At 71.5% G+C, this 57,671-nt stretch carries 40 protein-coding genes and 2 rRNA genes (2 of these 42 running past the window's edge); 11 read left to right on the forward strand and 31 right to left on the reverse strand.

Annotated features, from left to right (window positions below; genetic code table 11):
* The 4 genes from AC3IX6_RS09290 to dapA form a co-directional block, all read right to left on the reverse strand.
* Positions 1-2,147: ribosomal RNA gene (locus AC3IX6_RS09290) — 23S ribosomal RNA — on the reverse strand; it reaches 977 nt to the left of the window's first position.
* Positions 2,148-2,430: 283 nt separating this feature from the next.
* A 16S ribosomal RNA gene (locus AC3IX6_RS09295) occupies positions 2,431-3,955 on the reverse strand.
* The 16S and 23S rRNA genes sit together here, the layout of an rRNA operon.
* 635 nt (positions 3,956-4,590) lie before the next feature.
* A complete protein-coding gene (locus AC3IX6_RS09300; RefSeq protein ID WP_274549819.1) occupies positions 4,591-6,276 on the reverse strand; it encodes a ribonuclease J in 1,686 nt (561 codons plus the stop codon).
* Positions 6,277-6,392: 116 nt separating this feature from the next.
* Positions 6,393-7,292, reverse strand: a complete 900-nt coding sequence (gene dapA, locus AC3IX6_RS09305) for a 4-hydroxy-tetrahydrodipicolinate synthase (protein WP_266904008.1) — start codon at positions 7,290-7,292, stop codon at positions 6,393-6,395.
* Between the two features lie 407 nt (positions 7,293-7,699).
* Between dapA and AC3IX6_RS09310 the strand changes: the two genes are divergently transcribed.
* On the forward strand, positions 7,700-7,939 hold the full coding sequence (locus tag AC3IX6_RS09310) for a hypothetical protein (protein ID WP_243337485.1): 240 nt from the start codon (positions 7,700-7,702) through the stop codon (positions 7,937-7,939).
* Positions 7,940-7,987: 48 nt separating this feature from the next.
* Positions 7,988-8,545, forward strand: a complete 558-nt coding sequence (locus AC3IX6_RS09315; RefSeq protein WP_489369744.1) for a PH domain-containing protein — start codon at positions 7,988-7,990, stop codon at positions 8,543-8,545.
* Positions 8,546-8,605: 60 nt separating this feature from the next.
* Here the strand turns inward: AC3IX6_RS09315 and AC3IX6_RS09320 are convergent, their stop codons facing one another.
* The 6 genes from AC3IX6_RS09320 to eccD all read right to left on the reverse strand — a co-directional run bounded on the left by AC3IX6_RS09320 (position 8,606) and on the right by eccD (position 15,765).
* Positions 8,606-9,058, reverse strand: a complete 453-nt coding sequence (locus AC3IX6_RS09320) for a tetratricopeptide repeat protein (protein ID WP_356514819.1) — start codon at positions 9,056-9,058, stop codon at positions 8,606-8,608.
* 19 nt (positions 9,059-9,077) lie between these two features.
* Positions 9,078-9,830 (reverse strand): 4-hydroxy-tetrahydrodipicolinate reductase, encoded by a 753-nt coding sequence (dapB, locus tag AC3IX6_RS09325; RefSeq protein ID WP_250749206.1) that lies wholly within the window; start codon positions 9,828-9,830, stop codon positions 9,078-9,080.
* Between the two features lie 74 nt (positions 9,831-9,904).
* A complete protein-coding gene (locus tag AC3IX6_RS09330; RefSeq protein ID WP_489369745.1) occupies positions 9,905-11,284 on the reverse strand; it encodes a M16 family metallopeptidase in 1,380 nt (459 codons plus the stop codon).
* Positions 11,281-13,503, reverse strand: coding sequence for a polyribonucleotide nucleotidyltransferase (locus tag AC3IX6_RS09335; RefSeq protein ID WP_489371385.1), 2,223 nt, complete (start codon positions 13,501-13,503; stop codon positions 11,281-11,283). Before AC3IX6_RS09335 ends, AC3IX6_RS09330 begins: the two co-directional genes overlap by 4 nt.
* Positions 13,504-13,799: 296 nt before the next feature.
* Complete coding sequence (gene rpsO / locus AC3IX6_RS09340; protein ID WP_243337509.1) at positions 13,800-14,087, reverse strand: 30S ribosomal protein S15; 288 nt, start codon at positions 14,085-14,087, stop codon at positions 13,800-13,802.
* Between the two features lie 172 nt (positions 14,088-14,259).
* Positions 14,260-15,765, reverse strand: a complete 1,506-nt coding sequence (eccD, locus tag AC3IX6_RS09345; protein WP_489369746.1) for a type VII secretion integral membrane protein EccD — start codon at positions 15,763-15,765, stop codon at positions 14,260-14,262.
* Between the two features lie 246 nt (positions 15,766-16,011).
* Between eccD and eccCa the strand changes: the two genes are divergently transcribed.
* Both eccCa and AC3IX6_RS09355 read left to right on the forward strand, forming a co-directional pair.
* Positions 16,012-19,995: a type VII secretion protein EccCa gene (gene eccCa, locus AC3IX6_RS09350; RefSeq protein WP_489369747.1), complete on the forward strand. Its 3,984-nt coding sequence runs from the start codon at positions 16,012-16,014 to the stop codon at positions 19,993-19,995.
* Between the two features lie 127 nt (positions 19,996-20,122).
* On the forward strand, positions 20,123-20,368 hold the full coding sequence (locus tag AC3IX6_RS09355) for a DUF397 domain-containing protein (protein ID WP_254385841.1): 246 nt from the start codon (positions 20,123-20,125) through the stop codon (positions 20,366-20,368).
* 145 nt (positions 20,369-20,513) lie between these two features.
* On the opposite strand, the gene AC3IX6_RS09360 is transcribed toward AC3IX6_RS09355, so the two are convergent.
* The 4 genes from AC3IX6_RS09360 to eccB form a co-directional block, all read right to left on the reverse strand.
* Positions 20,514-20,822: a WXG100 family type VII secretion target gene (locus tag AC3IX6_RS09360; RefSeq protein WP_489369748.1), complete on the reverse strand. Its 309-nt coding sequence runs from the start codon at positions 20,820-20,822 to the stop codon at positions 20,514-20,516.
* A gap of 60 nt (positions 20,823-20,882) precedes the next feature.
* Positions 20,883-21,224 (reverse strand): WXG100 family type VII secretion target, encoded by a 342-nt coding sequence (locus AC3IX6_RS09365; protein ID WP_389435018.1) that lies wholly within the window; start codon positions 21,222-21,224, stop codon positions 20,883-20,885.
* A 216-nt stretch (positions 21,225-21,440) separates the two neighbouring features.
* Positions 21,441-22,766 carry a type VII secretion-associated serine protease mycosin gene (mycP, locus tag AC3IX6_RS09370; RefSeq protein ID WP_489369749.1) on the reverse strand — a complete coding sequence of 442 codons (1,326 nt, stop codon included), beginning with the start codon at positions 22,764-22,766 and terminating at the stop codon, positions 21,441-21,443.
* Complete coding sequence (eccB, locus tag AC3IX6_RS09375; RefSeq protein ID WP_489369750.1) at positions 22,766-24,349, reverse strand: type VII secretion protein EccB; 1,584 nt, start codon at positions 24,347-24,349, stop codon at positions 22,766-22,768. Before eccB ends, mycP begins: the two co-directional genes overlap by 1 nt.
* Positions 24,350-24,609: 260 nt before the next feature.
* Between eccB and eccE the strand changes: the two genes are divergently transcribed.
* From eccE to AC3IX6_RS09390, 3 genes are all read left to right on the forward strand, one after another.
* Positions 24,610-25,899: a type VII secretion protein EccE gene (gene eccE, locus AC3IX6_RS09380; protein WP_489369751.1), complete on the forward strand. Its 1,290-nt coding sequence runs from the start codon at positions 24,610-24,612 to the stop codon at positions 25,897-25,899.
* Between the two features lie 131 nt (positions 25,900-26,030).
* Positions 26,031-26,729 (forward strand): hypothetical protein, encoded by a 699-nt coding sequence (locus AC3IX6_RS09385; RefSeq protein WP_489369752.1) that lies wholly within the window; start codon positions 26,031-26,033, stop codon positions 26,727-26,729.
* A 2,696-nt stretch (positions 26,730-29,425) separates the two neighbouring features.
* Positions 29,426-32,230: an SCO5717 family growth-regulating ATPase gene (locus AC3IX6_RS09390; RefSeq protein WP_489369753.1), complete on the forward strand. Its 2,805-nt coding sequence runs from the start codon at positions 29,426-29,428 to the stop codon at positions 32,228-32,230.
* Between the two features lie 98 nt (positions 32,231-32,328).
* Here AC3IX6_RS09390 and AC3IX6_RS09395 read toward each other — a convergent pair whose 3' ends face one another.
* The 9 genes from AC3IX6_RS09395 to rimP form a co-directional block, all read right to left on the reverse strand.
* Entirely contained in the window at positions 32,329-33,285 is a 957-nt protein-coding gene (locus AC3IX6_RS09395; protein WP_450908652.1) for a bifunctional riboflavin kinase/FAD synthetase, read from the reverse strand.
* A 56-nt stretch (positions 33,286-33,341) separates the two neighbouring features.
* Positions 33,342-37,280, reverse strand: coding sequence for a serine protease (locus AC3IX6_RS09400; protein ID WP_489369754.1), 3,939 nt, complete (start codon positions 37,278-37,280; stop codon positions 33,342-33,344).
* A 307-nt stretch (positions 37,281-37,587) separates the two neighbouring features.
* Positions 37,588-38,496: a tRNA pseudouridine(55) synthase TruB gene (gene truB, locus AC3IX6_RS09405; protein ID WP_489369755.1), complete on the reverse strand. Its 909-nt coding sequence runs from the start codon at positions 38,494-38,496 to the stop codon at positions 37,588-37,590.
* Positions 38,496-38,963 carry a 30S ribosome-binding factor RbfA gene (gene rbfA / locus AC3IX6_RS09410; protein ID WP_489369756.1) on the reverse strand — a complete coding sequence of 156 codons (468 nt, stop codon included), beginning with the start codon at positions 38,961-38,963 and terminating at the stop codon, positions 38,496-38,498. The genes truB and rbfA overlap by 1 nt, the downstream gene beginning before the upstream one ends.
* Before the next feature lie 27 nt (positions 38,964-38,990).
* Positions 38,991-39,284: a DUF503 domain-containing protein gene (locus tag AC3IX6_RS09415; protein WP_030161467.1), complete on the reverse strand. Its 294-nt coding sequence runs from the start codon at positions 39,282-39,284 to the stop codon at positions 38,991-38,993.
* Positions 39,285-39,449: 165 nt separating this feature from the next.
* Positions 39,450-42,608, reverse strand: a complete 3,159-nt coding sequence (gene infB / locus AC3IX6_RS09420; RefSeq protein WP_489369757.1) for a translation initiation factor IF-2 — start codon at positions 42,606-42,608, stop codon at positions 39,450-39,452.
* Positions 42,609-42,759: 151 nt separating this feature from the next.
* Positions 42,760-43,047, reverse strand: a complete 288-nt coding sequence (locus AC3IX6_RS09425) for a YlxR family protein (protein ID WP_327255203.1) — start codon at positions 43,045-43,047, stop codon at positions 42,760-42,762.
* A gap of 190 nt (positions 43,048-43,237) precedes the next feature.
* Complete coding sequence (gene nusA / locus AC3IX6_RS09430) at positions 43,238-44,329, reverse strand: transcription termination factor NusA (protein WP_489369758.1); 1,092 nt, start codon at positions 44,327-44,329, stop codon at positions 43,238-43,240.
* A 2-nt stretch (positions 44,330-44,331) separates the two neighbouring features.
* On the reverse strand, positions 44,332-44,829 hold the full coding sequence (rimP, locus tag AC3IX6_RS09435) for a ribosome maturation factor RimP (protein ID WP_266904030.1): 498 nt from the start codon (positions 44,827-44,829) through the stop codon (positions 44,332-44,334).
* A gap of 165 nt (positions 44,830-44,994) precedes the next feature.
* On the opposite strand from rimP, the gene AC3IX6_RS09440 reads away from it, so the two are divergent.
* The 4 genes from AC3IX6_RS09440 to AC3IX6_RS09455 are packed head-to-tail and all read left to right on the forward strand — an operon-like array spanning position 44,995 to position 47,940.
* A complete protein-coding gene (locus AC3IX6_RS09440) occupies positions 44,995-45,549 on the forward strand; it encodes a hypothetical protein (RefSeq protein WP_489369759.1) in 555 nt (184 codons plus the stop codon).
* Positions 45,546-46,001 carry a ferritin-like domain-containing protein gene (locus AC3IX6_RS09445; RefSeq protein WP_489369760.1) on the forward strand — a complete coding sequence of 152 codons (456 nt, stop codon included), beginning with the start codon at positions 45,546-45,548 and terminating at the stop codon, positions 45,999-46,001. Before AC3IX6_RS09440 ends, AC3IX6_RS09445 begins: the two co-directional genes overlap by 4 nt.
* Before the next feature lie 52 nt (positions 46,002-46,053).
* Positions 46,054-46,956 carry an aminoglycoside phosphotransferase family protein gene (locus AC3IX6_RS09450; RefSeq protein WP_489369761.1) on the forward strand — a complete coding sequence of 301 codons (903 nt, stop codon included), beginning with the start codon at positions 46,054-46,056 and terminating at the stop codon, positions 46,954-46,956.
* Positions 46,957-46,998: 42 nt separating this feature from the next.
* Complete coding sequence (locus tag AC3IX6_RS09455; protein WP_489369762.1) at positions 46,999-47,940, forward strand: slipin family protein; 942 nt, start codon at positions 46,999-47,001, stop codon at positions 47,938-47,940.
* Positions 47,941-47,978: 38 nt separating this feature from the next.
* Here AC3IX6_RS09455 and AC3IX6_RS09460 read toward each other — a convergent pair whose 3' ends face one another.
* From AC3IX6_RS09460 to AC3IX6_RS09495, 8 genes are all read right to left on the reverse strand, one after another.
* Positions 47,979-49,682 carry a proline--tRNA ligase gene (locus AC3IX6_RS09460; RefSeq protein ID WP_489369763.1) on the reverse strand — a complete coding sequence of 568 codons (1,704 nt, stop codon included), beginning with the start codon at positions 49,680-49,682 and terminating at the stop codon, positions 47,979-47,981.
* 75 nt (positions 49,683-49,757) lie between these two features.
* Positions 49,758-50,330, reverse strand: coding sequence for a GNAT family N-acetyltransferase (locus tag AC3IX6_RS09465; protein WP_489369764.1), 573 nt, complete (start codon positions 50,328-50,330; stop codon positions 49,758-49,760).
* Between the two features lie 55 nt (positions 50,331-50,385).
* Entirely contained in the window at positions 50,386-51,231 is an 846-nt protein-coding gene (locus AC3IX6_RS09470) for a GNAT family N-acetyltransferase (RefSeq protein ID WP_489369765.1), read from the reverse strand.
* A gap of 181 nt (positions 51,232-51,412) precedes the next feature.
* A complete protein-coding gene (ispG, locus tag AC3IX6_RS09475; protein ID WP_489369766.1) occupies positions 51,413-52,570 on the reverse strand; it encodes a flavodoxin-dependent (E)-4-hydroxy-3-methylbut-2-enyl-diphosphate synthase in 1,158 nt (385 codons plus the stop codon).
* A 198-nt stretch (positions 52,571-52,768) separates the two neighbouring features.
* Positions 52,769-54,070, reverse strand: a complete 1,302-nt coding sequence (locus tag AC3IX6_RS09480) for a M50 family metallopeptidase (RefSeq protein WP_489369767.1) — start codon at positions 54,068-54,070, stop codon at positions 52,769-52,771.
* The gene (dxr, locus tag AC3IX6_RS09485) at positions 54,067-55,320 is read right to left on the reverse strand and encodes a 1-deoxy-D-xylulose-5-phosphate reductoisomerase (protein WP_489369768.1); all 1,254 of its coding nucleotides are present in this window, start codon (positions 55,318-55,320) and stop codon (positions 54,067-54,069) included. The genes AC3IX6_RS09480 and dxr overlap by 4 nt, the downstream gene beginning before the upstream one ends.
* A gap of 20 nt (positions 55,321-55,340) precedes the next feature.
* Complete coding sequence (locus tag AC3IX6_RS09490; protein WP_489369769.1) at positions 55,341-56,660, reverse strand: serine/threonine-protein kinase; 1,320 nt, start codon at positions 56,658-56,660, stop codon at positions 55,341-55,343.
* A 103-nt stretch (positions 56,661-56,763) separates the two neighbouring features.
* Positions 56,764-57,671, reverse strand: partial view of an acyl-CoA dehydrogenase family protein gene (locus AC3IX6_RS09495; RefSeq protein ID WP_489369770.1) — the 3' portion only. It continues 1,063 nt past the right edge of the window; 908 of the gene's 1,971 nt are visible here — the last part of the coding sequence; its start codon lies off the right edge, out of view — the gene reads right to left on this strand; the stop codon is at positions 56,764-56,766.

The raw sequence follows: 57,671 nt of genomic DNA on the forward strand, positions 1-57,671 counted from the left end.
TGGTTATAGTTACCACCGCCGTTTACTGGCGCTTAAGTTCTCAGCTTCGCCACACCGAAGTGTGACTAACCGGTCCCCTTAACGTTCCAGCACCGGGCAGGCGTCAGTCCGTATACATCGCCTTACGGCTTCGCACGGACCTGTGTTTTTAGTAAACAGTCGCTTCTCGCTGGTCTCTGCGGCCACCCCCAGCTCACGGAGTAAATCCGATCACCAGTGATGGCCCCCCTTCTCCCGAAGTTACGGGGGCATTTTGCCGAGTTCCTTAACCATAGTTCACCCGAACGCCTCGGTATTCTCTACCTGACCACCTGAGTCGGTTTAGGGTACGGGCCGCCATGAAACTCGCTAGAGGCTTTTCTCGACAGCATAGGATCATCCACTTCACCACAATCGGCTCGGCATCAGGTCTCAGCCTTATATGAGGGACGGATTTGCCTACCCCTCGGCCTACACCCTTACCCCGGGACTACCACCGCCCGGGCTGGACTACCTTCCTGCGTCACCCCATCGCTTACCTACTACAAGTCTGGTTCGCCGGCTCCACCACTTTCCTTTCCCCGAAGGGTCCGGAACGGCTTCACGGGCTTAGCATCGCCTGATTCGATATTGGGCGTTTCAAAGCGGGTACCGGAATATCAACCGGTTGTCCATCGACTACGCCTGTCGGCCTCGCCTTAGGTCCCGACTTACCCTGGGCAGATCAGCTTGACCCAGGAACCCTTAGTCAATCGGCGCACACGTTTCTCACGTGTGTATCGCTACTCATGCCTGCATTCTCACTCGTGAACCGTCCACAACTAGCTTCCGCTGCTGCTTCACCCGGCACACGACGCTCCCCTACCCATCACAGCGGGCGTTGGCCCTATTGCTGCAATGACACGACTTCGGCGGTACGCTTGAGCCCCGCTACATTGTCGGCGCGGAATCACTTGACCAGTGAGCTATTACGCACTCTTTCAAGGGTGGCTGCTTCTAAGCCAACCTCCTGGTTGTCTCTGCGACTCCACATCCTTTCCCACTTAGCGTACGCTTAGGGGCCTTAGTCGATGCTCTGGGCTGTTTCCCTCTCGACCATGGAGCTTATCCCCCACAGTCTCACTGCCACGCTCTCACTTACCGGCATTCGGAGTTTGGCTAAGGTCAGTAACCCGGTAGGGCCCATCGCCTATCCAGTGCTCTACCTCCGGCAAGAAACACGTGACGCTGCACCTAAATGCATTTCGGGGAGAACCAGCTATCACGGAGTTTGATTGGCCTTTCACCCCTAACCACAGGTCATCCCCCAGGTTTTCAACCCTGGTGGGTTCGGTCCTCCACGAAGTCTTACCTCCGCTTCAACCTGCCCATGGCTAGATCACTCCGCTTCGGGTCTAGAGCGTGCAACTCAATCGCCCTATTCGGACTCGCTTTCGCTACGGCTTCCCCACACGGGTTAACCTCGCTACACACCGCTAACTCGCAGGCTCATTCTTCAAAAGGCACGCAGTCACGACCGTTATTCCGAAGAATAACGGCGACGCTCCCACGGCTTGTAGGCACACGGTTTCAGGTACTATTTCACTCCGCTCCCGCGGTACTTTTCACCATTCCCTCACGGTACTATCCGCTATCGGTCACCAGGGAATATTTAGGCTTAGCGGGTGGTCCCGCCAGATTCACACGGGATTTCTCGGGCCCCGTGCTACTTGGGAGATTCTTAAGCAAGCCGCTGATGTTTCGTCTACGGGGGTCTTACCCTCTACGCCGGACCTTTCGCATGTCCTTCGACTACATCAACGGTTTTTGACTCGCCGACCGGCCGGCAGACCGATCAAAAGAATTCCCACAACCCCGCATGCGCAACCCCTGCCGGGTATCACACGCATACGGTTTGGCCTCATCCGGTTTCGCTCGCCACTACTCCCGGAATCACGGTTGTTTTCTCTTCCTGCGGGTACTGAGATGTTTCACTTCCCCGCGTTCCCTCCACACTGCCTATGTGTTCAGCAGTGGGTGACAGCCCATGACGACTGCCGGGTTTCCCCATTCGGACACCCCCGGATCAAAGCTCAGTTGGCAGCTCCCCGGGGCCTATCGCGGCCTCTCACGTCCTTCATCGGTTCCTGGTGCCAAGGCATCCACCGTGCGCCCTTAAAAACTTGGCCTACAGATGCTCGCGTCCACTGTGTAGTTCTCAAGCAACGACCAGTCACCCATCACCCTCATCCGAAGACGAAGTTCACTGGGGCCGGCATCGCGAAGATAAAGCCTTTCGGCCGTACCCTCAGATACCCAACAACGTGCCAAGCACCAGACCTCTTCCGAATCCTCTTTCCACGCCGAAGCAGTACTTGAGAATCATCAGATCATCTGGTGCCAACTAATCAACGTTCCACCCTGAGCTGACCGTGCAGAACGTTTGTCTGCAATCGGTACTGTGCTCCTTAGAAAGGAGGTGATCCAGCCGCACCTTCCGGTACGGCTACCTTGTTACGACTTCGTCCCAATCGCCAGTCCCACCTTCGACAGCTCCCTCCCTTACGGGTTGGGCCACCGGCTTCGGGTGTTACCGACTTTCGTGACGTGACGGGCGGTGTGTACAAGGCCCGGGAACGTATTCACCGCAGCAATGCTGATCTGCGATTACTAGCAACTCCGACTTCATGGGGTCGAGTTGCAGACCCCAATCCGAACTGAGACCGGCTTTTTGAGATTCGCTCCACCTCACGGTATCGCAGCTCATTGTACCGGCCATTGTAGCACGTGTGCAGCCCAAGACATAAGGGGCATGATGACTTGACGTCGTCCCCACCTTCCTCCGAGTTGACCCCGGCGGTCTCCTGTGAGTCCCCATCACCCCGAAGGGCATGCTGGCAACACAGGACAAGGGTTGCGCTCGTTGCGGGACTTAACCCAACATCTCACGACACGAGCTGACGACAGCCATGCACCACCTGTATACCGACCACAAGGGGGGCACTATCTCTAATGCTTTCCGGTATATGTCAAGCCTTGGTAAGGTTCTTCGCGTTGCGTCGAATTAAGCCACATGCTCCGCTGCTTGTGCGGGCCCCCGTCAATTCCTTTGAGTTTTAGCCTTGCGGCCGTACTCCCCAGGCGGGGAACTTAATGCGTTAGCTGCGGCACCGACGACGTGGAATGTCGCCAACACCTAGTTCCCAACGTTTACGGCGTGGACTACCAGGGTATCTAATCCTGTTCGCTCCCCACGCTTTCGCTCCTCAGCGTCAGTAATGGCCCAGAGATCCGCCTTCGCCACCGGTGTTCCTCCTGATATCTGCGCATTTCACCGCTACACCAGGAATTCCGATCTCCCCTACCACACTCTAGCTAGCCCGTATCGAATGCAGACCCGAGGTTAAGCCTCGGGCTTTCACATCCGACGTGACAAGCCGCCTACGAGCTCTTTACGCCCAATAATTCCGGACAACGCTTGCGCCCTACGTATTACCGCGGCTGCTGGCACGTAGTTAGCCGGCGCTTCTTCTGCAGGTACCGTCACTTTCGCTTCTTCCCTGCTGAAAGAGGTTTACAACCCGAAGGCCGTCATCCCTCACGCGGCGTCGCTGCATCAGGCTTTCGCCCATTGTGCAATATTCCCCACTGCTGCCTCCCGTAGGAGTCTGGGCCGTGTCTCAGTCCCAGTGTGGCCGGTCGCCCTCTCAGGCCGGCTACCCGTCGTCGCCTTGGTGGGCCATTACCCCACCAACAAGCTGATAGGCCGCGGGCTCATCCTTCACCGCCGGAGCTTTTAACCCCCGCCCATGCAGGCAGGAGTGTTATCCGGTATTAGACCCCGTTTCCAGGGCTTGTCCCAGAGTGAAGGGCAGATTGCCCACGTGTTACTCACCCGTTCGCCACTAATCCACCCCGAAGGGCTTCATCGTTCGACTTGCATGTGTTAAGCACGCCGCCAGCGTTCGTCCTGAGCCAGGATCAAACTCTCCATGAATGTTTACCGGTTATCCGGTGCACACGCACTTAGAGCGGGACAGTCATGTCGGAATAAGACCGACCGTCCACTGCGTCCTCGCTGTGTAATTGCCTGCAAGTGTCAGGGCCGAAGCCGCGACCTCACAGGTCTTTTTCAAAGGAACCTCATCCACCGAAATGGACGGGGTATCAACTTTTTGGCGTTGATTTTTGGCACGCTGTTGAGTTCTCAAGGAACGGACGCTTCCTTTGTACTCACCCTCTCGGGCTTTCCTCCGAGCTTTCGTTCTGTTCTGTTCTTGCGTTTCAGACTCTATCAGAGTCTGTCTCGCTTGTTTTCCGCCTTCCAGTTCTTCGCTTTCGCGTTTCCCTTTCCGGCGATTCCAACTCTACCAGATCATTTCCGTGCTCTGCTTCTCGAAAGTTGCAGTGGACTTGGATTTGAATTGGACGGCCATTGGAGAGCCATTCCCTTTCGGGCGAGCCAGACTTTATCAGGTTTCCCTGCTCTGGAATCCCACCCGCCCGCATCGACATGGCCGGGCACACGTGTGTGCCGGGGTGCCGTGCGAGGTGGAGACGTAAACGTACTGGAGCGGGGCCCCCGGATGCAAATCCGGTTGCCCCGCTCCGGCGTGGTCGCTACGGCGAGGCTCAGACCTCGACGACGACCGGGAGGATCATCGGGCGCCGGCGGTAGCCGTCCGAGACCCACTTGCCCATGGTGCGGCGGATGAGCTGCTGGATCTGGTGCGGCTCGGCCACGCCGTCCGCGGCGGCTCGGGCGATGGCTTCCTCGATCTTCGGCAGGACGGAGGCGAACGCCGAGTCCTCGATGCCGGAGCCGCGGGCCTGGATGTTCGGGCCGCTGACGATCTTGCCGGTGGTGCTGTCCACCACGACGTAGACCGAGATGATGCCCTCGTCGCCGAGGATCTTGCGGTCCTTGAGGTGGGCTTCGGTGACGTCGCCGACCGAGAGGCCGTCCACGTAGACGTAGCCGGCCTGGACCTTGCCCGAGATGCGGGCCTTGCCGTCGATGAGGTCGACGACGACGCCGTCCTCGGCGATGACGATGCGGTCCTTCGGTACGCCCGTCAGGGCGCCGAGCTCGGCATTGGCGCGCAGGTGGCGCCATTCGCCGTGGACCGGCATCAGGTTCCGCGGCTTGCAGATGTTGTAGAAGTACAGCAGCTCGCCCGCGGAGGCGTGGCCGGAGACGTGCACCTTGGCGTTGCCCTTGTGCACGACGTTGGCGCCCCAGCGGGTCAGGCCGTTGATCACGCGGTAGACCGCGTTCTCGTTGCCCGGGATGAGCGACGAGGCCAGGATGACCGTGTCGCCCGGGACGATCCGGATCTGGTGGTCACGGTTCGCCATGCGGGACAGGGCCGCCATCGGCTCGCCCTGCGAACCCGTGCAGACCAGGACGACCTCGTGGGCCGGCAGGTCGTCGAGGGTCTTGACGTCCACGACCAGGCCGGCCGGAACCTTCAGGTAGCCCAGGTCACGGGCGATGCCCATGTTGCGGACCATCGAGCGGCCGACGAAGGCGACCCTGCGGCCGTACTCGTGCGCGGCGTCGAGGATCTGCTGGATGCGGTGCACGTGGCTCGCGAAGCTCGCCACGATGATCCGGTTGTTGGCGTTGGCGAACACCGTGCGCAGGACGTTCGAGATCTCGCGCTCGGGCGGGACGAAGCCCGGGACCTCGGCGTTCGTCGAGTCCGAGAGGAGAAGGTCGATGCCCTCTTCGCTCAGGCGCGCGAAGGCGTGCAGGTCGGTGAGGCGGTTGTCCAGCGGGAGCTGGTCCATCTTGAAGTCACCGGTGCACACGACCATGCCGGCGCCGGTGCGGATGGCCACGGCCAGGGCGTCCGGGATGGAGTGGTTGACCGCGATGAACTCGCAGTCGAAGGGGCCGAGGTTCTCGCGCTCGCCTTCCTTCACCTCGAGGGTGTAGGGGCGGATGCGGTGCTCCTGGAGCTTGGCCTCGATGAGCGCCAGCGTCAGCTTGGAGCCGATCAGCGGGATGTCCGGCTTCTCCCGGAGGAGGTAGGGGACGGCGCCGATGTGGTCTTCGTGGCCGTGTGTGAGGACGATGCCCTCGATGTCGTCGAGGCGATCCCGGATGGACGAGAAGTCCGGCAGGATCAGGTCGATGCCCGGCTGCTCCTCTTCGGGGAAGAGGACACCGCAGTCGACGATGAGCAGGCGGCCGTCGAACTCGAAGACGGTCATGTTGCGGCCGATCTCGCCGAGCCCGCCCAGGGGGGTGACCCGAAGGCCGCCCTTGGGGAGCTTCGGCGGCGGACCGAGTTCAGGATGCGGATGGCTCAAAAGGTTCTCCTTCACCACGCGCGGCCACGTACCCGTCGAGGCACGTGGCGCGCATGTCATTCGTGCACTTGCTGTTGTCTTGTGTGGTTCTGCTTATTCAGTTGTGAAGTCTGATGTCAGAGCTGTACCCCGCCGGCGGCAAGATCGATCTTGAGCTGCGCCGTCTCTTCGGCGGTCAGCTCGACCAGCGGGAGCCGCAGCGGGCCCGCGGGCAGGCCCTGCAGGTTCAGCGCGCCCTTGGTGGTGATCACACCCTGGGTGCGGAACATGCCGGTGAAGACGGGGAGCAGCTTCTGGTGGATCTCGGTCGCCTTCTGGACGTCGCCGCCCAGGTGGGCTTCGAGCATCTCGCGGAGCTCGGGGCTGACCACGTGACCCACCACGGAGACGAAGCCGACCGCGCCGACCGACAGGAGCGGCAGGTTCAGCATGTCGTCGCCGGAGTACCAGGCCAGGCCGCTCTGCGCGATGGCCCAGCTGGCGCGTCCGAGGTCACCCTTGGCGTCCTTGTTGGCAACGATACGGGGGTGCTCGGCCAGTCGGACGAGTGTTTCCGTATTGATCGGGACACCGCTGCGACCCGGGATGTCGTAGAGCATGACCGGGAGCTCGGTGGCGTCGGCGATCGCCGTGAAGTGCCGGAAGAGGCCCTCCTGCGGCGGCTTGCTGTAGTACGGGGTGACCGCGAGCAGGCCGTGAGCGCCGGTGCGCTCGGCCTGGCGGGCCAGCTCGAGGGTGTGACGGGTGTCATTGGTGCCGATGCCGGCGACCACGTGGGCCCGGTCTCCGACCGCTTCGAGTACGGCTCGTACGAGGTCGTTTTTCTCCGCGTCAGTGGTGGTCGGCGACTCACCGGTGGTGCCGTTGATGATCAGGCCGTCGTTGCCTGCGTCCACCAAGTGGACGGCGAGCTGCTGCGCGCCGTCGAGGTCAAGTGCGCCATCCGCCGTAAACGGCGTGATCATGGCGGTGAGGACCCGCCCGAAGGGGGTCTGCGGAGTCGAGATCGGAGCCATGGGTAACACGCTACTCGCTGCCATGCTCGCGGTGTCCCCTCGGGGGACGTGATGAGGGTGTTGGAGCCCGGCACTGCCTGCTCGGGGGTTCAAGCAGTGCCGGGTCCGTTTGATCAGCCTAGATGAACTTTACGAAACGTGGCAATACGGACACTTCAGACTTGTTCCGTACATCCGTGCGGAACCGGGAGATCCGGGCATACGGGGCACCTGGGGCGGCGGGGCCGAACGGGCGGCCCGGGCCCCGCGTGCTCGCGGTCGGCGGAGCTGACGCAGCGCCATAAAGTTTGATTAATGTCCCGAAAATCGGCACCGATCGGGCCTTTCGTACGTCCTACTTCGTAGAACGTCCGCCCATCCTGCCCCCACCGCCCCAAGGGCCCTGACCGTGAGGAGAGTCGTTTCCCATGTTCCGCCGGCGCGAACCCGTCCCGTTCGCCTTCGTCGCCGAGGCCGACCGATTCCGCAGCAACGTCACTCCGCCGCCGCGCGAGAGTCTGAGCAAGACCCAGATCGCCGCCCGTAGTCTGGTCGGACTGACCGTCGTCGCGGGGCTCGTCGGATCCCTGCTCTTCGGCATCCCCGCACTGCAGCCGAGCCACGCACCGGCGAAGTCGCAGCAGTCGGAGGCATCCGAGGGGCGGTAGCCTCACGGGCACAGCCCAACCGAACGTGCATGTGAGTGAGGTCCTGCCGTGCCCCTGCCCTTCCTGACGGCCGACGGCGCATTCGACGCGCACGACACCGGGGAGACGCTCCCCTACGAAGACCCCGACCGCTGGCGCCGCCCGTACCGTCCGGGGCCCTGGCGGGTGGCCATCGCCGCCGTGCTGCTCCTGCTCGGCTCGTTCATGCTGTTCGCCACCGTGATCATCGTGGCCGCCGGCACCTGGACCGGCGCCCTGGGCGGTCTGCTCGCCTCGCTGGCCGTGGTCGGCTCCGCCCTGCGGCTGCTGCGCACGGGCGTCTGGGTGAGCCCCAAGGGGCTGCGCGTGGCGGGGTTCTTCACGACCCGCTCGATCCCCTGGAACCAGGTCGGCGAGGTCCGCACGGTGCAGCAGCCCGTGCGCTGGCTCGGACTGCCGAGGACCGTGCAGGGTCAGGCCCTGACGGTGGCCGCGCGCGGCGGAGCCGAGCTGCCGGTCCTGCTGACCGACCACAACGCCGATTTCCTGTCGCGGACCGAGGCCTTCGACCGGGCCGCCGGCTCGGTCGAGGCCTGGGCCGACGAGTACCGGGCCGTGCCGGCCTGAGGGAACCCGCCCCAGCGCCCCCGGAAGGGCGTCACACCCGCACGGGAAGCCCGTACAGGCTCAGGCTTGTACGGGCTTTCCGTCGTGCAGGGAGATGGCCCGCTGCATGGCCTTGCGGGCCCGGGGGGTGTCACGGGCGTCGTGGTAGGCGATGGCGAGGCGGAACCAGCTGCGCCAGTCCCCCGGCGCGTCCTCCGTCTCGGCCCTGCGGCGCGCGAAGACCTCGTCGGCCGAGTCCCGCAGGATCCGGCCGTACTTGTCCCGCTCCAGCTCGTCCACGGGCAGTCCGCCCTCGGCCTCCAGCTCGGCTCCGAGCTGGTTGGCCCTGGTGACGAACTGGGTGTTCTTCCAGAGGAACCAGACACCGATGACCGGCAGGATCAGCACGGCCACCCCGAAGGTGACGGTGAGCCAGGTCCCGTGCCGGATCAGCATCAGGCCCCTGCTGCCGACGAGGACGAAGTACACGACCAGGACCGCGGCCGTGATGAAGTAGAGGATCTTCGCGCGCATGGGTGCAGCCGCCTGCTCGTCAGCCGAGTTCGAGGAAGTTTTCCAGGCCGAACGTGAGGCCCGGAGTCTGCGTCACGCGGCGCGCGCCGAGCAGGATGCCCGGCATGAAGCTGCTGTGGTGCAGGGAGTCGTGACGGATGGTCAGGGTCTCGCCCTCACCGCCGAGGAGCACCTCCTGGTGGGCCAGCAGGCCGCGGAGGCGGATCGCGTGCACCGGGACCCCGTCGACGTCCGCGCCGCGCGCGCCGTCGAGGGCGGTGGCGGTGGCGTCGGGCTGCGCGCCGAGGCCGGCCTCGGCGCGGGCGGCCGCGATGAGCTGCGCCGTACGGGTCGCCGTGCCGGAGGGGGCGTCGACCTTGTTCGGGTGGTGCAGCTCGACGACCTCGACGGACTCGAAGTACCGGGCGGCCTGAGCGGCGAACTTCATCGTGAGGACGGCGCCGATCGAGAAGTTCGGCGCGATGAGGACACCGGTCGCCGGGGAAGCGGCGAGCCAGGTGTTCAGCCGGGCGAGGCGGTCCTCGGTCCAGCCGGTGGTGCCGACCACTCCGTGGATGCCGTGGCGGACGAGGAACTCCAGGTTCTCCATCACCGAGGCGGGGGTCGTCAGCTCGACCGCGACCTGGGCGCCGGCCTCGGCCAGCGTCTCCAGCTTGTCTCCGCGGCCGAGGGCGGCCACCAGTTCCATGTCCTCGGCGGCCTCGACGGCCTTGACCGCCTCGGAGCCGATGCGGCCCTGGGCGCCGAGAACTGCCACGCGCAGCTTGCTCATGTCATTCCTTAAAGTGCGTACGGACCCGGGCCCTGTCCCGGGGCCCGGGCAACGTGCTCCCGGGTTTCGCCCGGCTAGGCGACGGCCTCGTCCAGACGGGCCGCCTGCTTCTCCTTCAGCGGGCCGATCACCGCGAGCGAGGGCCGCTGGGCCAGGACGTCCTGCGCGACCGAGCGCACTTCGTCCGGGGTGACGGCCGCGATCCGGGCCAGCAGGTCGTCGACCGACATCTGGTCGCCCCAGCACAGCTCGCTCTTGCCGATGCGGTTCATGATCGCGCCGGTGTCCTCCAGGCCCAGGACGGTGGATCCGGACAGCTGGCCGACGGCCCGCCGGATCTCCTCGTCGGTGAGCCCGTCGGCGGCGACCTTGTCCAGCTCGTCCCGGCAGATCCGCAGTACGTCGTGGACCTGGTTGGGGCGGCAGCCGGCGTAGACGCCGAAGAGGCCGGTGTCGGCGAAGCCCGAGGTGTACGAGTACACGCTGTAGGCGAGGCCGCGCTTCTCCCGGACCTCCTGGAAGAGGCGGGAGGACATGCCGCCGCCGAGCGCGGTGTTCAGTACGCCGAGCGCCCAGCGCCGCTCGTCGGTGCGGGCCAGGGCCGGCATGCCGAGGACCACGTGGGCCTGCTCGGTCTTGCGGTTGACCAGCTCGACGCGGCCGGAGGTGCGGATCCGCTTGGTGCCGGAGCGCGGGCCGACCGGTTCGGCGTCGGTGCGGGTGAGTGCGCCGGCCTTCTCGAAGGCCGCGCGGACCTGGCGTACGACCTTGTTGTGGTCGACGTTGCCCGCGGCCGCCACGACCAGGTGGGTGGGGTCGTAGTGCTTCTTGTAGAAGCGGCGGATCCGGTCGGCGGTGAGCGCGTTGATCGTGTCGACGGTGCCGAGGACGGGGCGCCCGAGCGGGGTGTCCCCGTACATGGTCTGGGCGAACAGGTCGTGGACCATGTCGCCCGGGTCGTCCTCGGTCATCGCGATCTCTTCGAGGATGACTCCGCGCTCGGCGTCGACATCGGATTCGAGGATCAGCGAGCCGGTGAGCATGTCGCACACGACGTCGATGGCCAGCGGCAGGTCGGTGTCGAGCACCCGCGCGTAGTAGCAGGTGTACTCCTTCGCCGTGAAGGCGTTCATCTCGCCGCCGACCGCGTCGATCGCGGAGGAGATGTCGAGGGCACTGCGCTTCTCGGTGCCCTTGAAGAGGAGGTGCTCCAGGTAGTGCGTGGCGCCGTTGAGCGAAGGCGTCTCGTCCCGGGATCCGACGTTGGCCCAGATCCCGAAGGTGGCGGAGCGGACGGACGGCAGCGTTTCGGTGACGACGCGCAGTCCGCCGGGGAGGACCGTGCGCCGGACGGTGCCGATGCCGTTCGCGCCCTTGAGCAGTGTTTGGGTACGGGCGACGGCCCGCCCCTCCGAAGAGGGGCGGGCCGTCACACGGGAACTACGCGACGTCACTTGTCGGAGTCGTCCTTGTCAGCGTCGTCGCCGGCGGCCTCGCCGTCGATCACGGGGACCAGGGAGAGCTTGCCGCGGGAGTCGATCTCGGCGATCTCGACCTGGACCTTGGTGCCGACCGCGAGCACGTCCTCGACGTTCTCCACGCGCTTGCCACCGGCGAGCTTGCGGATCTGCGAGATGTGCAGCAGGCCGTCCTTGCCGGGCATGAGGGAGACGAAGGCACCGAAGGTGGTGGTCTTGACGACCGTACCCAGGTACCGCTCGCCGACCTCCGGCATGGTCGGGTTGGCGATCTGGTTGATCGTGGCGCGGGCGGCCTCGGCGGCCGGACCGTCGGCGGCACCGATGTAGATGGTGCCGTCGTCCTCGATCGTGATCTCGGCGCCGGTGTCCTCCTGGATCTGGTTGATCATCTTGCCCTTGGGGCCGATGACCTCACCGATCTTGTCCACCGGGATCTTGACGGTGATGATCCGGGGGGCGAACGGGGACATGGCGTCCGGCGTGTCGATCGCTTCCATCATCACGTCGAGGATGTGGAGGCGGGCGTCGCGGGCCTGCTTGAGGGCGGCGGCCAGAACCGAGGCCGGGATGCCGTCGAGCTTGGTGTCCAGCTGGAGCGCGGTGACGAACTCCTTGGTGCCGGCGACCTTGAAGTCCATGTCGCCGAAGGCGTCCTCCGCACCGAGGATGTCGGTGAGGGCGACGTAGTGGGTCTTGCCGTCGATCTCCTGCGAGATCAGGCCCATGGCGATACCGGCGACGGGGGCCTTGAGGGGCACACCGGCGTTCAGCAGCGACATGGTGGAGGCGCAGACCGAGCCCATGGACGTCGAGCCGTTGGAGCCGAGAGCCTCGGACACCTGGCGGATCGCGTAGGGGAACTCCTCGCGCGTCGGGAGGACCGGCACGATCGCGCGCTCGGCGAGCGCGCCGTGGCCGATCTCGCGGCGCTTCGGCGAACCGACGCGGCCGGTCTCGCCGACCGAGTACGGCGGGAAGTTGTAGTTGTGCATGTAGCGCTTGCGGGTCACCGGGGAGAGGGTGTCCAGCTGCTGCTCCATGCGGAGCATGTTCAGGGTGGTGACGCCCAGGATCTGGGTCTCGCCACGCTCGAACAGCGCCGAGCCGTGCACGCGCGGGATGGCCTCGACCTCGGCGGCGAGGGTACGGATGTCCGTGATCCCGCGGCCGTCGATGCGGACCTTGTCCTTGATGACGCGCTCGCGGACCAGGGCCTTGGTGAGGCTGCGGTACGCGGCGGAGATCTCCTTCTCGCGGCCTTCGAAGGCCGGGAGGAGCTTCGCGGCGGCGATCTCCTTGACGCGGTCCAGCTCGGCCTCGCGGTCCTGCTTGCCCGCGATGGTCAGCGCCTGGGAGAGCTCGCCCTTGACCGCGGCCGAGAGGGCCTCGTAGACGTCGTCCTGGTAGTCCAGGAAGACCGGGAACTCGCCCTCGGGCTTGGCGGCCTTGGCGGCCAGGTCGGCCTGGGCCTTGCAGAGGACCTTGATGAAGGGCTTCGAGGCGTCGAGGCCGGCGGCCACGACCTCCTCGGTCGGCGCCTCGGCGCCGCCCTTGATCAGGGCGATGGTCTTCTCGGTGGCCTCGGCCTCGACCATCATGATCGCGACGTCGCCGTCCTCGAGCACGCGGCCCGCGACGACCATGTCGAAGACGGCGTCCTCGAGCTCGGTGTGCGTCGGGAAGGCAACCCACTGGCCGCGGATCAGCGCGACGCGGACGCCGCCGATCGGGCCGGAGAAGGGCAGGCCGGCCAGCTGGGTGGACGCGGAGGCGGCGTTGATCGCCACGACGTCGTACAGGTGGTCGGGGTTGAGCGCCATGATCGTCGCGACGACCTGGATCTCGTTGCGCAGGCCCTTCTTGAAGGACGGGCGCAGCGGGCGGTCGATCAGGCGACAGGTGAGGATCGCGTCCTCGGAGGGGCGGCCCTCGCGGCGGAAGAAGGATCCGGGGATCTTGCCGGCCGCGTACTGGCGCTCCTCGACGTCCACCGTGAGGGGGAAGAAGTCGAGCTGGTCCTTGGGCTTCTTCGACGCGGTGGTGGCGGAAAGCACCATCGTGTCGTCGTCCAGGTAGGCAACGGCGGAGCCGGCGGCCTGGCGGGCCAGACGGCCCGTCTCGAAGCGGATGGTGCGGGTGCCGAAGGAACCGTTGTCAATGACGGCCTCGGCGTAGTGGGTCTCGTTCTCCACTAGCGTTTTCTCCATTTTCGTCGTCTCCGTCCGCCACCCGTGTGGTGGTGGACGGTTGCGGAGAAGCGCTCCTGGCGTGCGGGCCGGTCTTCGATCGAAGCAGCCGGGCGAAGCCGCGTACGGGCTTTCCGGATGCCACTACCGAGGACCGGCGGCGTGGGAGGGCGCTCCTCCTCTTCAGTTGTGCGCGTCTTGCGACGCGGACGCTTCCAGACTACAAAGCGTCCGGTACCTCGCGCACGTACAGCAAAGGGAGCGGCCCACTCAATGTGGGAACCGCTCCCTTCACAGCGTCTTTACTTGGCGCCGGCCGCACCGCGGCGGATGCCGAGGCGCTCGACCAGCGTACGGAAGCGCTGGATGTCCTTCTTGGCCAGGTACTGCAGCAGGCGGCGACGCTGGCCGACCAGGATCAGCAGACCACGACGGGAGTGGTGGTCGTGCTTGTGGGACTTCAGGTGCTCGGTCAGGTCCGAGATGCGGCGGGACAGCATCGCGACCTGGACCTCGGGGGAGCCGGTGTCGCCCTCCTTGGCACCAAACTCTGCGATGAGCTGCTTCTTGACTGCGGCGTCGAGCGGCACGCGTACTCCTTGTAATAGGTCTACATAGCCACCGAGTGCCCCAGGTCGAATTCTCTGGGGATCTTCCGTAACTCGGGAGGCGGGATCCGCTGAGCGCAGCCCCCGGAGGAATCCGGAGGCGCGTACACAAACGGCCGTCACACAGCGTACCAGGCTGCCGCTGCCCCTCGTCTCAGCTGGTGAGAGCGCGGGCCCGGGCGTAGACGTCGAGCACGGCCAGGGCCAGCGGGACCAGGCTGAGCAGGACCGCCGCCTCGGTGAGGTCGAGCAGCCGCCCCCAGAAGGGTGACAGACCCTTGCGGGGAATGACCAATGCAATTCCGGCGAAGAGGGCCGCGCCGGCGGCGACGGCGGCGGAGAGCCAGAGCGTACGGATCTCCAGGCCGCTGTGGTCCCCGTACAGCGCGAGCTCCTTGAGCAGGGCAAGCGGCGGGTGCATGGCGAGGCCCAGGACGAGCAGGCCCAGGGCGGCGAAGCCGGCCACCAGGGTGCAGGCGACCTGGGAGGTGTAGCGGAAGAGGCGGGCGCGCAGCAGCATGGCGAGCCCGGTCGCCAGGGCCAGGAGCCGGGCCCAGGTGTTGTCCGAGAAGCCGAGGACGGCGGCCGAGCCGACGGCGACGGCGGCGCAGCCGCCGACGAGGCCGAGGAGCATCTCGTGGCCGCGGCGGGCCTGGGCGGCGATGGCCTCGGCGTCGAGGGGGGCTCCGGAGTCGTGCCCGTCGGTGGCGGAGCGCTCACCGTACGGCTCGCTCTCGTAGCGGTCCGGGGTCTCGTACTCGGCGGTGGCGCTCTGCGGGGCGGCGTAGCCGATGGGCAGGCGGGCGAACCGGGCGGAGAGGCCGGGGAGGAAGGCGACGAGGCCGATGGCGGCGGGGGCGCAGACGGCCGCGGCGGAGGTCGCGCCGGCGTCGGCGGCGATGGCGGCGAACGTGGCCAGGGTCCCGGTGGCGGCGAGGAAGGTGGTCGCCACGAAGGGGGCGTCGCCGTCGGGGGTGAGGGCGACGAGGGCGACGGAGGCGACGAGCACGCAGACGCAGCCGAGCAGGAACTGGAGCCGGCCGGGGCCCTGGCCCGCGGCGGGGGCGATGATGCCGGCGCCGGCGAGCAGCAGGTGCGGTACGGCGGCGAGGCCGAGGGCGACGGCGGAGCCGCGGTCGCGGTAGACCCGGGCGCGGACGCCCGCGGCGGCGGTGAGGAGCACGCCGACGGAGCCGGCGATGATGCCGGGCAGTCCGTGCATGTCGTGCAGGACGGGGTCGGCGTACCAGAGGACGAAGCCGAGGAGGACGAAGAGGACGGCCGCGCCGGTCAGGCCCGCGCCGCGCAGCATGTCGTCGCTCCAGCGCTGGCGGTCGCGCACCACGGCGGCGGCGACGGCGTCGGAGACGTCGTCGAAGACGGCGGGCGGCAGGGATTCCGCGAAGGGGCGCAGGCTCAGCACTTCGCCGTCCAGGACCTGCTGGGCCGCGAGGGTGCGGGCGCCGTCGAGGACGGTGCCGGAGCGCAGGACCAGGTGGAAGCCGGTGGGTGCGCCGACGGGCTGGGTCTGGCCGGTGAGGCGCAGCAGCTCGGGGTAGATGTCGGCGACGGCGATGTCCTCGGGGAGGGCGACGTCTATGCGGCTGTCGGGAGCCACGACGGTGACCCTGCGGAAGCCGGTCGCCTCGGCGGTGTTCACCTGATGCCCCCCGGTGGGTGTGTGCGTTGGTGTGCGTGGGTGCGTGCGGGTGCGCCGGCGACGGTGGTCCGCCCGCCGGTGCGCAGCCGATTCGCGGATGCGCATGCCGCGCGCGCCACCCTACCGGGAGGCCCGATGACTGTCGGCAAGTAGGATCACCTCTCTGCGAAGGAGACCCCCTTCGCGCCCGGGACTTGAGGGCGCCGGTTGCGACGTCCCGTCTGTTTTCGAGGGATTGATGCTCCGGTGAGCCAGATCGTCGTCAAACGTCCGCCCCGGTCGCTGCCGCCCGAAGTGCCTTCGGACGAACTGAGGCTCGAGGCACCGCCGGAACTTCCGCGGGGGCAGCAGGAGGGCGTGCTGATGCAGCTCCTCCCGATGCTCGGGATGGGCTCGTCCGCCGTGTTCTTCTTCATGCCGGGTGCCGCGCCGTTCATGCGCATCATGGGCGTGCTGATGATGGTGTCGACGGTGGGCATGCTGGTGGCCCAGCTGGTGCGGCACCGGCGCGGTACACAGGGGCAAATGGCGGATGTCCGGCGGGACTACCTCAAGTACCTGGCTCAAACCCGCCGTCAGGTACGCAGGACCGCGCGGGCCCAGCGTGACGCGCAGCTCTATCTGCACCCGGCCCCGGAGCAGTTGTGGTCGGTGGTGGCCGAGGGCTCGCGGCTGTGGGAGCGGCGGGTCGGCGACGCGGACTTCGGGCAGGCCCGGCTGGGGCTGGGCGCGCAGCGCCTGGCGACCCCGCTGGTGGCGCCGGACACGGCGCCGGTGGACGAGCTGGAGCCGCTGACGGCGGGCGCCATGCAGCGTTTCCTGAGGGTGCACTCCTCGCTGGACGGGCTGCCGATGGCGGTGTCGCTGCGGGCGTTCTACCACGTGACGGTCTCCGGGGAGCCCGAGTCGGCGCGGGGCACCGCGCGGGCGCTGGTGGCCCAACTGGCCACGCTGCACTCCCCCGAGGACCTGATGGTGGCCGTGGTGGCGGCGCCCGGCTCGGTGGCGGAGTGGGACTGGGTGAAGTGGCTGCCGCACACCCAGCTTCCGGGTCAGATCGACGGGGCCGGCACGAAGCGGCTGTTCGGCGACGACCTCGGTGAGCTGGAGGGGCTGCTCGGTTCCCGGCTGGAGGGGCGGCCCCGGTTCAGCCGGGAGGGCTCCCCGGTGCTGGACCAGCCGCACGTGGTCCTCGTACTGGACTCGGGTTCCCGCGGGGGTCTGGTGCCGCCGGACTCGGTGTTCGCGGCGGCCGAGGGTCTGCAGGGCGTCACCGTCGTCGAGGTGGTGGCGGGCGAGCTGGACGAGGCGCGCGGCGGGCTGTCGGTCGTGGTGCGGCCGGGCCGGCTGCGGCTGGAGTCGGGTGCGGGCTTCGCCTACGAGGGTCTGCCGGACACCCTGTCGCTGCCGGCGGCCGAGGCGCTGGCCCGGCAGCTGGCGCCGCTGCGGACGGGCGGCGGGGACGAGGACGAGCCGCTGCTGGCCAATCTGGACTTCACCGACCTGCTGAACCTGGGCGACGCGGCCGCCGTGGACGTGGCCCGGACCTGGCGGCCGCGCTCCGCCGGTGAGCGGCTGCGGGTGCCGATCGGGGTCGGCGAGGACGGCTCCCCGGTGATGCTGGACCTGAAGGAGGCCGCGCAGGAGGGCATGGGTCCGCACGGGCTGTGCGTGGGCGCGACCGGTTCGGGCAAGTCGGAGCTGCTGCGCACGCTGGTGCTGGGGCTGGCCGTCACGCACACCTCGGAGACGCTGAACTTCGTGCTCGCCGACTTCAAGGGCGGTGCGACCTTCACCGGGATGGGGCAGATGCCGCACGTCGCGGCGGTCATCACCAACCTGGCGGACGACCTCACGCTCGTGGACCGCATGGGCGACTCGATCCGGGGCGAACTGCAGCGCCGCCAGGAGCTGCTGCGCTCGGCGGGCAATTACGCGAACATCCACGACTACGAGAAGGCGCGCGCCGCGGGTGCTCCGCTGGAGCCGCTGGCCTCGCTGGTGCTGGTCATCGACGAGTTCTCCGAGCTGCTGACCGCGAAGCCGGACTTCATCGACATGTTCATCCAGATCGGCCGCATCGGCCGGTCGCTGGGCGTGCACCTGCTGCTGGCCTCGCAGCGGCTGGAGGAGGGCAAGCTGCGCGGGCTGGACACGTACCTGTCGTACCGGATCGGTCTGCGGACCTTCTCGGCGGCGGAGTCGCGGACCGCGATCGGCGTGCCGGACGCCTACCACCTGCCGTCGGTGCCCGGTTCGGGCTACCTGAAGTTCGGTACGGACGAGATGACGCGCTTCAAGGCCGCGTACGTCTCGGGCACCTACCGCTCGGGCGGGCCGGACCTCTCGGTCGGGCTGTTCCCGGTGGAGCGGCGGCCCGTGCTGTTCACGGCGGCGCCGGTGCCCGTGGTGTACGCGGCTCCGGACCCGGCGTACCTGTCGGCGCGGGCGGCGGAGGCCGAGCGGGCCGCGCAGGGCGACGACGCGCTGGCGGACACGGTGCTGGACGTGATCGTGGGACGGCTGGAGGGGCAGGGGGTGCCGGCGCACCAGGTGTGGCTGCCGCCGCTGGACCAGGCTCCGCCGCTGGACCAGTTGCTGCCGGCGCTGGCGCCCTCGGCGGAGCGCGGGCTGCACGCGGAGGGGTACACGCGGCCGGGCGGGCTGGTCGTACCGCTCGGGCTCATCGACAAGCCGTTCGAGCAGCGGCGCGAGGTGCTGTACCGGGACTTCTCGGGTGCGGCGGGCCACATGATGGTGGTCGGCGGTCCGCAGTCGGGCAAGTCCACGCTGATGCGGACGCTGATCTCCTCGTTCGCGCTGACGCACACCCCGCGCGAGGTGCAGTTCTACGGGCTGGACTTCGGCGGCGGCGGTCTGTCCTCGCTGGCCGAACTGCCGCACGTGGGCGGGATCGCGTCCCGGCTGGACCCGGAGCGGGTGCGGCGCACGGTCGCGGAGGTGGCCGGGGTGCTGCGCCGGCGCGAGGAGTTCTTCCGCGCGAACGGCATCGACTCGATCGGCACCTACCGGCGCCGGCGGGCCGCGGGCGAGCTGCCCGGGGAGGCCTGGGGCGACGTGTTCCTGGTCATCGACGGCTGGGGCGGCTTCCGGGGCGAGTACGAGGCCCTGGAGCAGGTCGTCACGGACATCGCGTCCCGCGGGCTGGGATACGGCATCCACGTGGTGATCACGGTCGCCCGGTACATGGAGGTCCGGGCCGCGCTGAAGGACCAGATCCTCAGCCGGCTGGAGCTGCGCCTCGGCGATGTCATGGACTCCGAGTTCGACCGCAAGGTCGCGGCGAACGTCCCGACGGGGATGCCGGGCCGCGGCCAGGTCGCGGAGAAGCTGCACTTCCTGGGCGCGCTGCCGCGGGTCGACGGCTCGCACGCGGCGGAGGACCTGTCGGAGGCCACGGCCGCCTTCGTGGACGCGGTGAAGCAGAACTGGGCGGGCCAGGCCGCCCCCGGCGTACGGCTGCTGCCGCGGCTGCTCCACGCGGACCAGCTCCCCAAGGGCGGGGAGTACCCGGAGCGCGGGATCGCGATCGGCATCGACGAGACCGAGCTGGAGCCGGTGTTCGTCGACTTCGAGACCGACCCCTTCCTCCTCGTGTTCGGCGAGAGCGAGTCGGGCAAGACGAACCTGCTGCGGCTCATCGCGCAGCGGATCGCGGAGCGCTACGGCCCGGACCGGGCACGGCTGGTGGTCGGCGACTACCGGCGTGGCCTGCTCGGAGCGCTGCCGGAGGAACACTTGCTGGAGTACGCGCCGATGGCGAGCTCGCTGCAGATGCACATGGAGGCGCTGGCCGGGGTGTTCGCCCGCCGCCAGCCCCCGCAGGACGTCACTCCGCAGCAGTTGCGCGACCGCAGCTGGTGGACGGGCCCGGACGTGTTCATCATCATCGACGACTTCGACCTGGTGGCCACGAGCCAGGGCAATCCGCTGGCGCAGCTGGTGGAGTTCCTGCCGTTCGCGCGGGACACGGGGGTCCGCTTCATCATCGCGCGCAGCTCGGCGGGTGCCTCGCGGGCGCTGTACGAGCCGTTCATGCAGCGGATCAAGGAGCTGGGCGCGCAGGGCGTGGTGCTGTCCGGCGATCCGTCCGAGGGGGATCTGGTCGGCAACGTGCGGCCGCGTCCCATGCCCGCGGGCCGGGCCTCCTTCGTCTCGCGCAAGCGCGGGACCTCACTGATCCAGATCGGACGGATGCCGGGCATGTAGGGCGGGACGCCGCCCGGTGCGCGGGGGCGGGAGCCGGTGGCCCGGGAGGGTTCCGGAAAGCTCCCCGCGCGCGGCCGGCCACCGTCGATAATCGGCAGGGATCGCACCACCGAAGGAGAGGCCGCGCATGGGCACTCAGCAGGAGAAGGACGAGCTGTACGGGCTCGACATCAGCGGCGTCGAGTGGGAGGGGCCGCCCGGTACCTCTCCCGACGAGGAGCGGGTCGAGATCGCCCGGCTGCCCGAGGGAGCGGTGGCGATGCGGTCCTCGCTGGACCGGGACACGGTGCTGCGCTACACCGCGGCCGAGTGGGAGGCGTTCGTACTCGGGGCCAGGGACGGGGAGTTCGATCTCGACCGGGATCCGCGCTAGGGGCCGTACGGCTCCCGGAGACGGAGGAAGGGGCGCGCCCGGTGCGGGCGCGCCCCTTCTCCTCGTGCTTCGCCGTTCCCGGCGGTGCTTCGCCGTTCCCGGCGGTGCTTCGCCGTTCCCGGCGCTGCTTCGCGGGACCGCGGGCCTAGTAGGCCTCGGTGAACAGGCGCGAGGCCTTCACGTCGGTGGCGCGGTAGTCGTTCTTGCCGCGCTCGATCAGGTCCGCGACCTGGCGGAGCTGGGCGCGCATGTGGTCGGCCTTGGCGTTGTACTTGCGCTGCAGCTCGACGTACTGGGCGTGCGCCTCGCCGTCCCAGGTGTCGGTGACGACCGTCAGGGCCGCGCCCATCTCGTCGAGGTCCTTCTTGATGTTGTCCGAGACGATGCGGATGCGGTCCGCCATCCCCTGGAGGCTCTCGTACTGGACCTTGGTGTGCCCGTCGTTCGCGGTCATGCTCTTCTCCTTCGCACGGGGCGGGGCAGGTGGGTGAGGAAGCGGGTCAGATCCCGCGGGTCAGATCCCGTTGAGGGCGGAGGTGTTGCCGCCGCCGCTGGAGGCCTTGACCGCCTGGAACGCCGAGACCACGTCGTCGTCCTGCGCGTTGCTCAGGTTCTTGGTCTGCCCGACCGCGTTGTGCAGGACGCCGAGCAGCCGGCGGATCTCGTCGTGGTCCTCGTTGACGACGGTCTGCGCGGAGGTGAACCCCGACGCACCCACACCGGTCCAGCCCGCACCGACGGTGGCGAGGATGTCCGCCAGCTCCCGGGACTGCCGGGTGACGCTGTCGGCGGTCTCCGAAATCTTGTTCAGTGCCTGCTTTACCGGGTCATCAGCGAGTCCGAAATTGTTGGTCATCCGAAGCTCCTCATCTCTCAATTCGCCAGACAGAACCGGCGGATCGCGCGGCGGAGCGGTGCTTCGAGGGGGCGGTTTCAAGCCACGCGCCCCCGGTTCCCCTCCGCTTCACACACCATCCCCGATCACAGTCGTGAAGCCTCCGATCACTGTAGTCAGTTGATCGGCCTTACCCAACACAGCCCTTTGGGATCTGTTGATGAACCGTGACACCGTTCACAGCAAACGGCGCCGTCGGTTCCGGGCATCCCGGACCACCGTGGCGGTACCGGCGATCACGGCGATGAGCACGCCGCCGATGCCCAGGGCGTACGTGCCGAGCCGCTCGTCGCGTTCGCGCGCCGTCTCGGTCGTCTGCATCGCGGCCGGTTCCGGGGCCGCCGCGCGGGGCGGCCCGGCGTCCGGTACGGGGGCCTTGGGAGGCTCCGCTCCCACGGCCGACTGGGTGAGCGCGCGGACCGGGTCGACCACGCCCCAGCCCACGTAGTCGTCGTGGCCGTTGACGGAGCGCTCCGCGGTGTTCTGGAGCTGCCAGACCACTTCCTGCGCCGTCCACTCCGGGTGCTTGGCGCGCAGCAGGGCGGCGACCCCGGCGACGTAGGGAGCGGAGAAGCTGGTGCCGTTGTCCACGCACTGGCCGAAGCCGGGGACGGTGGAGACCATGTCGACTCCGGGCGCCGCGATCCCGACGAAGGAGCCGGGCTGGGAGAAGGCGGCGCGCTCGTTGTTGCGGTCCGAGGAGCCCACGGCCAGGACGCCGGGGAAGGCCGCCGGGTAGGTGGGGCGCTTCTTCCCGGCCAGGCCGTCGTTGCCCGCCGAGGCGATGACGACCACGTTGGCCTCCACGGCCTTCTTGACGGCCTGGCCGAGCTTGGAGTCCTGGGTCATCGGCACCTCGGTGTCCTGCGAGATGTTGATGACCTGCGCACCCTTGGCCACCGCGTGCGTGATGGCCTCGCTCAGGGTCTCGGCGTTGCCGTTGCCCTGCCCGTCGTTCTGCCGGATCGGGATGATCGTGGCCTCGGGGGCCAGCCCGACGAAGCCGGTACCGGGCTTCGGGCGGGCCGCGATCAGCCCGGCGACCTTGGTGCCGTGCCCGACGGTGTCCGCGGTGCCGTCGCCCTTGGCGTCGAGGAAGTCCCGGCCGGCCCCGATGTCGAGGGCGTCGCTGAGCTGCGGGTTGACCCGGTCGACGCCGGTGTCGATGACGGCGACGCGGATGCTCTTCCCGTCCTTGGAGCGGCCCTTGGTCTGCTCCCAGAGCTCGTCGAGCAGCAGGCGCTGGAGCGCCCAGGGCCGGTCCTCTATCTGCTTCTTCATCGGGAAGGTGCACTCGCCGGCGCCCGCGAGGCGCAGCGGGTACGGGGTCTCGCGCGGGTTCCCGTACGAAGGCTGCGGCGCGGCCCCCAGCGTGAGGGCGGCGGCCGCAAGCAGGGCGGCGAGGGCGGGCTTCGGTGTGCTCTGCCGCACCGTGCCCGGCTTCGCTGCGCCCGGCTTGGCTGCGCTCGGCTTCGGTGTGCTCGGCTTCGGTGTGCTCGGCATCACGAACCCTGGGGCTGGCGGGCGGAGTTGCTGTCGAGGCGGGGTCCCTTGGAGAGGAACTCCGACCAGGCGATGGGCACCGTCACCGGGACCACCTTCTCGTAGCCGAGCCGGGCCTGGGCCTGGCTCGGCGCGGGGCGGCCGTCGGAGGTGGCCGGCCCGCCGCTGCCGGGGCTCGCGCTCGGTCCGGGTGAGGGCTGGGCCGCGTCGCTGTCGCCGTTGGCCTGGACGGCGTACCGCAGGCCGGTGTCGGTGACCAGGAAGAGCGCGCCGCCCGCGGTGGTCTGGCGGCCCTGCGCCTGGGTGTAGAGGAGGCCGGTGCCCGGGGTGACGTAGGCGCTCGTGCCGGTGGCGGTGATGTCGACCGGGAATCCGGTGCCGGCCCAGGTGCTCAGCGTCTGGCCGCCCTGGGCGTCGACCGAGCGCAGCACGCTGCAGACGGTGTCGCGGGCGCCGTCCGCGGCGGCTCCGGTGGCGCGGACCTCGTTGATCCGGTCGGTCTTCTTCTGCGGCCATTTCGCGTCGCCCCTGAAGGGCGTGCGGTCCGGGTTGATGGACTGGAGGTCCACCTCGTGCGGCTTGCCGTGCATGTCCAGCCGGTCGGTCACGGGCGAGGAGATCATCAGCCAGGCGACGAAGTCGGAGACGGGCACGACCTTGCCGGGCACCACCAGGTAGTGCTGCGCACCCGCGCCGGTCACGGCCTTCAGCACCATGCCGACCTTGTCGTCGGTGCTGGCCAGGCCCTTGACCCCGGCGGCCGTCCCGGCCTTGGCGCCCGGCAGTTCGGGGAAGGCCAGGTCGTCGCCGGAGCCGAGGGTGGCCAGCCACTCCTCGGTGACGGGCTGCGGGACGGCGCTGCCGCCGACCAGGGCGTTGGTCATGGTGCGCGCGTCCGCGGTGCCCTCGGGGAACTTGTACTTCATGCCCGCCGCGTCGACGAGGTAGCGGGCCCGGCCCTGGCCGGTGCTCTGGACGTACAGGGCCTGGGACTCGGAGAGCCGGCGCCCGTCGTCCATCAGGTTCGCCTCGCGGTCGGCCAGTACGAAGGCGGCCGTCTGCACGCCCTTGCCGTTGCCGCCGGGCTGCTGGCAGACGGCCCAGCGCTTGGCCTTGCCCGCCTCCGCCGGGGCGGGGAGCCGGTCGGGGGCGTACGGGATGCCGATGATGGGGCCGCGCGGGAGCTTGCCCGCGTCCAGCACCTTGTCCTCGACTTGGACGACCTTGCCCTTGTTCGGGTCGAGCAGCAGCCGGGCGGAGGCGAGGTTGAGCACCGGGTGCAGGCGGGTCTGGTCCTTGCCGTCGACCTTGGTGGTCAGGACGACGTAGCGGGTCGTCGAGTCCTTGCCGACGATGACGTGGTCGCCGGGGGTGTCCCAGCCCTTGGGGGCCGTCGGCTTGAACATCCCCCAGGCTCCGAAGGCGGCGAGGACGAGCGCCGCGGTGATCACACCGGGCAGGACGGCGCGCAAGGGTCGCGGAGCACCCTCCTCCGACCCGCTCGCGGAAGGCTGAAGGAACGCGGCCACCGTGCGTCGCTTCGCAAAGGTGTACGCGTTGAGCTCGTCACGTCGTGAGGCCATGGCCGCCTGATTCTCCCCGCACGGCCCGGTCGGTGGGTACGGTCTCCGGGCCTCTATTGTCCGACCGGCCACCTACTATGCCTCTTGACGGAGGGCGGCTGGGGGCCGGGTAGGGTGAGGCAGCCGCTCCACGCCTTCCGGGCCGGGGGAAACAGGGGTGTTGGGGCGGGTTGGGGAGATTCCGGGGGCGAGCGGCCGGCTGTCGCGCGTGCTGCCGGGGCTCAGGGGTACGAACCCCGGAAAGGTGAGGTGCGCGAGTGATGGCCACTGCCGTGAGGCCGCGGACCGGGGCGCCCGCACCCGCGCCCGCCGGAGTGACGCCGCATCCGAAGTCCGGTCCGGGCCGTTTCGGGCCGTTCCGATTGCAACAACTCGTGCTCCTCCAGGTCGCCGCGGCGGCGCTGTTGGCGGCCTGGGTGGTGGAGCCGCTGCTGCTGGCACCGGCCGGTGTGCTCGCCCTGATCCTCGTCCTGCTCGCGGTCGTACGCAGGCACCGGCGCTCGCTGCCCGAGTGGATCGGTGGCGCGCTGGCGCTGCGCGCACGCCGCCGCCGGGCCGCCGCCACGGCGGTGCCGGCCGGCACGGAGCCGGGGCTGGCCCCGCTCGTCGAGGCCGAACCGGCGTTGCGGACGCTCACGTTCAGCGAGCGGGAACGGGAGCGGGACCGTGACCGGCGGCCCGTCGGAATGGTCGGCGACGGCACCTTCCTGACCGCGGTGGTCCAGGTCGACATGGACGCGACCGCGCTGCGGCCCGACCGGGCGGCGCGGCCGCTGCCGCTGGCCCTCGTACGGGACGTCCTCGAAGTGGACGGCATCCGGCTGGAGTCGGCGCAGCTCGTGCAGCACACCCAGCCGGCGCCGGCGCCGCACCTGCCGGCCCAGTCGATGGCCGCGCGCAACTACGCCCCGCTCCAGGCCCTGACCGGGAGCCCGGCGGTGCGCCTCACGTGGGTCGCGCTCAAGCTGGATCCGGAGCTGTGCCCCGACGCGGTCACCGCGCGCGGGGGCGGGCTGCCGGGTGCGCAGCGGTGTCTGGTGCGGGTCGCGGACCAGTTGGCGAGCAGGCTCGCGGGGGCCGGGTTCCACGCGACGGTGCTCACGGAGCAGGAGCTGACGGGCGCGCTCGCCACGTCCTCCTGCGCGAACCCGATGGCGATCACCCAAGCGGGGCGGTCGGCGGCCACGGGACGGCGTACGGAGGAGACCCCGCGGACCTGGCGCTGCGACGACCGGCGGCACACCACGTACTGGATCAGCCGCTGGCCCCAGTTGGGCGGGAGCGGGGCGGGACTTCCGCAGTTCGTCGCCCTGTTGACCTCCCTGCCGGCGCTGGCGACGAACTTCAGCCTGACGATGACCCCGGCCGCGCGGCACGAGGTCGCGCTGACCGGGCACGTACGGGTCACCGGGCGCAGCGACGAGGAGTTGGTCGCCGCGCGGCGCGGACTGGAACAGACGGCTCGGGGAGTCAAGGCCGGGCTGGTGCGGCTGGACCGGGAGCAGGTGCCGGGGCTGCTGGCGTCGCTTCCGCTGGGAGGAGCACGATGAGGGGCTCCGGCTCTACGAGGCGGTCCGCGCGGTCCGCGCAGGGTTCTGCGCAGGGTTCCGCGCAGGGGTTGGGACCGGGCTCGGCGCCGGGGTCCGCTCCGGGGTCCGCTCCGGTCGCGGCCAGGGGCTCGGTGCGGGGCGGCTTCGGGCTGATCGGACCGCGCCGGGAGCGGCACGTGGTCCAGGCGGCCGAGCTGGACGCTCTCGCGCTGCCCGTCGGGGACGACGGGGTCGTCATCGGCGTGGACTCGGGGGGCCGCCCGGCGGTCCTCGGCGTCAACCGGCCGACACCGTACGAGGTCACGCTGATCGGCGGCCTGTGGACGGCGCAGGTCCTGGCCCTGCGGGCGGCCGCCACCGGGGCGCGGGTGACGGTGGAGACCGGGCGCAGCCAGGTCTGGTCCGGGCTCGCGCAGGCCGCGGGCGGGGGCCAGCAGTGCGTGACCCTGCACGACGTGGGCCGGGTGCCGCCGCAGGGCGCGTCGGCGGGCAGTCCCGTCCTGGTGATCCGCGACTGCGGCATGCGGCCGCCGCGGGGCCGCGTGGCGGCAGGACCCTGGCAGTCGGTCCTGACCCTGCTCCCGTACCTGAGCCCGGCCGCTCCCCGCCTCGTGCGCAACGCCTCCCTGGTCGGCATCCAGCGGGTCTCCCCGGACGAGGCGGAGCAGCTCGGCCGCCTGATGCGGCTGCCCGCGGCGGCGGTGGAGTCCCTGCCGACGCTGGGCGACGGAGTCACCCTGTGGTGCACCGAGCGGGACCGGCAGTTCGTGATGACCCAGCCGACGGACGGCGAAACGGGCCTCCTGGGCCCGGCCCGCCGCATCGACTGACCCCTGGTATCCCGCCAGGCCGACGACGAATCCGGGGCTACGGGGCGCCTGCCCCCGGGGCGGGTGCGGTCGGGCCGCCTGGGCGGCGGACCCGGAGGCGACGCGCCCGGGTGCTCTCCGGCGGCCCCGCCTGCGCGGACCGGCGGAGCCGGGGGGCGGGCCGGCGGAGCCGAGGGTGCGGACCGGCAGAGCCCGAGGGTGCGGACCGGCAGAGCCCAAGGGTGTTTGGGTACCGTCCGGCGGAGCCGGGGGGACCGACCGGCGGAGCGCGGGAGACGGTCCGGCGGAGCAGGAGGTACCCCCGGTGACGGAAGGCAGAGCCGTCGGTCCTGCGGGGCGGAGCCGGGGGTGCCGAAGTGCCGGACGGCGGAGCCGTGGTGCAGGGGCGACTGCCCGTGGGCCCCGAGGTGCAGACGGCGGAGCCGGGGTGTCCGGGGCGACAGCCCGTGGGCCCCGAGGTGCAGACGGCGGAGCCGGGGTGTCCGGGGCGACAGCCCGTGGGCCCCGAGGTGCAGACGGCGGAGCCGGGGTGTCCGGGGCGACAGCCCGTGGGCCCCGAGGTGCAGACGGCGGAGCCGGGGTGTCCGGGGCGACAGCCCGTGGGCCCCGAGGTGCAGACGGCGGAGCCGGGGTGTCGGGGTACCGGAAGGCAGAGCCGCCGGTCCTGACCAGCGGAGCCGGGGCTGCCGAGGTACCGGACGGCGGAGCCCCGGTGTCGGGGCGACTGCCCGTAGGGCCCAAGGTGCGGACGGCGGAGCCGGGGGGTCCGGGTGGTCTCAGGCGGGACCGCTCGTACGAACCGGAGTACCTCGGGAGGCGGGTGATCGCTGGCCGAGCTCGGGGCACCGAGGTACCGGACGGTGGAGCTCGGGGCCTCAGGGGTGCCGATCAGCGGAGCCTGGGGGCCGCGAGGTTCAGCCTCACGGGGGGCCCGGGGGCGCGGGGTGGCACTCGGGAGGTGCCGGTTCGAGGGATGCGGCTCGGGGATTCCGGCTGGGCCGGGTCTGCATGTGCCAGGCATCCGGGAACCGGACGGCGGAGCCCGAGGGTTCAGCGGTACCGACCAGCGGGTCCCGGAATGCCGCGAGGTTCAGCCTCACGAGGGACCCGGGGTCACGGAGCAGGCACTCGAGAGGTACCGGTTCGAGGGACGCGACTCGGGGGCTGGATTCCGGCTGGGCGGATCTGTAGGCGCGGGGCACCGGAAACTCCACCGACCGGCAGTCCGCGGACAGGTCGGCTGCAGCAGGCAGTCCGGGAACCGGTGATGCGATGGTCAGCGACCGGGGAGCGGACAGAGCATGCACGACCGTGGAAGCGGCCTGCCGACGGGCCGGGAACGTGCGGGCCACTGAGCAGCAGGCCTAGAACCGGCAGGCCGGGGAGGAACCATCTGATCGGGAAGCCGCGGACCGGCACGGGCAGGTCGGGAGCAGCGGACCAGTAGGGAGTGGGCCAGGGGCCAGGGGCCAGGGGCCAGGGGCCAGGGGCCAGGGGCCAGGGGCCAGGGGCCAGGGGCCAGGGGCCAGGGGCCAGGGGCCAGGGGCCAGGGGCCAGGGGCCAGGGGCCAGGGGCCAGGGGCCAGGGGCCAGGGGCCAGGGGCCAGGGGCCAGGGGCCAGGGGCCAGGGGCCAGGGGCCAGCAGAGCATGCACGGGCGCGCCGTCAACCGGTCGGCCTGGAACCGGCAGCGCCCGGAAGGGTAGCGGCGCTCGGACGGGCAGTGCCGGGACAGGCAAGCTGAGCTGAGCAAGCCAGGACCGGCGGGCCACGGCCAGGCAAGCCCCGAACAGGTAGGCCCGGAAAGCGCAGCTCCACAACCGGCAGGGCCCGGACGGGCAGACCAAGAACCGGCGGGTCGAGCCGAACGGGACCGGGGACCGACAGGACAAGAGCAGGCAAGGCCATATCCGGCGGCCGGCAAGCGGCAGCAGCCCGACGGGCAGACCTTGAACCGGCCGACCGAACCGAACGGGACCCGGGCCGACGGGCCAAGACCGGGCAGGCCCCGAACCGGCAGGCCCGGAACCCGCAGAGCCGCAACAGGCAGACCAAGAACCTGCCGGCCGAGCCGAACGGGACCGGGGCGGACGGGCCACGAACAGGTAGGCCCCCAACCGGCAGGCCCGGAACCCGCAGAGCCGGGACAGGCAGGTCGGGAGCCCGCGGCGCCGGGGCGGGCGGGCTCGGAACCCGCAGCACGGGAACTGGCAGGCGCGGAGCCCCCAGCACCGGAACCGGCGGGCCCGGAGCCCGCAGCACCGGGTCGGGCAAGGTTTCAAGGGCGCGCCGGGGAAGTGCGGGCGGGTTGGGGACCCGCAGGGCGGGAACGGGTGGGTTGGGGACTGCACGCACGCGGCGGCTGGGTCGGGGCCGGCACGCGTGGGGCACTGGGTTGGGAGGCGGCACGAGGCGGGGCAGCTGGGTTGTTGTGGGCGGTACGCGCGGCGAGGGGCCTTGAGAGGCAGGGCGCGGCGCGGTGGGCAGGTCGGGAGCGGGGTGGCCGTGGCGGTGTGGCGGAGGGGCTGGGATTGGGCGGGGACACCGCCGTATGGGCAGGATGGGGCGGCTCGCATGCCGCGGTCGGCCTCGGGTACGGGCAGACGGGGGCGGATACCGGCTGCGGGACCCGATTAGGCTGGGCGGCGGCGTGGCGCGGTGGGACGCCGGACCAGTGTTCGACATATCAGGAGGACCAGTGAGCGGCGATCGGAACGAGAGGCGCGGCGGGACGTGGGACGTCCCGACGGACGATCAGTCCGACGCGGAGCCCGAGCTGACGGGCGAGTTCACCATCGACTACACCCCGCCGGCCTGGTACACGCAGGGCGCGGCTCCGGCCGCCGCCGCGATCCCGGGCCTGCCCGAGGGCAGCGGATTCGAGCCCCACCGGCCGCCGTCGGACCTGGAGACCCCTCCGACGGTGCGCATCGCGCCGCCGGCTCCGCGCGCGGCCTCGACCGCACAGGCACCGGCCCCGGCCGTGCCGTACCCGGGCAGCCCCGAGGCACCCACGGCGCTGAGCGCGGACTCCGCGGCCGCACCGTACGCTCCGGCCGCCGGCGCCTCCGCCCCGCCGTACCAGTCGGCCCCGGGCACCGCCATTCCGCCCCACCCGCCGACCCCGGGCGCCGGACTGCCGTCGTACCCGTCGACCCCGAACACCCCCGCCCCGGGCGCCGGAACGCCGCCGTACCCGTCGGCCCCGGATGGCCCCGCCCCGGCCCCGGACGCCGCCCGGCCGCCCTACCCGCCGACTCCCGACAACGCCGTCGCACCCCGTACGCCCGCCTCGGGAACCGGACTGCCGTCGGCCCCGGATGCCGTTCGGCCGTCGTACCCGTCGGCTCCGGACAGCGCCTTCGCGCCCCACGCGCCCGCCTCGGGCACCGGACTGCCGTGGCGCCCGTCTGTCCTGGATGCAGAGCTGCCGTCGAGCCCGTCGGGTCAGGACAGCCCTGCTCCGGTCTACAGCCCGGGCCGGGATTCCGAACTCCCGTCGTACCCGGTGGCGCCGGACGCTGCCGTACCGGCCCCGGGCATCGCCCTGCCGCCGGTCCCGTCGGCGGCGGCTAGTGCCGTCCCGCCCCGCACACCGGGATCCGACACCGGGCTGCCGCCCTACCCGGCTGCCCCGGCACCCTCCGACCCGTCTGCTTCGGACGTTGCCTTCCCGCCCCACGCGCCGCCGTCGGGCTCGGACGGCGCCCCGGCCGATGACCGGGCGTGGGGTCCGCAGGCCGGGGGTGGTGCCGGTCCGGTGGATGGACAGGGCTTGCCCCGGGAGGCCTACGCACCGGCGCCCGTCGGCGCTGAGGGTGTCGCAGCGGGGGCGGGTTCGGGCGGTGGACTGTCCAGTGGGGCCCCGGCCCCGGACGATCGGGACCCCTTGAGCGACCCGTACGCATCCGCCGGTGCGGAGCACGGCGCCCCGGCCGCCCGGCCGGACGCGTCGGCTGCGTACGCCGCCCAGCCCCCGTACGAGAACCCCGCACCGCCCGCTGTCGTGCGTACGCCCACTCCCCCCGCGGGGACGGTCGTTCCGGCGCCTCGCGCGGCGGACACGTTCGAGGGATCCGGCGGAGCCGACCCGGCGCCCGGTAGCGAACTCCCGCGGTGGCCTTCGGAGTTGGCCTCACCGCCCGGGTCCCCGGATCCTCAGGCCGGGTACGACATCCTGCCGCCGGCCCGGCCCCACCCGCAGCCGCAGCCGCAGCAGGCACCGGACGCCGGGTACGGATTCCCGCCCGCGCAGCCCCAGCCCCAGCAGCCGCAGACCCAGTACGCCGATCCTCGTGGCGGCCAGTGGCAGCAGGGCCCCCCCGGCCCGCAGGGGCCGCAGGGCCCCCACGGGCACGACCCCCGCTACGGCTCCCCCCAGCCCTCCGGCGGCGCCCCCCTCGGCTACACCGCCGCCGTCGAGCTGTCCTCCGACCGCCTGCTGCGCGGCAAGCAGAAGGCCAAGAGCGGCAACAACGCCTCCGGAGGCGGCGGCCTGTTCCGCTTCGGCGGCAAGGCGGCGGAGGCGGAGCGGCGCCGCAAGCTGGAGCTGATCCGCACGCCGGTGATGTCCTGCTACCGCATCGCCGTCATCAGCCTCAAGGGCGGCGTCGGCAAGACCACGACCACCACCGCCCTCGGCGCCACCCTCGCCACCGAGCGCCAGGACAAGATCCTGGCCATCGACGCGAACCCGGACGCCGGCACCCTCGGCCGCCGCGTGCGCCGCGAGACCGGGGCCACGATCCGGGACCTGGTCCAGGCGATCCCGTACCTGAACTCGTACATGGACATCCGCCGGTTCACCTCCCAGGCGCCCTCCGGGCTGGAGATCATCGCCAACGACGTGGACCCGGCCGTCTCGACGGCCTTCAACGACGAGGACTACCGCCGCGTCATCGAGACGCTCGGCCGCCAGTACCCGATCATCCTCACCGACTCGGGCACGGGCCTCCTCTACTCCGCCATGCGCGGGGTCCTGGACCTGGCCGATCAGCTGATCATCATCTCGACCCCGTCGGTGGACGGCGCGAGCAGCGCCAGCACCACCCTCGACTGGCTCTCCGCGCACGGGTACGCCGACCTCGTCTCGCGCTCCCTCACGGTGATCTCCGGGGTCCGCGAGACCGCCAAGATGATCAAGGTCGAGGACATCGTGCGACACTTCGAGACCCGCTGCCGCGGTGTCGTCGTGGTCCCGTTCGACGACCACCTCGCGGCCGGCGCCGAGGTCGATCTCGACATGCTCCGGCCCAAGACGCGCGAGGCCTACTTCAACCTCTCCGCCCTGGTCGCCGAGGACTTCATCCGCGCCCAGCAGCAGGCGCCCCCGAACCACTGGGGCCAGCCCCAGCCGCCCCAGCAGCCCTACCCGCAGCAGCAGCAGCACCAGCCGCAGCCCCCGTACGGGCAGCAGCCCTACCCCACCCCCGGCCAGCCCTGGCCCCAGCAGCCCGGTCAGCCCCAGCCCGGCGGGCCCCCGCGCGACCCGCGCCTGGGCTGACGCAGCCGGCACACGGGCGAGGGCCCGTACCGCCCCCGGAATCCCGGGACGGTACGGGCCCTCGCCCGTTGTCCGACCGTTCGTCGGCCGTCAGGCCGTCAGCGCTCCGCGTCGTACGCGTCCGTGAGCACCCGCGCGCGCTTCACGTCGTCCGCGATGGCCTCCAGCAGCCCGTCCAGCGACTCGAACTTCGCCATCCCGCGCACGTAGGCGAGGAAGTCGACGGCCACGTGCATGCCGTACAGGTCCAGCCCGACGCGGTCGATCGCGTACGCCTCCACGGTCCGCTCGGTCGCGTCGAACTGCACGTTCGTGCCGACCGAGATCGCCGCCGGCATCCGCTCGCCGTCCGCGGTCAGCCAGCCCGCGTACACCCCGTCGGCCGGGATCGCGGTGTGCGGCTGCGTCTCCACGTTCGCCGTCGGGTAGCCGAGCTCGCGCCCGCGCTGCGCACCGCGCACCACGACGCCTTCGAGCCGGTGCGGGCGGCCCAGGATCTCGGCCGCGCCGTCCATGTCGCCCTGCGCCACGAGCCTGCGCGCCAGCGTCGAGGAGAACGGCACTCCGCCGCCCGCCTCGCCGCGCTCCACCAGGTCCACGACCTCGACCTCGTAGTCGTAGGTCGCGCCGAGCTGCCGCAGGAACTCCACGTTGCCGGCGGCCTTGTGGCCGAAGCGGAAGTTCGGTCCCTCGATGACCGCCAGCGCGTGCAGCTTGTCGACGAGCACCTTCACGATGAAGTCGGCCGGGGACAGCTGCGAGAACTCCGCCGTGAAGGGCAGGATCAGCAGCGCGTCCACGCCCAGCCCGGCCATCAGCTCGGCCCGCCGGTCGTACGGGGCCAGGATCGGCGGGTGGCTGCCGGGGCGGACGACCTCGCTCGGGTGTGGGCTGAAGGTGACGACGACGGAGGGGACACCGAGCTCGCGGGCCTTGGCGACGGCCCGTCCGATGATCAGCTGATGACCCCGGTGGACGCCGTCGTAGGAGCCGATGGTGACGACGCCGCGTCCCCAGTCCTGGGGGATGTCCTCCAAGCCACGCCAGCGCTGCACTGTGACCGCTCCTCGCCCGAACCCTTTAGGCCCTGTCCTGGTTGCCGATTGCAGGTCTAAGACTGCCATGCCGGTGGCCGCTGCCCATCATCGGCGTCTTCCGGCGGGGACGCGCTGTGAGCGAGCGTCTCGACGGTCCGGCGCGCGCTCGGCCCCAGCAGCGCCGCCGCCTCTTGCGGCGCCCCCTCCAGCCAGCGGGCCACGAGTGCGCCGAAGGCCGGTTCGGCCCGCGCCAGCTCGACCGTGCGCCGCTCGAAGACCGCCGGCCCGCCCGGTGCCCGCAGCAGTTGTCGGCCGGTGCGCCGCAGCAGGTCCCGAATACGGTCGGGCGCGCCGCCGGCCGCCCCCGCCGCCAGCGCGCCGAGGAAGGCGTCGAGCACCGAGGGGTCGAGCTCCTCGCGGAGCAGCGCCTCGGCGAGCTCGCCGCGGAGCGTGTACGAGGACTCCGTGCCCGGGGCGGCCAGTACGCCGGCCAGCGCGGCCCGGACCGGAGGCGGACCGGAGCCCAGCAGGTCCCGTACGAGCGGGCGGAGCACGGGGGCGGCGGCCAGCCCCTGTTCGAGCCGCCGGTCCACGAACTCGGCGGCGTGCGCGGCGTCCTGCGGGTGCCGTGCGAGGTGGTCCCGTACGAGGTCGGCCGCGCGCCGCGCCAGGCCCGGCGTGGTCAGCGCGGCCAGTGCGCGCACCACCTCGCCGTCCGCCCGCTCCCGCAGGGCGGCGAACACCGCGTCCGGGTCCGGCAGCACGGGGAGCGCGGCGACCAGCGCGGTGGCGGGCAGCCGCCGGCCGGGCCCGGGGTCGCGGAAGCAGGCGAGGGCCTCGGGGAGGTAGCGGGCCCGTACCCGGGGGTCGCGGAGCAGGATCCCGAGAGCGCTGCCGTGCAGGGAGGCGTCGGCGGGCCGGGCGAGGAGGGCCTGCGCGGCGTAGCGCAGCAGCTCGCGGTCGGCGGGGGTGCGCACGTGCGGGGCGGTGAGCGGCCCGTACGCGGCGGCCGCGACCCGGCGGCCGGGCCGCTCGTCGTGGGCCCAGCGGTCCACGGCCCGGCTGAGGGCGGAGGGCTCGTCCTCGGCGAGCACGGCGAGCAGCTCGTCGGCGCGGGGGTGCGCGGCGGTGACGAGCGCCTCCGCGAGGTCGTCGACGGCGAGGCTGCGGTGGGTGTGCAGCAGGGCCTGGGCGGCGGTGGCGACGGTGGCCCCGGGCCGGCCGAGCAGCCGCCGCTCGTCGCGGAACCAGCCGCAGAGCAGCGGCTGCACGAGGCGCGGTGCCCGGACCAGCCGCCGGGCGGCGGCGTCGAGGAGCCGGTGGTCGTGGGGCAGCAGCCGCCGCAGCAGCTCGAACCGGTCCTCCTCGGTGACGCGCACCCGGGTCCAGAACCGCGCCCCGAACTCCCCCTCGTCCTCCCGGCCCTGGCCGGGCTCGGGCTCGGGCTGGCCCCCGGATCCGGTGATCCCGCCGGTCTGCGTGTCGGCATCCCCGGCGCGGAGGCGCCCCGCATGCCCGACGGGCCCGGCGCCGCCCGGGGCTCCGCCCTGGGCGGGGACCTGCGGGTGCCCGGTGGTTCCGGGTCCCGCCCACGCGGTGGTGGCCGCCGGGGCCGGGTTCCCCAGGGTGCCCGCGTACGCCGCGGAGCCGGCCGGCGTCGGGGCCGTAGCCGGTGCCGGTGCCGGGCGCGGCGAGTCCGCCCCGGGAGGGGTGCCTTCCGCCGGGGCGGGCCGGGCCAGGTGCTCGGCCAGGGCGTGCAGGACCGGGAGGTACGGCGTGGCGTCGGGGGCCCGCAGGAGGGTCTCGCCGACGAGGCGGGCGGCCCACCAGCGCGCCTCCGGGCCGGCGGCTGTGTCGAGCAGGGCCACGAGCCGCTCCAGTGCGGCGGTCCGCTCCCCGGGCGGGAGCAGGCCCAGGGCCTCCAGTACGGGTCCGATGCGGTGGCGGGGAACATCCCGGCCCAGGGTGTCCAGGGCGGCGGGGAGATCCAGGTGCGCGGCCTGCACCCAGTCGGCGAGCTCCTCGTGCGCGAAGCGGTAGCCCTCCCCGGCGGGCACCAGCAGCCCCTCGGTGAGCACCGCGGAGGCCCACCCCGACCGCCAGGGGAACAGTTCCTCGAAAGAGGCCCGGTCCAGCCGGCCCTGGCCCGGCCCCAGACACCGCCGGGCGGCTTCGTGCACCCGCCCGGCCACCCGCACGGCCAGCCGACCCACCCCGGGCCCGAACACCCCGGGCCCGAACACCCCGGCCATGTCAGACCCGTCGGCGCCGCCAGGGTCCGTCCCGTACACCCCGGCCGTATCCGACCTCCCGCCGCCACCCGCCCCGGGCCCGAACACCCCGCCCACGTCAGACCCGTCGACGCCGCCCGGGACCGTCCCGTACACCCCACCCGTATCCGACCTCCAGTCGCCACCCATGCCCGGCGCGTACACCCCGTCCGCCCCGCCCATGTCGGGCCCGAACACCCCGCACGTCTCCGCCGCCCCACCGGGTCTGCTGGGCTGCGGCAGGGCGGCGGACACGCGGACGGCCACGCGCAGGCACAGCAGGTCCAGGTGCGCGGCGAACACCTCGTCGCGGGACGGACGGCCCGCGGTGACCCCGGCCGCGCGGATCTCCGCGAGCAGCCGCAGGGTGAGGGGGTGCCGGGCGTCGGCTCCCGCGACGGCGTCGGCCGGGATCCCCAGCCGGGCCGCGGCGAGTGCCGCCTCCTCGGAGGTGAGGTCTCCGACCGGGACCGCGGGCGGCAGCCGCCGGGCGGGCCGGGCCGGGGTCCGGAGCACCCGCGGCGGGTAGAGCCGCCCGGCCGACTCCCAGTACTCGGGGCGGGCGGCCACGGCCAGCCGGGCTCCGGTCGCGTCCAGCCAGGCGGCAGTGGCCGCGGTCCACGGCCCGGCCCGTGCCGCGAGCCGCGGCGGCATCTCCTCGGGCCCGTCCAGGACGACGAGCAGGGCCCGCCCGGCCGAAGCCACGAGCGCGGCCAGCTCCGATGCCGGGTCCGGGCCCGGGGCGGCGGCCGGCACCTCCAGGATCCGCCCCGCCTCCGCCAGCGCCCGCGCCACCGCGTCGGCCAGCGAGGTGTCCCCGGCCAGCAGGTCGGCGCCGCGCAGCCAGAGGGTCGGGGCCGGGTGCGGGCCGCGGGCGCGGCGGGCCGCCAGGGCGGCGAGGGCGGTCGTGCGGCCGGTGCCGGGGCGCCCGACCAGCGCGAGGACCGGGCGGTCACCGGCGGTGAAGGCGTCGAGCTCGGCCGCGATCGCCGGGCGGTCCACCGGCTCCGGTCCCCCGGCGGCGAGGGCCGCGCCCAGGGTGGTCCCGGTGAGCTGCAGGGCTCCGGCGAGGTTCAGGTCGGCGCCGTGGCCCGGCACCGTGGCGGCGTTGCTCGCCAGCAGTACGGCGAGGGGTCCGCCCGGATCGGCGGCGGCCGCGGCGGTGAGGGGCACGGCGAAGCCCCCGGAGCGGTGCTCCGCCCGCAGAGCGGTGCACAGGACCGCGAGCACCGCTCCGGTTCCGGCGTCGAGCACCGGGCCCCCGCAGGCCTCGCCGCCGAGCCGCAGCGCGTCGCGGCCGTCGGTCCCGATGGCCAGTTCCAGCGCGGCCGGGAGCAGGTGGAACCGGCCCGTGCCCGTCGGAGGAGAGGACGCCGCCGTGGTCGTGGACGCCGCCGTGTAGGCGGCCTCGGCCCCGCCGAGCACCCGCGCCTGGCGCCAGCCCCGCGCGGACAGCCGTACGTACGTCCCGGGAGCGATCTCCGCCCGCGGAGCGACCGGCAGCGGCCGTACCCCGAGCCCGTCGCTCCGTACGAGCGCCAGCCCCAGCTCCGGCAGGGCGGTCACGTCCGAGGCCCCCGCCACCCAGGTCCGCTCCCCCGGCGACGGCCCGTGCAGGACCACCCGGGCCAGTCCGTCGACGGCCTCGTGGCTGGTGAGCACCGTCCCGCGGTCGTCCGCGACGAACCCGCTCCCCCGCGGCCTCCCGGCGAGATCGCAGATCCTGATCAGTTCCGCCGTCACCGCACCACTCCCCGCCGCGCCTGCCCCGTAGCCAGCGTGCCCCGTAGCCACGACGGTAGGCAGGTGAAGATCAGCGGGAACAGCACGCGAGGCGAAAGCGCCCCCTTACGCTCCCTCCATTCACTCCGAGCGCCTGCTCGGACGGGTGAATAAGGGCCTCCGGATGGATAGAGACCTACCCGAGGGGGGTCGTGGAGCGGTGAGCAGCAGTCCATGTGCGCTCACCGCTCCACGTCAAACGGGAACCGGCCGGAAACGAGAACCGGCCGGCCCGAAGGCCGGCCGGTCAACAGCATCAGGGAACGGATCAGGCGAAGACGGCGAGCGACTTCGCCTTGCCGTTCTTGCTCTCGACGAGCCCGAGCAGCTGCCCGTCCGGCCCGTAGACCGCGACCGCCTTGCCGGGCTCGTACTCGTCCGGCATGTCGATCCGCACGCCGTTCGCCAGCAGCGACGCCCGTCGGGCGTCGAGCTCCCAGCGCGGGAACGCGGCAGCCGCCGCGTCGCCGATCGGCATGACGGTCAGCTCCTCCTGGAGCTGGTCCAGCGTGCGCGCCCGGTCGATCTTGTACGGGCCCACCCGCGTGCGCCGCAGCGCCGTGAGGTGCCCGCCGACGCCGAGGTCGGCGCCCAGGTCCCGCGCGAGCGCGCGGATGTACGTACCGCTGGAGCAGACCACGGAGACGACGAGGTCGACGACCTTGGTGCCGTCCTCGGCCTCCGCCTCCCGCATGTCGTACACCTGGAACGAGGACACGGTCACCGGGCGGGCCGGGATCTCGAAGTCCTCGCCGTCACGTGCGCGCTTGTAGGAGCGCACGCCCTTGATCTTGATGGCGCTGACCTTGGACGGGACCTGCATGATCGCGCCGGACAGCTTGGCGATGCCCGCGTCCACGCCCTCCCGGGTGACCCCGGTGGCGTCCGTGGACGAGATGATCTCGCCCTCGGCGTCGTCCGTCAGGGTGTTCTGGCCCAGCCGGATGGTGCCGAGGTACTCCTTCTCCGTGAGCGCGAGGTGGCCGAGGAGCTTGGTGGCCTTCTCGACGCCCAGGACCAGCACGCCCGTCGCCATCGGGTCGAGCGTGCCGGCGTGGCCGACGCGGCGGGTCTTGGCGATCCCGCGCATCTTGGCGACCACGTCGTGCGAAGTGAAACCGGACGGCTTGTCGACGATGACCAGGCCGTCCGGCGTCTTCCCTGCGTTGGTGCTCATTACGCGGATGCGTCCCCGTCTTCGTCGGCGTCGGCGTCGTCGTCCTCTTCGGGCTTCTTGTACGGGTCGGCTTCGCCGGCGTACTGAGCGCCCGAGGAGACCTCGCGCACCTGGGCGTCGGAGGTCCGCGCCTTCTCGAGGAGGTCCTCGATGCTCTTGGCGGTCTCCGGGAGGGCGTCCGCCACGAAGGTCAGGGTCGGCGTGAACTTGGTCTGCGCCGCCCGGCCGACCGCGGAGCGCAGGACGCCCTTGGCGCTCTCCAGGCCCGCCGCCGCGCTGACCCGCGCCTCGTCGTCACCGTAGACCGTGTAGAAGACCGTGGCCTCCCGCAGGTCGCCGGTGACCCTGGTGTCCGTGATGGTCACGTGCGTACCGAGGCGGGGGTCCTTGACGCCGCGCTGCAGCTTCTCGGCCACCACCTCCCGGATGAGGTCCGCCAGCTTCTTCGCCCGCGCATTGTCGGCCACTGGTCCGTCTCCTTCTTCGTCTTGCGGTCAGTCTTCATCACCGTGGAGCCGCCGTCGTACCGACAGCAGCTCCACTTCCGGACGTGCCGCGACCAGCCGCTCGCAGCGGTCCAGTACATCCGAGAGGAACCCCGTGTCCCCACTCACCAGAGCGACCCCTATACGGGCCCTGCGGTGCAGGTCCTGGTCGCCCACTTCGGCCGCGCTCACAGAGAACTTGCGCTGGAGCTCGGCGACGATGGGCCGGACGACGGAGCGTTTCTCCTTCAGCGAGTGAACGTCGCCGAGGAGCAGATCGAAGGACAGAGTCCCCACGTACATGCAGTTCCGGATATCCCGCCGGTGCGGGTTCGGTGGCCTGCCGGCCGTCGCGCGGCAGGGTCATCAGAACCGTACACGCAACGGCCGGGGCCGATCGACGGATATTCCGCCGACCGGCCCCGGTGTTACAGCTACCTACGACACGGTGCGAACACCGCCTCGCGCTTACGCGCGGGGCTTCTCGCGCATCTCGTACGTCGCGATGACGTCGTCGATCTTGATGTCGTTGAAGTTACCGAGGTTGATACCGCCCTCGAAGCCTTCGCGGATCTCGGTGACGTCGTCCTTGAAGCGGCGCAGACCGGAGATGGTGAGGCTCTCGGCGATGACCTTGCCATCGCGCAGGAGCCGCGCCTTGGTGTTGCGCTTGACCTCGCCGGACCGGATGAGGACACCGGCGATGTTGCCCAGCTTGGACGAGCGGAAGACCTCGCGGACCTCCGCCGTACCGAGCTCGACCTCTTCGTACTCCGGCTTGAGGAGACCCTTGAGGGCCGCCTCGATCTCCTCGATGGCCTGGTAGATCACCGAGTAGTAACGGACGTCGACACCCTCGCGCTCCGCCATCTGCGCGGCACGGCCGGCCGCACGGACGTTGTAGCCGATGACGATGGCGTCGGAGCCCATCGCCAAGTTGATGTCGGACTCGGTGACCGCACCCACACCGCGGTGCAGGATGCGGATGTCGACCTCTTCGCCGACGTCGAGCTGGAGCAGCGAGGACTCGAGAGCCTCGACCGCACCGGACGCGTCGCCCTTGATGATGAGGTTGAGTTCCTGGACCAGACCGGCCTTGAGGACCGAGTCGAGGTCTTCCAGGGACACCCGGCGGACGCGCTTGGCGAAGTTGGCGTTGCGCTCACGCGCAGCACGCTTCTCGGCGATCTGACGGGCGGTGCGGTCCTCGTCGACGACGAGGAAGTTGTCGCCGGCGCCGGGGACGTTGGTGAGACCCAGGACCAGGACGGGGGTCGCGGGACCCGCTTCCTCGACGTTGTTGCCCTTGTCGTCGAGCATGGCGCGCACACGGCCGTAGGCGTCGCCCACGACCATCGTGTCGCCGACGCGGAGGGTACCGCGCTGGACGAGGACGGTGGCGACGGCACCGCGGCCGCGGTCGAGGTGGGACTCGATCGCAATACCCTGAGCGTCCTGCTCCGGGTTGGCGCGCAGGTCGAGCGAGGCGTCGGCGGTGAGGACGACGGCCTCGAGCAGGGAGTCGATGTTCAGACCCTGCTTGGCGGAGATGTCGACGAACATCGTGTCGCCGCCGTACTCCTCGGCGACCAGACCGAACTCGGTGAGCTGACCGCGCACCTTGACCGGGTCCGCACCCTCGACGTCGATCTTGTTGACCGCGACGACGATCGGGACGCCGGCGGCCTGGGCGTGGTTGAGCGCCTCGATCGTCTGCGGCATCACGCCGTCGTTGGCCGCGACCACGAGGATCGCGATGTCGGTCGACTTGGCACCACGGGCACGCATGGCGGTGAACGCCTCGTGACCCGGGGTGTCGATGAAGGTGATCTTGCGCTCTTCACCGTTGACCTCGGTACCGACCTGGTACGCACCGATGTGCTGCGTGATGCCACCGGCCTCGCCCGCAACGACGTTCGTCTTGCGGATGGCGTCGAGCAGTCGGGTCTTACCGTGGTCGACGTGACCCATGACGGTCACGACCGGCGGACGCGGCATGAGGAATTCCTCGCCGCCCTCGTCCTCGCCGAACTCGATGTCGAAGCCCTCGAGGAGCTCGCGGTCCTCTTCCTCCGGGCTGACGATCTGAACGACGTAGTTCATCTCGCCGGCCAGCATTTCGAGGGTCTCGTCGGAGACGGACTGCGTGGCAGTGACCATCTCGCCGAGGTTCATCATCACGGCGACGAGCGACGCCGGGTTGGCGTTGATCTTCTCCGCGAAGTCGGTGAGGGAGGCACCGCGCGACAGGCGAACGGTCTCGCCGTGACCACGCGGCAGCATGATGCCGCCGACCGACGGGGCCTGCATGGCCTCGTACTCCTGGCGACGCTGGCGCTTGGACTTGCGCCCACGACGCGCGGGACCACCGGGACGGCCGAAGGCACCCTGCGTGCCACCACGGGCATTGGGACCACCGGGACGCCCGGCGAAGCCGGGACGACCGCCGCCGGCACCAGCCGGACCGCCGCCGAAGCCGCCGCCACCGGGACGGGGACCGCCGAAGCCGCCGCCACCACCCGGACGCGAGCCCGGACCGGCCGGACGACCGGCGAAGCCGCCGCCCGCGGGACGACCCGCGCCACCGGCACCGCCGGGACGGGGACCACCGGCACCGGGACCACGGCCACCGGGGCCGCCACCGGGACGGGGACCGGGACCACCGGCAGCGGGACGCTGCGGCATCATGCCCGGGTTGGGACGGTTACCACCGGGAGCACCACCGGGACGCGGGGCGCCACCCTGCGGACGCGGCATGCCGCCCGGGGTCGGACGACCTGCACCGGCACCCTGGGGACGCGGAGCGCCACCGGGGCCGCCCTGCGGGCGGGGAGCACCCTGGCCGCCACCGGCGCCGGGGGCACCGGGACGGGGAGCGCCGGCCGGACGGGGCGCCTGCGGGCGCGCCATGCCGGTGGAGCCACCAGAGGTGAACGGGTTATTGCCCGGACGGGGACCGGCCGGACGGGCGCCCTGCGGACGCGGGGCCGAAGCACCGGGACCGGCGGGACGCTCGGTGCGCGCCGGAGCGGCACCGGCCGGACGCGGGGCGCCGGGACGGGCGCCGGACTGGCCGCCCTGGGCCGCCGGACGCTCGGGGCGCTGCTGCGCCGGACGCGGACCGGGGGTCGCGCCGGGACCGGCGGGACGGTCGGTGCGCGCCGGGGCCGCGGCGGCCGGAGCCGCCGGGGGCGCGGAGAACTCGGTCGCCACGGGAGCCGCCGGAGCGGGCTTCGGGGCGGCCGGAGCCTTCGGGCCGGGACGCGGACCACCGGGGGCGGCGGTCGGGGTCACCGGGGCGGGGGCGCTGACGGCCGGGGCCTCGGCAACGACCGGCTTGGGGGCCGGGGCGCCGGGCTTCGGGGCAGCGGGACGTGCAACAGCACCCGGGGTGGGAACCCCGGGCTTGGCGGGGGCGGCCTTGCGGGGCTCACCCGGCTTCGCAGCGGACTTGCCGGCGTTGCCGCCGGGGCCCTGCAAAGCATCGGTCAACTTGCGTACGACCGGCGCCTCGATCGTCGAGGACGCCGAACGGACGAACTCACCGAGTTCCTGGAGCTTGGCCATGACGACCTTGCTCTCAACTCCGAACTCCTTGGCGAGTTCGTATACCCGGACCTTAGCCACTTCGCTCCTTTTAGGTCCGGGTTACGCCGGACCGTGTCTACTTCATGCTCGTACTCATCGCGTACTCATCGAGGGGTGCTCATCGCAATCTCGACCTACTTCCAACTCGCGAGGTACCTGACCGCACGGTGATCCGTGCCGTACTACGTGCTTACGGTGTCGCCTCGGCCTCATCGGCCAGGGCTTTGTGCAGCTCCGCCGTGTCGAACGGTCCTGCGGACTTGAAGGCCCGGGAGAACGCCCTACGGCGGACAGCCTGGTCGAGGCAGACCACGGCGGGGTGCACGTAGGCACCCCGGCCGGGCAGCGTACCGCGAGGATCGGAGACACATTTGTCACCGACCGCCACGATGCGCAGCAGATCGCTCTTGGCCGCTCGCTCCCGACACCCCACACAGGTGCGTTCGGGGCATGCGCGGGCTTGCGTCCGGCCAGACACGCTTAAGTCTACCTCCCCGCACCGACCTCACCCCTTCGGGCGAAAAATCGAACGGATGTTGTCGTGATCACCGGTGCCGGGTCCGGCCGCCGAAACCTCGGCGGCGGACAGCCGTGCACGTCGGGCAGGGGCCTTGTTCGACCCCCGCCGTTCTTGTGTACCGCCCGGACAGCTCCGGGCGGTAGCGGTTTTATTCCCCGCGGCGCTCGTCGCGACGGTCGTCGCGGCGCTCGTCCCGGCGGTCGTTGCCCTGGTCGCCGCGGTCGTCGCGGCGCTCGCCGCGGTCGCGGTCCTCCCCGTCCGAGGGCTGCTCGGTGTCGGGACGGATGTCGATGCGCCAGCCGGTCAGGCGGGCGGCGAGGCGGGCGTTCTGGCCCTCCTTGCCGATGGCCAGCGACAGCTGGTAGTCGGGCACGGTCACCCGCGCGGACCGGGTGTCCCAGTCCACGACCTCGACCTTGCTCACCCGGGCGGGTGACAGGGCGTTGGCGACCATCTCCGCCGGGTCGTCCGACCAGTCGACGATGTCGATCTTCTCGCCGTGCAGCTCGGCCATCACGTTGCGCACGCGGCTGCCCATCGGGCCGATGCAGGCGCCCTTCGGGTTGAGGCCGGAGCGGTTGGCGCGGACGGCGATCTTGGTGCGGTGACCGGCCTCACGGGCGATCGCGCAGATCTCGACGCTGCCGTCGGCGATCTCCGGGACCTCCAGCGCGAACAGCTTCTTCACCAGGTTCGGGTGGGTGCGCGACAGGGTCACGGACGGACCGCGGACACCCTTCGCCACCCGCACGACGTACGACTTCAGGCGCAGTCCGTGCGTGTAGTCCTCGCCGGGGACCTGCTCCTGCACCGGCAGCATGGCCTCCATCTTGCCGATGTCGACGAGGACGTTCTTCGGGTCCTTGCCCTGCTGGACCACGCCGGTGATGACATCACCCTCGCGGCCCAGGAACTCGCCGAAGGTCAGGTCGTCCTCGGCGTCGCGCAGACGCTGGAGGATCACCTGCTTGGCGGTCGTCGCGGCGATGCGGCCGAAGTCCGACGGGGTGTCGTCGAACTCCTTGGCCTCCTGGCCCTCTTCCAGGTCCCTCGGGTCCTCGGTCGCCCACACGATCACGTGACCGTTGGTGCGGTCGAGCACGACGCGTGCGCGCCGGAAGCTTCCCTCGGTGCGGTGGTACGCGATGAGGAGGGCCGACTCGATCGCTTCGACGAGCAGGTCGAAGGAAATCTCCTTCTCCCGGACCAGACCCCGTAGGGCACTCATGTCGATGTCCACGACTACGCCTCCTCTTCCTTCTTGTCCTTGCGGTTGAACTCGATCTCGACACGCGCCTTGGCGATGTCGGTGAACACGATGCGGCGGGCGGTTGCCTTGCGGCCCTTCACGCCCGGGACCTCGAGGTCCATGCCCTCGTCGTCGACGTCGAGGATGCGGGCGATCACTTCCCCGCCGTCCGACGTCTGGAACTTCACGAGCCGGCCGATCGCCCGGATGTAGTGACGGTGCTCGGTCAGCGGGCGGTCCGCGCCCGGCGAGCTCACTTCGAGGACGTACTCGTCCTCACCCATCGCGTCGGTCTCGTCCAGCAGGTCCGAAACCTCGCGGCTCAGCTCGGCGCACGCGTCCAGCTCCACGCCCTCGTCGGAGTCCACGATGATGCGCAGCATCCGGCGCTTGCCCGCCTTGGACGTCTCGATCTCCTCGAGGTCCAGGCCCTTGGCGGCGACGAGCGGCTCCAGCAATGCGCGCAGCCTGTCGCTCTGGGTGGTGCTCATCCGGGTGACTCCTCGGCCGCGTGTGCTGTTGTGATTTCCGTCGTGCGTCAGGTCAAAGGGTATCCGGTCGCGGAGGGTGTTGCCGTCCGCGCTGCGGAGGGGCCCCCGGGTACCGTGATCACACCTTGCCCGCCATCAGCCCAGTCACACCCGGAGGACGTCCCCGTGCCCTCGATCCTGCCGTCGCGAAGAGGCCTGCTCGCCGGTGCCGCGGGCATCGCCGGAGCCGCGCTGCTCAGCGGTTGCTCCGACGACGGGCCGCCCGTCGCGGACCCCGAGGTTCCACTCGAACGGCGGATGCGCGAGACGGCCGTTCGTGAGAGCGAGCGACTGCTGGAACGTTACGACGCGACGAGCGCGGCCCATCCGGCCCTCGCGCAGCGCCTCGCACCGCTGCGCGCCTCGGTCGCGGCGCACGGGGCGGCCCTCGCCGACGACGGGTCCCCGGCCTCCCCGTCGGCGGCTCCCCGCTCCGCGACCCCGGCCTCGCCCTCCCCGGTCCCCTCCGGCGCCGCGGCCGCCGCTCCCCCGGTGCCGGTGCCCGCCGCGCCCGCCGAGGCGCTGACCGCCCTCGCCGACGCCGAGCGGAGCCTGGCCGAGGCCCGGACGATCTCCCTGGCCGGCGCCCCCGGGGAGCTGGCCAGGATGCTCGCCTCGGTCGCGGCGTGCGGCCACGTGCACGCGTACCTGCTGACCTCGACCCCGGGAGCCTCCTCGTGACCTCCACCCCCTCCCCCGCCGGCCAGGTCCTGGAGGCCGCGCAGGCCGCGCTCGCCGCCGAGCACGCGGCCGCGTACGGCTACGGCGTGATCGGCGCCCGGGCCGCGGCCGCCCGTTCCGCCGAGGCCCGCGAGGCGTACGGCGGCCACCTCGCGCGCCGCGACGCGCTGGCCCGCACCGTGCGTGAGCTGGGCGGTTCCCCCCGCCCGTCGGAGGCCGCGTACGCCCTGCCGTTCACCGTGCGCACGCCCGCCGACGCCGAGCGGCTGGCCGCCGGGATCGAGGACCGGGTGGCGGGCGCGTACTCCGATCTGGTGCGCGCCGCCGAGGGCCAGTTGCGCCGCGAGGCGGCTGACGCGCTGAGCGCCGCGGCCGTGCGGGCGGCACGGTGGCGCGGTGGCGGCGTAGCCTTCCCTGGGCTCACGGAACGCGCGGACACACCGCGGAGCTAGCGCGCAAGCATGCGCGACGAGCCCGGGCACAGCTGAAAGGGACCACGCACGCATGGCTTTCGAACCGCCGCAGCGGCTTGTACGGGCGCTCGGCGAGCTGCCGGAATCGGCGCACGTCTCGGACTGGCTGGAGCAGCTCCCCGGGCTGGCCGAGGCCGCGCTGGCCCGGCGCGGAGTACAGGCCCAGCGGGTGCAGGCCCCCGGCGGCCGCAGCAGCCTGGTCGTCCTCGTCCGGTACGCCGACGGAACCCCGGCCGCGCTGAAGCTGGCCCCGCCCGGGCTCCGGCCCGACCGGGAGCTGGCCGCGCTGGCGCACTGGGGCGGCTTCGGGGCGGTACGGGTCCTCGACACGCGCCATCACGAGGAGGACGGGGGGCTGCTGCTGGAGCGGCTGCACCCCGAGGTCTCGCTGCGCTCGCTGCCGGAGGCGAAAGCGCTGCTGGAGGCCTGCGGCACGCTGCGCAGGCTGTGGGTGGCCCCGGTGGCGGGGCACGGCTGGGAGACGGTCGCCGAGCGGACCTCCGAGCAGGCCGAGGCGCTCCGCAAGGCTCCCCCGGAGGCGGCCGAGCTGGCCTCGGCGGCGCTCGCGGCCCGCGAGGAGCTGACGGCGGCGCCGGCCGAGGAACTGCTGCTGCACGGGAACTTCCGGCAGGGCAAGGTCCTCGCCGGCGAGCGCGCTCCGTGGCTGGCGGTGGGCCCCGACCCGATGGTCGGCGAGCGGGCCTACGACCTGGCGCGGCTGGTACGGGACCGGTTGGAGGACCAGATGGCCTCCTCGGCGGGGGCCGCGGGCGCCCGGCGCCGGGTGAACAAGCTGGCCGACGCGCTGGAGGTGGACCGGGACCGGCTGCGGGGCTGGACCCTGTTCCGGGCGGTCGAATCGGGCAACCGGGCGCTGGCCGCCGGGCGTCGGCGGGACGCGGAGCTGCTGCTGGAGTTCGCGGGCTGGTTGTAGGGCATAAGTCCCTTGGGGGGACCTGCCCGGCAGGAGGCCGCCATGCTCCAGGAACTACTGACCGCCGGCGCCGTCGCGGGCGTCGGGATCGCGGCCTACGCGGGCGCCGCGGCCCGGGTGGTGAAGCAGTACGAGCGGGGCGTGGTCTTCCGCCTCGGCCGGCTGCGGGGCGGTGTCCGGGGGCCCGGCTTCACCTTCGTGGTCCCGGTCGTGGACCGGCTGCGCAAGGTCAACATGCAGATCGTGACGATGCCGGTGCCCGCCCAGGAGGGGATCACGCGGGACAACGTCACGGTGCGGGTGGACGCGGTCGTGTACTTCAAGGTGGTGGACGCGGCCAACGCGATCATCGAGGTCGAGGACTACCGGTTCGCCGTCTCCCAGATGGCGCAGACCTCGCTGCGGTCCATCATCGGCAAGTCCGACCTGGACGATCTGCTCTCCAACCGGGAGCAGCTCAACCAGGGCCTGGAGCTGATGATCGACAGTCCGGCCGTGGGCTGGGGCGTCCAGATCGACCGGGTGGAGATCAAGGACGTGTCGCTCCCGGAGACGATGAAGCGGTCGATGGCGCGGCAGGCGGAGGCCGACCGGGAGCGGCGGGCGCGGATCATCAACGCGGATGCGGAGCTCCAGGCGTCGAAGAAGCTGGCGGAGGCGGCGGAGGTCATGTCGGAGCAGCCCGCGGCGCTTCAGCTGCGCCTGCTCCAGACGGTCGTGGCCGTCGCCGCGGAGAAGAACTCCACCCTCGTGCTCCCGTTCCCGGTGGAACTCCTGCGCTTCCTGGAACGGGCGACCCCGCCGCCTGCGGCCGCACCTCCCGCGGCCCCTGCGCCCGCGGCGCCGCCGCTTGCGGGCCCGGCGGCCCCCGCTCCCGCGGTGGCGCCTGCGGACGCCGCTGCGGGGCTCGGCCCCGGGGCGGCGGGCGAGCCCTGCCTGGACGGCGCCCCGCCGCCGCCGGCGGGGCCGGACGAGCGCGGCTAGGCGCTGCGCGGAGCCCGTCCCCTACCCGCCCCGCAGGGCTACGCGGTCGCAGTCAGCCGGGCCAGGGCCTCCGTCAGGGGGAGTTCCTCTCGGGTGCCGGAGCGGCGGTCCTGGAGCTCGACCACCGACTCCGCGGACCGGCGGCCCGCGACCAGGATCCACGGGACGCCGATGAGCTCCGCGTCCGTCAGCTTCACCCCGGGTGACAGGCCGGGCCGGTCGTCCAGGAGGACGCGGAGACCGGCCCCGGCCAGGGATTCCGCCGCCGACTCCGCCAGCGCGAGCGGTACCGCCTTGCCCGCCGCCACGACGTGCACGTCGGCCGGGGCGACCGAGGCCGGCCAGCACAGGCCCCGCTCGTCCGCCGTCTGCTCGGCCAGCGCGGCCACCGCACGGGAGACGCCGATCCCGTAGGAGCCCATGGTGACCCGGACCGGCTTGCCCTCCTTGCCGAGGACGTCGAGCCCGAAGGCGTCCGCGTACTTCCGGCCGAGCTGGAAGATGTGCCCGATCTCGATGGCCCGGTCGAGCCGCAGCCCCGCGCCGCAGGCGGGGCAGGGGTCGCCCTCCTCGACGACGACCACGTCCAGGTACCGGTCCACCTCGAAGTCCCGGCCGCAGACCACGTTCCGGGCGTGCGTATCGGGCTTGTTGGCCCCCGTCACCCAGGAGGTGCCCGGCGCGACGCGCGGGTCGGCGAGGTAGCGGACCTTCTCCAGGCCCTGCGGGCCCACGTAGCCCCGTACGAGGTCGGGCCGGCCGGCGAAGTCCTCCGCCGTCACCAGCTCCACGACCGCCGGGGCCAGGTGCTCGCCGAGCTTGCCCAGGTCGACCTCCCGGTCGCCCGGTACGCCCACGGCGGTGATCTCGCCGTCCACCGTGACGAGGAGGTTCTTCAGCGTCGCCGAGGCGGGGACGCCCAGGTGCGCCGCCAGGGTCTCGATGGTGGGGGTGTCGGGGGTCGGGATCTCCTCCAGCGGGCCGTGCTCCCCCTCGGCCGGGGTCAGGGCGAAGCTCACCGCCTCCGTGTTGGCCGCGTAGCCGCAGGAGGGGCAGTCCGCGAAGGTGTCCTCGCCGGCCGGGGCCGGGGCCAGGAACTCCTCGGACGCCGAGCCGCCCATCGCGCCCGACACCGCCGACACCACCCGGTGGTCGAGGCCGAGCCGCTCGAAGATGCGTACGTAGGCCTCGCGGTGGAGCCGGTAGGACTCCGCCAGGCCCTCGTCGGACACGTCGAAGGAGTACGAGTCCTTCATCTGGAACTCGCGGCCGCGCAGGACGCCCGAGCGGGGCCGTGCCTCGTCGCGGTACTTGGTCTGGATCTGGTAGAGCATGACCGGCAGGTCCTTGTAGGACGTGCACTGGTCCTTGACCACGAGGGTGAAGATCTCCTCGTGGGTGGGGCCGAGCAGGTAGTCCGCGCCCTTGCGGTCCTTGAGCCGGAAGAGCAGGTCCCCGTACTCCGACCAGCGGCCGCTGACCTCGTACGGCTCCCTCGGCAGCAGCGCCGGGAGCAGCACTTCCTGCGCCCCGATCCCGTCCATCTCCTCGCGGACGATGCGCGAGACGTTGTCCAGGACCCGCTTGCCGAGCGGCAGCCAGCTCCACACGCCGGCGGAACTGCGCCGGACGTAGCCGGCCCGGACCAGGAGGCGGTGGCTGAGGGTTTCCGCGTCGGCGGGGTCCTCGCGGAGGGTCTTGGCCATGAGGCGGGACATGCGCTGCACGTGTTGCGTTGACATGACGGGAGGCTACCGGGGGCGCCGGGGCCCGCGGAAACCGTTTGAGCGCCTACAGGGGCAGGTGCCGTACCGGGGTCAGGGCCTGCGCAGCGGCAGCGGGGCGCCCATGACGGCGTACGGGAGGCTCGCGCTCGGGAAGAGGACCTGGCGGGCCAGGTCCGCGTAGCCGAGGGAGCGGTAGAGGCCGCGGGCGGGGCTGTCGGTGTCGATCGCGGAGAGGATCGAGCGTTCCTCGGCGGCGGTGTCGGTGATCAGGGTGATGAGGGTGCGGCCGACGCCCTTGCCCTGGAAGCCGGGGTGGACGTGGAGCTCGGTGATCACGAAGGAGCCGTCGAGCCAGCCCTCGTGGCCGCCGGCGCGCAGGTAGGGCTCGACGACTCCGGACCACCAGTGCGTGCGGTCGTTGGGCATGCCGTAGACGAACCCGGCGAGCTCCCCGTCCTCGGTGAACGCGCCGAGCGCGCGGGCGCCGCGGCAGGTCATGTGGCGCTGGACGATGTAGCGCCGGATGCCGACCTCCTCCTCGCTGAGCCCGAAGGCCACGGCCTGCACGCGCAGGGCCTCGTCGACCCGGGCGGCGAGGTCGAGGGGCCCGATCCGCAGTCCGGCGGGCCGGCCGGGGTCTTCTCCCGCGGGGGTTGGCGTCATGCGGCGACCTTACTGGCCGAGCGTGCGGTCGAACAGGAAGATCGGAAGGGGACGCTCAGAACAGCACGCTCATGAACGCGCCGACCTCGCGGAAGCCGACCCGGTGGTAGGAGGCGCGTGCGGCGGTGTTGAAGTCGTTGACGTAGAGGCTGACCACGGGGGCCACGTCCCGGAGCGCGTACGCGACGACGGCGGCCATCCCGGTCTCGGAGTGCCCGCGGCCGCGGAACTCGGGGGCCACCCAGACGCCCTGGATCTGGCAGGCGCGGGAGGTCGCGGCGCCGATCTCGGCCTTGAAGACGACCTTGCCGTCCTCGATGCGGGCGAAGGAACGCCCGCTGGCGACCAGCTCGGCGACCCGGGCCTGGTAGAGCAGGCCGCCGTCGCCGGTCATCGGGGAGATGCCGACCTCCTCGGTGAACATGGCCACGCAGGCGGGCATGATCAGGTCCATCTCGTCCTTGCGGATCCGGCGCACCCGGGGGTCCGCGGCCACCGCGGTGGACGGCTGCTCCATGACCATGAGGGGCTGGCGGGAGCGGACGTCGCGGGCCGGTCCCCAGCTGGGCTCCAGGAGCTGCCAGAGCAAGCCCGTCGCCTCGGCGGGGCCGACGATGGAGGAGCAGCGGCGGCCGGTGCGCCGGGCCCGGTCGGCGAAGGCCCGTACCGCGTCGGGGCCGGCGCAGACGGGCACCAGGTTGGCGCCGGCGTAGCAGAGCGCACGGAGCTCGCCGTCGGCGTACCAGCCCCACATCTCGCCGCCCAGGCGCCACGGGTCGAGCCCGGCGACCTGGACCCGGGAGGTGACGAAGGCGTTCTCGACCGGCGCGCGGCCGAGGATGTCGAGCGCGGCGTCGAGATCACTGGGCTCAAGGACCCGGGTGGTGGTCTGCGTCAACACTGGGGCCTCACCATGCAAGTCTGCTGATCTCCGCACTGTACCCGGACCGGCTCCGAGATGCCCCCGAGGCCCCTCGGGGCGCCCTCGGGGCGGTTCCGGCCGGAGGCCCGCACGCCGACGGGCCCGGAGCCGCATCTGCGGCTCCGGGCCCGTCAGGGGCTGCGGGAGGGGCTGCGGGAGGCTAGACGCCGATCGCGACGGTCGGCTCGCCCGACATCACGCCGTCCTTCTCCATCTGCTCGGCGATCTTCATCGCCTCTTCGATGAGGGTCTCGACGATCTTCGACTCGGGAACGGTCTTGATGACCTCGCCCTTGACGAAGATCTGGCCCTTGCCGTTGCCGGAGGCGACGCCCAGGTCGGCCTCACGGGCCTCGCCGGGGCCGTTGACGACGCAGCCCATGACCGCGACGCGCAGCGGGACCTCCATGCCCTCCAGGCCCGCCGTGACCTCCTCGGCCAGCTTGTAGACGTCCACCTGGGCGCGTCCGCAGGACGGGCAGGAGACGATCTCCAGGCGGCGCGGCTTGAGGTTCAGCGATTCCAGGATCTGGATGCCGACCTTGATCTCCTCGACCGGCGGGGCCGACAGGGAGACGCGGATCGTGTCGCCGATGCCCTCGGAGAGCAGCGCGCCGAAGGCGACGGCGGACTTGATCGTGCCCTGGAAGGCCGGGCCGGCCTCGGTGACGCCGAGGTGCAGCGGGTAGTCGCACGCGGCGGCCAGCTGGCGGTAGGCGTTGACCATGACCACGGGGTCGTTGTGCTTGACCGAGATCTTGATGTCGCTGAAGCCGTGCTCCTCGAAGAGGCCGGCCTCCCACAGCGCGGACTCCACCAGCGCCTCGGGCGTGGCCTTGCCGTACTTCTTCAGCAGTCGCGCGTCGAGCGAGCCGGCGTTGACGCCGATCCGGATCGGGGTTCCGGCGTCCTTGGCGGCCCGCGCGATCTCCTTGACCTTGTCGTCGAACTGCTTGATGTTGCCCGGGTTCACGCGGACGGCGGCGCAGCCCGCGTCGATCGCGGCGAACACGTACTTCGGCTGGAAGTGGATGTCGGCGATGACCGGGATGTTCGACTTCTTCGCGATCACGGCGAGCGCGTCGGCGTCGTCCTGCGTCGGGCAGGCCACGCGGACGATGTCACAGCCGGACGCGGTCAGTTCCGCGATCTGCTGGAGCGTGGCTCCGATGTCCGAGGTCCTGGTGGTCGTCATCGACTGCACGGAGACCTGCGCGTCGCCGCCGACGGCCACCGAGCCGACCTGGATCTTGCGGCTGACCCTTCGGTCGGCGAGCTTCGTCGGCACGGCCGGCATTCCGAGAGAGATGGCAGTCATCTGCTGTGCAACCCCAAGGTGTGGATTAGGTGCCGGTGATCGGCGGGCTCCGACCTCCGAGATTACGCCAACCGGCACGACACCCGTGCATCGCCGGTCGCGCGCCACTCGAACGTAGGGAGCCGGGCACGAAGAGTGCCCGGCTCCGGTGCGCATGCAGTACGGATGGCCCGTACGAGGTCCCGCCGAATCTTTCGATCAGGTGATTTTAATGGGATTGACCACGTCCGCGGCCAGGACCAGCAAGGTGAAACAGAGGAAAACTCCGGCCACCACGTACGCGGCGGGCATCAGCTTCGCCACGTCGAAGGGGCCCGGGTCGGCGCGCCGGAAGACCCGGGCGAAGGCCCGCCGCACCGACTCCCACAGGGCGCCCGCGATGTGCCCGCCGTCCAGGGGCAGCAGGGGCAGCATGTTGAACAGGAAGAGGGAGAGGTTGAACATGCCCAGCACGTTCAGCATGATCGACACCCGCTGCTCGCTCGGAATGTCCAGGGTGGCGATCTCCCCGTTGATCCGGGCCGCGCCGACGATGCCCATCGGGGAGTCGGCCTCGCGCTCGGCTCCGTTGAAGACCGAGTTCCAGAGGGCGGGGATCTTGCCCGGAAGCTCGGCCAGGCCCTGCACGCTGCTCTGGACGACCTCGCCGACCCGGTCCGCGGACTGGGTGAAGGTGAGCGGGGCGATCACGGACTTCGGGCCGACGCCGAGGTAGCCGGCCGAGACGTACTCGCCCTTGACGTAGCCGCCGTGGCCGTCGGTCTTGCCCACGCGGTTCTCCACGAGGCTCGCGTTCAGGGTGACCTTCTGCCCGTCGCGCAGGACGGTGAGGGTGGCGGGTCCGATGGTGTTCCGGATGTCCTTCTGGAGGGTGTCCCAGTCCTCGACCGGCCTGCCCTGGAAGGCCACGATCTTGTCACCGGCCTTCACGCCCGCGGCCTTGGCCGGGGCCGCCGGGTCGCCGGCCTTGCAGGTGTCGCGGTTCTCGCTCTGCTTGATCACGCAGTCGGTGACGGTCTGGACCTGGGTGGTCGTCTGCTGGACGCCGAAGGTCATCCACACGCCGAAGAAGATCGCCATCGCCAGGACCAGGTTCATGAACGGTCCCGCGAACATCACGATCACGCGCTTCCACGGCTTGCGCGTGTAGAAGAGCCGCGATTCGTCGCCCGGCTGCAGCTCCTCGTACGCCGCCGAGCGCGCGTCCTCGATCATCGAGCGGAACGGCGACGTGGAGCGGGCGGTGACCTTGCCGTCCTCGCCCGGCGGGAACATCCCGATCATGCGGATGTAGCCGCCCATCGGAATGGCCTTGAGCCCGTACTCGGTGTCGCCCTTCTTGCGCGACCAGATGGTCCGGCCGAAGCCGACCATGTACTGGGGCACCCGGATGCCGAAGAGCTTGGCCGTGGAGAGGTGGCCGAGCTCGTGCCAGGCGATGGAGAAGAGCAGCCCCACCACGAAGACGAGCACGCCGATCAAGGTCAGCAGTACGGTCATGCGCGCGCCTCCAGGGCGGCCCGTGCCGCCATCTCCTGTGCCCGGGCCCTGGCCCAGGTCTCCGCTTCAAGGACGTCCGCGACCGTGAGGGAAGTTCCCCCGGCCGGGATCCCGTGTTCATCGACCACGGCAGAGACCGTATCCATGATTGCTGTGAACGGGAGCCGACCGGCCAGGAACGCCTCTACGCACTCCTCGTTCGCCGCATTGAACACGGCGGGCGCGGTACCGCCCAGGGCGCCGACGTGCCGGGCCAGGCCCACCGCAGGGAAGGCCTCGGTGTCCAGGGGGAAGAACTCCCAGGTGGACGCCTTGGTCCAGTCGAAGGCGGTGGACGCGTCCGGGACCCGCTGGGGCCAGCCGAGGCCGATCGCGATCGGGCCGCGCATGTCCGGCGGGGTGGCCTGGGCCAGCGTGGAGCCGTCCGTGAACTCCACCATGGAGTGCACGTACGACTGCGGGTGGACCACGACCTCGATCCGCTCGAAGGGGATGTCGTAGAGCAGGTGCGCCTCGATGACCTCCAGGCCCTTGTTGACCAGGGTCGCCGAGTTCACGGTGATCACCGGGCCCATCGCCCAGGTCGGGTGGGACAGGGCGTCCTCGACCGTGACCGAGGCCAGTTCGGCGCGGGTGCGGCCGCGGAAGGGCCCGCCGGAGGCGGTGACCACGAGCTTGCGCACCTCGGCGCGGGTGCCCGCGGCCAGGGCCTGGAAGAGCGCCGCGTGCTCGGAGTCGACCGGGATGATCTGGCCCGGCTTGGCCAGGGCCTTGACCAGCGGACCGCCGACGATCAGCGACTCCTTGTTCGCGAGGGCCAGGGTCCGCCCGGCGCGCAGCGCGGCGAGGGTGGGCGCGAGGCCGATGGAACCGGTGATGCCGTTGAGCACGGTGTGGCACTCGGAGGCGGCGAGCTCGGTGGCCGCGTCCGGGCCGGCGAGGATCTCGGGCAGCGGCTCACCGGCCCCGTACTCGGCGTTCAGCGCCTCCTTGAGGGCCGGTACGACGTCTTCGTTCGCGACGGCCACGGTGTTCACGCGCAGCAGCCTGGCCTGCTCGGCCAGCAGCGCGACCCGGCCGCCGGCGGCGGACAGGGCCGTGACCCGGAACCGGTCCGGGTTGCGCAGGGCTAGGTCGATGGCCTGGGTCCCGATGGACCCGGTGGAGCCGAGGATGACGATGTCCCGACGGCCGGCCGCGGGGTCGAAGAGGCGGTGCGGATCGGCAAGGGGGGATGGGCGGTCGCTCATGGACCCATTGTTGCCGCAACTCAGGGGCGCCCGGACACTGAGCCCCCTTCCGTGACCCGAAGGAGAAGGTGCGGGAGCGTGCCGGCGAAGTCCGGGAGGGTACGGGCCACCCGCCACCAGGCGTCCGGGTCGGAGCCGATGGCCAGCGCGAACAGCCGGTCGGCCTCGGCCCGCGCGGCGATCACCGGGGCGGCCGGTGCGTGGCGGTCGGGGTGGTCCACCTCACCCAGCCAGTGGTCCTCGTCCAGGGCCCAGCAGGCGGGGGCCTTGTGCCGGATCACGTCCTCGCCGGTGAGCAGCCCCCGGGCGAGGCAGTCGCGCACCCACCGGATGTCCTCCTGGCCGGACTCCATGGGCACCGCGAGGCTCGCCAGGGCCAGTTCCCGGTCCACGCCCGCGACGGGATCGGCGGGCCGGGGCGCCACGGAGCCCACCGCCTCGGCGAGCCCGGGGACCGGTGGTCCCGCGGCGGGCTCCGGCAGGGTGCCGCGCACGATCCGGGCCACCAGGACCGGCAGGGTGCCCGGGAAGGCGGGGGCGTGGCGCAGCAGTTCCGCCCAGAGCCGGGGGTCGTCGCGCAGGGGGCGCAGCGCGCGGGCGACGGCCGTGCGCATGCCCGTCCGCTCGGGCAGGTTCCAGCGCAGGCCGCGGGCCCCGGTCAGGCCGGTGAGCAGCAGGGTGCGGTGTGCGGGGGCCACGTGGGCGACGAGTTCCTCGTGCGTGACCCGGCCCATGCGCACGGCGCGGACGGCGGGCCGGTGCCAGGAGGGCTCGTCCGCGGCCGCGGTGGCGAGCAGTCCGTGGACGGTCTCCCGGGGCAGGTCCTCGGTGAGCAGCAGGGCTTCGACGGAGCCGGCCGGCAGGGGCAGGCGGAGGTGTTCGGCGAGCAGCAGCCCGGGGTCGGGGTGGTGGTGGAGCGCCAGTACGTCCAGCGGGACCCGCGGCCCGCGCCGGCCGTGCCGGCGGAGCAGGCCGATGAGTTCGGCCGCGGTCAGCGGCCCCTCGCCGGGGTCCCGGCCCAGCTCGGCGCGGAGCACCGGCAGGAGTTCCGGCGGGGTCCTGCGGCGGGCGTACCGGGCGGGCCCGGGCAGGCCGGGCAGCGGCCGGCCCACGACGCGGGGGTTGCGGGCGACGTAGGCCCGGTCGGCCTCGCTTCCGTGGCGGAGCAGCAGGGTGACGGTCGAGGCCGCCAGCCATTCGTCCCGGCACAGGTACTTGAAGGCGGGCCCGTCGAGCCGGCCGATCATGTCGGTGACGACGTGGTCCGGTGCGTGGCGCAGGACGTGCGCCACGCACCAGGCCAGCCGTCGGCTGGTGCGGTCTTCCTCGGCCGTCGGCATCGTTCTCGTCCGCCTCGCGCTGTGCTGGTGGGGGTACCCGTACCCGTACCGGTACCCCTACTCATCCTCGTACATCTGTCTGATGTCCGGCGATGATTTCAGGTCAGCGCAGCGGCCGGTGGACGTTTTCCCGGGTGGAGGGGCCGGGGGTGGCGTCGGCGATCCACGGGCCGTCGCCGGAGGGGTCGAGGACGCCCTCCTCCAGCCAGGTGTAGGTGCCGGACAGGACCCCGGCCACGACCTTGCGGTCCAGGTCGTCGGTGTTGTCCCAGAGCCGCCCGAAGAGCTCCTCCACGCGGAGCCGGGACTGCCGGCAGAAGGCGTCGGCCAGCTGGTAGGCCTCGCGGCCGTGCTCGCCGGAGGCCCGCAGGTGCTCGGCGCGCACGCAGGCCGCGCTCATCGCGAAGAGCTCGGCGCCGATGTCGACGATCCGGCCCAGGAACCCCTGCTTGGTCTCCATCCGGCCCTGCCAGCGGGACATCGCGTAGAAGGTCGACCGGGCGAGTTTGCGCGACCCGCGTTCGACGTAGCGCAGATGGGTGGCGAGGTCGGGGTGGCCGCTCGGGTGGAAGGCCCGGTAGGTGCCGGGTACCTGGCCGGCGCCGGTGGCGAGCTGCGGCAGCCAGCGGGCGTAGAACCCGGCGGCGCGGGCGCCCGCCTTCGCCTTGTCGCCCAGGGCCTTCTCGGGGTCGATGAGGTCGCCGGCCACCGACAGGTGGGCGTCCACGGCCTCGCGGGCGATCAGCAGGTGCATGATCTCTGTGGATCCCTCGAAGATTCGGTTGATGCGCAGGTCGCGGAGCATCTGCTCGGCCGGGACGGCCCGCTCGCCGCGGGCGGCGAGGGACTCGGCGGTCTCGAAGCCGCGCCCGCCCCGGATCTGGACCAGCTCGTCGGCCATCAGGCAGGCCATCTCGGAGCCGTAGAGCTTGGCCAGGGCGGCTTCGATGCGGATGTCGTTGCGGTCCTCGTCGGCCATCTGGGAGGCCAGGTCGACCACGGCCTCCAGGG

It is taken from the genome of Streptomyces sp. GL_141 (assembly GCF_057834385.1).

Bases quoted from the DNA above. Each gene is read 5' to 3' on its own strand.
- ispG (WP_489369766.1), bottom strand. From the start codon at position 52,570: ATGACTGCCATCTCTCTCGGAATGCCGGCCGTGCCGACGAAGCTCGCC.
- AC3IX6_RS09320 (WP_356514819.1), bottom strand. From the start codon at position 9,058: ATGCGCGCGAAGATCCTCTACTTCATCACGGCCGCGGTCCTGGTCGTG.
- dapA (WP_266904008.1), bottom strand. From the start codon at position 7,292: ATGGCTCCGATCTCGACTCCGCAGACCCCCTTCGGGCGGGTCCTCACC.
- mycP (WP_489369749.1), bottom strand. From the start codon at position 22,766: ATGCCGAGCACACCGAAGCCGAGCACACCGAAGCCGAGCGCAGCCAAG.
- AC3IX6_RS09355 (WP_254385841.1), top strand. From the start codon at position 20,123: ATGGGCACTCAGCAGGAGAAGGACGAGCTGTACGGGCTCGACATCAGC.
- dxr (WP_489369768.1), bottom strand. From the start codon at position 55,320: ATGAGCGACCGCCCATCCCCCCTTGCCGATCCGCACCGCCTCTTCGAC.
- AC3IX6_RS09490 (WP_489369769.1), bottom strand. From the start codon at position 56,660: ATGCCGACGGCCGAGGAAGACCGCACCAGCCGACGGCTGGCCTGGTGC.
- dapB (WP_250749206.1), bottom strand. From the start codon at position 9,830: ATGAGCAAGCTGCGCGTGGCAGTTCTCGGCGCCCAGGGCCGCATCGGC.
- AC3IX6_RS09465 (WP_489369764.1), bottom strand. From the start codon at position 50,330: ATGACGCCAACCCCCGCGGGAGAAGACCCCGGCCGGCCCGCCGGACTG.
- AC3IX6_RS09415 (WP_030161467.1), bottom strand. From the start codon at position 39,284: ATGTACGTGGGGACTCTGTCCTTCGATCTGCTCCTCGGCGACGTTCAC.
- AC3IX6_RS09360 (WP_489369748.1), bottom strand. From the start codon at position 20,822: ATGACCGCGAACGACGGGCACACCAAGGTCCAGTACGAGAGCCTCCAG.
- rimP (WP_266904030.1), bottom strand. From the start codon at position 44,829: ATGAGCACCACCCAGAGCGACAGGCTGCGCGCATTGCTGGAGCCGCTC.
- AC3IX6_RS09365 (WP_389435018.1), bottom strand. From the start codon at position 21,224: ATGACCAACAATTTCGGACTCGCTGATGACCCGGTAAAGCAGGCACTG.
- truB (WP_489369755.1), bottom strand. From the start codon at position 38,496: ATGAGCACCAACGCAGGGAAGACGCCGGACGGCCTGGTCATCGTCGAC.
- AC3IX6_RS09450 (WP_489369761.1), top strand. From the start codon at position 46,054: ATGGCTTTCGAACCGCCGCAGCGGCTTGTACGGGCGCTCGGCGAGCTG.
- AC3IX6_RS09310 (WP_243337485.1), top strand. From the start codon at position 7,700: ATGTTCCGCCGGCGCGAACCCGTCCCGTTCGCCTTCGTCGCCGAGGCC.
- eccE (WP_489369751.1), top strand. From the start codon at position 24,610: ATGGCCACTGCCGTGAGGCCGCGGACCGGGGCGCCCGCACCCGCGCCC.
- AC3IX6_RS09460 (WP_489369763.1), bottom strand. From the start codon at position 49,682: ATGTCAACGCAACACGTGCAGCGCATGTCCCGCCTCATGGCCAAGACC.
- AC3IX6_RS09455 (WP_489369762.1), top strand. From the start codon at position 46,999: ATGCTCCAGGAACTACTGACCGCCGGCGCCGTCGCGGGCGTCGGGATC.
- eccB (WP_489369750.1), bottom strand. From the start codon at position 24,349: ATGGCCTCACGACGTGACGAGCTCAACGCGTACACCTTTGCGAAGCGA.
- AC3IX6_RS09480 (WP_489369767.1), bottom strand. From the start codon at position 54,070: ATGACCGTACTGCTGACCTTGATCGGCGTGCTCGTCTTCGTGGTGGGG.